This window comes from Xanthomonas floridensis (assembly GCF_001642575.1).
In the GTDB taxonomy this organism is placed as follows: Bacteria; Pseudomonadota; Gammaproteobacteria; order Xanthomonadales; family Xanthomonadaceae; genus Xanthomonas; species Xanthomonas floridensis.
In genome coordinates this window covers 56,936-114,606 of the sequence record NZ_LXNG01000008.1, presented here as the reverse complement: position 1 = coordinate 114,606, position 57,671 = coordinate 56,936, and the positions used below count along the sequence as shown (strand labels likewise).

At 65.4% G+C, this 57,671-nt stretch carries 48 protein-coding genes and 1 pseudogene (2 of these 49 running past the window's edge); 27 read left to right on the top strand and 22 right to left on the bottom strand.

Going from position 1 to position 57,671, the window contains the following annotated elements; translation table 11 throughout:
- From A7D17_RS05605 to rpsU, 6 genes are all read right to left on the bottom strand, one after another.
- A protein-coding gene (locus tag A7D17_RS05605; RefSeq protein ID WP_064508196.1) for a bile acid:sodium symporter family protein crosses the window boundary here: on the bottom strand, positions 1 to 169 show its 5' portion. Its footprint begins 878 nt before the window's first position; only the first 169 of its 1,047 coding nucleotides appear in the window; it begins with the start codon at positions 167 to 169; its stop codon lies off the left edge, out of view.
- A 58-nt stretch (positions 170 to 227) separates the two neighbouring features.
- Positions 228 to 725 (bottom strand): fused DSP-PTPase phosphatase/NAD kinase-like protein, encoded by a 498-nt coding sequence (locus tag A7D17_RS05600; protein WP_064508195.1) that lies wholly within the window; start codon positions 723 to 725, stop codon positions 228 to 230.
- A complete protein-coding gene (gene dnaG, locus A7D17_RS05595; protein WP_064508194.1) occupies positions 725 to 2,479 on the bottom strand; it encodes a DNA primase in 1,755 nt (584 codons plus the stop codon). Before dnaG ends, A7D17_RS05600 begins: the two co-directional genes overlap by 1 nt.
- 88 nt (positions 2,480 to 2,567) lie before the next feature.
- On the bottom strand, positions 2,568 to 3,524 hold the full coding sequence (locus A7D17_RS05590) for a YihY/virulence factor BrkB family protein (RefSeq protein WP_064508212.1): 957 nt from the start codon (positions 3,522 to 3,524) through the stop codon (positions 2,568 to 2,570).
- A gap of 640 nt (positions 3,525 to 4,164) precedes the next feature.
- A complete protein-coding gene (locus A7D17_RS05585) occupies positions 4,165 to 4,611 on the bottom strand; it encodes a GatB/YqeY domain-containing protein (protein WP_064508193.1) in 447 nt (148 codons plus the stop codon).
- 264 nt (positions 4,612 to 4,875) lie between these two features.
- Complete coding sequence (gene rpsU, locus A7D17_RS05580) at positions 4,876 to 5,091, bottom strand: 30S ribosomal protein S21 (protein ID WP_002808376.1); 216 nt, start codon at positions 5,089 to 5,091, stop codon at positions 4,876 to 4,878.
- A 279-nt stretch (positions 5,092 to 5,370) separates the two neighbouring features.
- Between rpsU and tsaD the strand changes: the two genes are divergently transcribed.
- The 3 genes from tsaD (at position 5,371) to A7D17_RS05565 (ending at position 9,267) form a co-directional block, all read left to right on the top strand.
- A complete protein-coding gene (gene tsaD / locus A7D17_RS05575) occupies positions 5,371 to 6,432 on the top strand; it encodes a tRNA (adenosine(37)-N6)-threonylcarbamoyltransferase complex transferase subunit TsaD (RefSeq protein WP_064508192.1) in 1,062 nt (353 codons plus the stop codon).
- 86 nt (positions 6,433 to 6,518) lie between these two features.
- Complete coding sequence (folB, locus tag A7D17_RS05570; RefSeq protein ID WP_064508191.1) at positions 6,519 to 6,875, top strand: dihydroneopterin aldolase; 357 nt, start codon at positions 6,519 to 6,521, stop codon at positions 6,873 to 6,875.
- A gap of 220 nt (positions 6,876 to 7,095) precedes the next feature.
- Positions 7,096 to 9,267 carry a glycoside hydrolase family 3 N-terminal domain-containing protein gene (locus A7D17_RS05565; protein ID WP_064508190.1) on the top strand — a complete coding sequence of 724 codons (2,172 nt, stop codon included), beginning with the start codon at positions 7,096 to 7,098 and terminating at the stop codon, positions 9,265 to 9,267.
- Positions 9,268 to 9,668: 401 nt separating this feature from the next.
- On the opposite strand, the gene A7D17_RS05560 is transcribed toward A7D17_RS05565, so the two are convergent.
- The gene (locus A7D17_RS05560; protein WP_064508189.1) at positions 9,669 to 10,871 is read right to left on the bottom strand and encodes a PQQ-dependent sugar dehydrogenase; all 1,203 of its coding nucleotides are present in this window, start codon (positions 10,869 to 10,871) and stop codon (positions 9,669 to 9,671) included.
- A gap of 182 nt (positions 10,872 to 11,053) precedes the next feature.
- Between A7D17_RS05560 and yiaA the strand changes: the two genes are divergently transcribed.
- Positions 11,054 to 11,488: an inner membrane protein YiaA gene (gene yiaA / locus A7D17_RS05555; RefSeq protein WP_064508188.1), complete on the top strand. Its 435-nt coding sequence runs from the start codon at positions 11,054 to 11,056 to the stop codon at positions 11,486 to 11,488.
- 56 nt (positions 11,489 to 11,544) lie between these two features.
- On the opposite strand, the gene A7D17_RS05550 is transcribed toward yiaA, so the two are convergent.
- From A7D17_RS05550 to A7D17_RS05525, 6 genes are all read right to left on the bottom strand, one after another.
- Complete coding sequence (locus A7D17_RS05550; RefSeq protein WP_064508187.1) at positions 11,545 to 11,877, bottom strand: hypothetical protein; 333 nt, start codon at positions 11,875 to 11,877, stop codon at positions 11,545 to 11,547.
- A gap of 135 nt (positions 11,878 to 12,012) precedes the next feature.
- The gene (locus A7D17_RS05545; protein ID WP_064508186.1) at positions 12,013 to 12,510 is read right to left on the bottom strand and encodes a hypothetical protein; all 498 of its coding nucleotides are present in this window, start codon (positions 12,508 to 12,510) and stop codon (positions 12,013 to 12,015) included.
- Between the two features lie 85 nt (positions 12,511 to 12,595).
- Positions 12,596 to 13,903 carry an APC family permease gene (locus A7D17_RS05540; protein WP_064508185.1) on the bottom strand — a complete coding sequence of 436 codons (1,308 nt, stop codon included), beginning with the start codon at positions 13,901 to 13,903 and terminating at the stop codon, positions 12,596 to 12,598.
- Positions 13,900 to 14,676: a L,D-transpeptidase family protein gene (locus A7D17_RS05535; RefSeq protein ID WP_064508184.1), complete on the bottom strand. Its 777-nt coding sequence runs from the start codon at positions 14,674 to 14,676 to the stop codon at positions 13,900 to 13,902. Before A7D17_RS05535 ends, A7D17_RS05540 begins: the two co-directional genes overlap by 4 nt.
- 455 nt (positions 14,677 to 15,131) lie before the next feature.
- Positions 15,132 to 16,229, bottom strand: a complete 1,098-nt coding sequence (locus tag A7D17_RS05530; RefSeq protein WP_064508183.1) for a dipeptide epimerase — start codon at positions 16,227 to 16,229, stop codon at positions 15,132 to 15,134.
- Positions 16,226 to 17,638 carry a C40 family peptidase gene (locus A7D17_RS05525; RefSeq protein WP_064508182.1) on the bottom strand — a complete coding sequence of 471 codons (1,413 nt, stop codon included), beginning with the start codon at positions 17,636 to 17,638 and terminating at the stop codon, positions 16,226 to 16,228. The genes A7D17_RS05530 and A7D17_RS05525 overlap by 4 nt, the downstream gene beginning before the upstream one ends.
- Before the next feature lie 384 nt (positions 17,639 to 18,022).
- Between A7D17_RS05525 and A7D17_RS05520 the strand changes: the two genes are divergently transcribed.
- The 13 genes from A7D17_RS05520 (at position 18,023) to hglS (ending at position 30,283) form a co-directional block, all read left to right on the top strand.
- Complete coding sequence (locus A7D17_RS05520) at positions 18,023 to 18,814, top strand: N-acetylmuramoyl-L-alanine amidase (protein ID WP_064508181.1); 792 nt, start codon at positions 18,023 to 18,025, stop codon at positions 18,812 to 18,814.
- A gap of 235 nt (positions 18,815 to 19,049) precedes the next feature.
- The gene (locus A7D17_RS05515) at positions 19,050 to 19,967 is read left to right on the top strand and encodes a hypothetical protein (protein ID WP_064508180.1); all 918 of its coding nucleotides are present in this window, start codon (positions 19,050 to 19,052) and stop codon (positions 19,965 to 19,967) included.
- Between the two features lie 357 nt (positions 19,968 to 20,324).
- Positions 20,325 to 21,116: a hypothetical protein gene (locus tag A7D17_RS05510; protein ID WP_064508211.1), complete on the top strand. Its 792-nt coding sequence runs from the start codon at positions 20,325 to 20,327 to the stop codon at positions 21,114 to 21,116.
- Between the two features lie 152 nt (positions 21,117 to 21,268).
- Complete coding sequence (locus tag A7D17_RS05505; protein ID WP_064508179.1) at positions 21,269 to 23,242, top strand: XVIPCD domain-containing protein; 1,974 nt, start codon at positions 21,269 to 21,271, stop codon at positions 23,240 to 23,242.
- A gap of 465 nt (positions 23,243 to 23,707) precedes the next feature.
- Positions 23,708 to 24,415: a M15 family metallopeptidase gene (locus A7D17_RS05500; RefSeq protein WP_082861768.1), complete on the top strand. Its 708-nt coding sequence runs from the start codon at positions 23,708 to 23,710 to the stop codon at positions 24,413 to 24,415.
- Positions 24,416 to 24,559: 144 nt separating this feature from the next.
- Positions 24,560 to 24,754, top strand: a complete 195-nt coding sequence (locus tag A7D17_RS05495) for a CPXCG motif-containing cysteine-rich protein (protein WP_064508178.1) — start codon at positions 24,560 to 24,562, stop codon at positions 24,752 to 24,754.
- A 164-nt stretch (positions 24,755 to 24,918) separates the two neighbouring features.
- On the top strand, positions 24,919 to 25,296 hold the full coding sequence (locus A7D17_RS05490) for a hypothetical protein (RefSeq protein ID WP_064508177.1): 378 nt from the start codon (positions 24,919 to 24,921) through the stop codon (positions 25,294 to 25,296).
- 225 nt (positions 25,297 to 25,521) lie between these two features.
- The gene (locus A7D17_RS05485; RefSeq protein ID WP_064508176.1) at positions 25,522 to 25,890 is read left to right on the top strand and encodes an EF-hand domain-containing protein; all 369 of its coding nucleotides are present in this window, start codon (positions 25,522 to 25,524) and stop codon (positions 25,888 to 25,890) included.
- Between the two features lie 187 nt (positions 25,891 to 26,077).
- Positions 26,078 to 26,515 carry an EF-hand domain-containing protein gene (locus A7D17_RS05480; protein ID WP_064508175.1) on the top strand — a complete coding sequence of 146 codons (438 nt, stop codon included), beginning with the start codon at positions 26,078 to 26,080 and terminating at the stop codon, positions 26,513 to 26,515.
- Positions 26,516 to 26,541: 26 nt separating this feature from the next.
- The gene (locus A7D17_RS05475; RefSeq protein ID WP_064508174.1) at positions 26,542 to 27,300 is read left to right on the top strand and encodes an HAD family hydrolase; all 759 of its coding nucleotides are present in this window, start codon (positions 26,542 to 26,544) and stop codon (positions 27,298 to 27,300) included.
- A gap of 257 nt (positions 27,301 to 27,557) precedes the next feature.
- The gene (locus A7D17_RS05470; RefSeq protein WP_064508173.1) at positions 27,558 to 28,121 is read left to right on the top strand and encodes a hypothetical protein; all 564 of its coding nucleotides are present in this window, start codon (positions 27,558 to 27,560) and stop codon (positions 28,119 to 28,121) included.
- Between the two features lie 93 nt (positions 28,122 to 28,214).
- Positions 28,215 to 28,769: a hypothetical protein gene (locus A7D17_RS05465; RefSeq protein WP_239692145.1), complete on the top strand. Its 555-nt coding sequence runs from the start codon at positions 28,215 to 28,217 to the stop codon at positions 28,767 to 28,769.
- A 146-nt stretch (positions 28,770 to 28,915) separates the two neighbouring features.
- Complete coding sequence (hglS, locus tag A7D17_RS05460) at positions 28,916 to 30,283, top strand: 2-oxoadipate dioxygenase/decarboxylase HglS (RefSeq protein WP_064508171.1); 1,368 nt, start codon at positions 28,916 to 28,918, stop codon at positions 30,281 to 30,283.
- An 886-nt stretch (positions 30,284 to 31,169) separates the two neighbouring features.
- On the opposite strand, the gene A7D17_RS05455 is transcribed toward hglS, so the two are convergent.
- The 4 genes from A7D17_RS05455 to A7D17_RS05440 all read right to left on the bottom strand — a co-directional run bounded on the left by A7D17_RS05455 (position 31,170) and on the right by A7D17_RS05440 (position 39,539).
- Entirely contained in the window at positions 31,170 to 31,556 is a 387-nt protein-coding gene (locus tag A7D17_RS05455) for a VOC family protein (protein ID WP_064508209.1), read from the bottom strand.
- A 115-nt stretch (positions 31,557 to 31,671) separates the two neighbouring features.
- On the bottom strand, positions 31,672 to 34,812 hold the full coding sequence (locus tag A7D17_RS05450) for an efflux RND transporter permease subunit (RefSeq protein WP_064508170.1): 3,141 nt from the start codon (positions 34,810 to 34,812) through the stop codon (positions 31,672 to 31,674).
- A gap of 145 nt (positions 34,813 to 34,957) precedes the next feature.
- Complete coding sequence (locus A7D17_RS05445; RefSeq protein ID WP_064508169.1) at positions 34,958 to 38,206, bottom strand: efflux RND transporter permease subunit; 3,249 nt, start codon at positions 38,204 to 38,206, stop codon at positions 34,958 to 34,960.
- A gap of 94 nt (positions 38,207 to 38,300) precedes the next feature.
- Positions 38,301 to 39,539, bottom strand: coding sequence for an efflux RND transporter periplasmic adaptor subunit (locus A7D17_RS05440; protein WP_064508168.1), 1,239 nt, complete (start codon positions 39,537 to 39,539; stop codon positions 38,301 to 38,303).
- Between the two features lie 466 nt (positions 39,540 to 40,005).
- On the opposite strand from A7D17_RS05440, the gene A7D17_RS05435 reads away from it, so the two are divergent.
- The 4 genes from A7D17_RS05435 (at position 40,006) to A7D17_RS05420 (ending at position 43,345) form a co-directional block, all read left to right on the top strand.
- Positions 40,006 to 41,313, top strand: coding sequence for a M20 family metallopeptidase (locus A7D17_RS05435; RefSeq protein WP_064508167.1), 1,308 nt, complete (start codon positions 40,006 to 40,008; stop codon positions 41,311 to 41,313).
- A gap of 169 nt (positions 41,314 to 41,482) precedes the next feature.
- Positions 41,483 to 42,298: an NADPH-dependent 7-cyano-7-deazaguanine reductase QueF gene (gene queF, locus A7D17_RS05430; protein ID WP_064508166.1), complete on the top strand. Its 816-nt coding sequence runs from the start codon at positions 41,483 to 41,485 to the stop codon at positions 42,296 to 42,298.
- Positions 42,299 to 42,397: 99 nt separating this feature from the next.
- The gene (locus A7D17_RS05425) at positions 42,398 to 42,691 is read left to right on the top strand and encodes a LysM peptidoglycan-binding domain-containing protein (protein ID WP_064508165.1); all 294 of its coding nucleotides are present in this window, start codon (positions 42,398 to 42,400) and stop codon (positions 42,689 to 42,691) included.
- Positions 42,692 to 42,784: 93 nt separating this feature from the next.
- On the top strand, positions 42,785 to 43,345 hold the full coding sequence (locus tag A7D17_RS05420) for a hypothetical protein (protein ID WP_064508164.1): 561 nt from the start codon (positions 42,785 to 42,787) through the stop codon (positions 43,343 to 43,345).
- A gap of 479 nt (positions 43,346 to 43,824) precedes the next feature.
- Here the strand turns inward: A7D17_RS05420 and A7D17_RS22620 are convergent.
- Together A7D17_RS22620 and A7D17_RS05415 are read right to left on the bottom strand one after the other, a co-directional pair.
- A pseudogene (locus A7D17_RS22620) lies at positions 43,825 to 44,111 on the bottom strand (CRISPR-associated endonuclease Cas3''); the annotation flags it as partial.
- Between the two features lie 181 nt (positions 44,112 to 44,292).
- On the bottom strand, positions 44,293 to 46,008 hold the full coding sequence (locus A7D17_RS05415) for an SWIM zinc finger family protein (protein WP_064508163.1): 1,716 nt from the start codon (positions 46,006 to 46,008) through the stop codon (positions 44,293 to 44,295).
- Between the two features lie 202 nt (positions 46,009 to 46,210).
- On the opposite strand from A7D17_RS05415, the gene A7D17_RS05410 reads away from it, so the two are divergent.
- Positions 46,211 to 48,442 (top strand): NADP-dependent isocitrate dehydrogenase, encoded by a 2,232-nt coding sequence (locus A7D17_RS05410; RefSeq protein ID WP_064508162.1) that lies wholly within the window; start codon positions 46,211 to 46,213, stop codon positions 48,440 to 48,442.
- A 78-nt stretch (positions 48,443 to 48,520) separates the two neighbouring features.
- Here A7D17_RS05410 and A7D17_RS05405 read toward each other — a convergent pair whose 3' ends face one another.
- Positions 48,521 to 48,766 (bottom strand): hypothetical protein, encoded by a 246-nt coding sequence (locus tag A7D17_RS05405; RefSeq protein WP_064508161.1) that lies wholly within the window; start codon positions 48,764 to 48,766, stop codon positions 48,521 to 48,523.
- Between the two features lie 102 nt (positions 48,767 to 48,868).
- Between A7D17_RS05405 and A7D17_RS05400 the strand changes: the two genes are divergently transcribed.
- The 3 genes from A7D17_RS05400 (at position 48,869) to A7D17_RS05390 (ending at position 52,628) form a co-directional block, all read left to right on the top strand.
- Positions 48,869 to 49,831: a LysR substrate-binding domain-containing protein gene (locus tag A7D17_RS05400; RefSeq protein WP_064508160.1), complete on the top strand. Its 963-nt coding sequence runs from the start codon at positions 48,869 to 48,871 to the stop codon at positions 49,829 to 49,831.
- Positions 49,828 to 51,567 (top strand): bifunctional isocitrate dehydrogenase kinase/phosphatase, encoded by a 1,740-nt coding sequence (gene aceK, locus A7D17_RS05395; protein ID WP_064508159.1) that lies wholly within the window; start codon positions 49,828 to 49,830, stop codon positions 51,565 to 51,567. Before A7D17_RS05400 ends, aceK begins: the two co-directional genes overlap by 4 nt.
- Before the next feature lie 191 nt (positions 51,568 to 51,758).
- Positions 51,759 to 52,628 (top strand): energy transducer TonB, encoded by an 870-nt coding sequence (locus tag A7D17_RS05390; RefSeq protein ID WP_064508158.1) that lies wholly within the window; start codon positions 51,759 to 51,761, stop codon positions 52,626 to 52,628.
- A 230-nt stretch (positions 52,629 to 52,858) separates the two neighbouring features.
- On the opposite strand, the gene rho is transcribed toward A7D17_RS05390, so the two are convergent.
- Positions 52,859 to 54,718 (bottom strand): transcription termination factor Rho, encoded by a 1,860-nt coding sequence (gene rho, locus A7D17_RS05385; protein WP_064508157.1) that lies wholly within the window; start codon positions 54,716 to 54,718, stop codon positions 52,859 to 52,861.
- Positions 54,719 to 54,936: 218 nt separating this feature from the next.
- Positions 54,937 to 55,278, bottom strand: coding sequence for a thioredoxin TrxA (gene trxA / locus A7D17_RS05380; protein WP_064508156.1), 342 nt, complete (start codon positions 55,276 to 55,278; stop codon positions 54,937 to 54,939).
- Positions 55,279 to 55,475: 197 nt separating this feature from the next.
- On the opposite strand from trxA, the gene rhlB reads away from it, so the two are divergent.
- Entirely contained in the window at positions 55,476 to 57,194 is a 1,719-nt protein-coding gene (rhlB, locus tag A7D17_RS05375) for an ATP-dependent RNA helicase RhlB (protein WP_064508155.1), read from the top strand.
- Between the two features lie 75 nt (positions 57,195 to 57,269).
- Positions 57,270 to 57,671, top strand: partial view of a cell division ATP-binding protein FtsE gene (gene ftsE / locus A7D17_RS05370; RefSeq protein WP_046964288.1) — the 5' portion only. The gene runs 285 nt beyond the window's last position; only the first 402 of its 687 coding nucleotides appear in the window; it begins with the start codon at positions 57,270 to 57,272; its stop codon lies beyond the right edge, outside the window.

Sequence of the window (57,671 nt, the reverse complement as noted above, 5' to 3'; positions counted from 1 at the left end):
CGGTGACATCGTCCATGACCGCAGCGGCGGTACCGGACACCGGCAACAACGAGGCGAGCGTGACCGTGCACAGCAGCGCGAGGGTGAAGGGATCAATGCGCAACCGCGCCAGCAGCTTCTTCATCGAGGTCAGACGGTGTCGCGCATTCGTGCGCCTGGAGCGGGTCATTCTACGACGCGTACGTCCGCGTCCTGTGGCGCCGTGTTGCCGGGGCCTGCGCCGCTTCTCAGCGGTGGGGCGCAGGCTGCAACTGCCTGTGCACCGCCGGTTCCAGCGACGGCTGCATGCCGGCCTCACGCCCGAGCTGCAGGGCCTGCTCGGTGCTGGCACCTTCGCGCGCGGCAAGCAGCGCCAGCAGCGCGCCGGCACGATTGCCGCTGGCGCAGTGCAGTAGCACCGGGCCGCCGGTTTGCTGCCGCAGGATGCGCTGCAACGCGCGTACCGCCTCGGGCGTGAGGGCGTCGGCATTGCGGATCGGCAGGCGCACATAGCGCAGGCCCAGCGCCTCGGCAGCGGTCGTTTCGTCGTAGCCGCGTGGCTCGTCCGGGGCGCGCAGATCGATGACGGTGGTGATGCCACGCGCGGCCGCAGCGCGCAGTTGCGCGTGGGTGGGCTGGCCGGAGCTGATCACTTCGTGGCGGGTCCAGCCAGGCGCCGTCTGTGCCGAGGCAGCGCTGCCGAGCAGCGCAATCACCCACAGGCCATGGCGTAGCCGGCGACCCATCACAATGCCGCGCGTGCCTTGAGCAGCTCGCGCAGTTCGTATTTGTCGGTGTCGTCCAGGCCTTGCGCGCGCTGCTTGGCCTGCAGTTCTTCCAGGCGCTGTTGCAGCAGCTGTTTTTCCATCTGGGCGATGGCGTCGTGCAACTCCATGGCCCAGCTCTGTTCGTCGCCGGGCAGCACCTGCGCAGCCAGCTTTTGCAGGGCCGCCTGTTCTTCGCGTTCGGTGAAGTGCTCCAGCAGCGCGCCGGTGCTGATTTCCGGGCGCTGCTGCACGATGTCCAGCAATTCCATCAGCAGCTCCACGCCGGGCAGGCGTAGCCCGGCCAGGTCGTGGTGACGGTCCAGCCCCATCGCCAGCGAGGGCTGCTGCAGCAGGATCGCGATGGAGGCGCGCACCAGGCTGCGCCGCTGCACCGGTGCGCCGACCCGCGCCGGTACGCGGGCCTGTGGCGTTGCGCCGTGGCCGGGCGAACTGGGCGAGGCACCCACGCCGGTCATGCGCGCCAGTTCCTGCCGCATCAGATCGCCGAACGCGCCTTCGGGTATCTGCGCCAGCATCGGCTTGGCGCGTTCGGCCAGGCGCGCCTTGCCATCCAGCGTGTGCAGGTTGATCTCGCGCGACATCTCGTCGAAGAAGAACTGCGACAGCGGCGTGGCCTGTTTCAGGCGCTGATCGAAGGCCTGCGCGCCTTCCTTGCGCACGATGGTGTCCGGGTCTTCGCCGTCGGGCAGGAACAGGAAGAACGCCTGGCGGCCGTCCTTCATGCGCGGCAACACCGACTCGAGCGCGCGCCAGCCGGCCTTGCGCCCGGCGTTGTCGCCGTCGAAGCAGAAGTACACGTCCGGCGCGTTGCGGAACAACAGTTCGGCATGTTCGGGCGTGGTGGCCGTGCCCAGCGTGGCCACTGCCTGGGTGACGCCGAACTGGAACAGCGAGACCACGTCCATGTAGCCTTCCACCACGATCAGCCGCTCGATCTTCTGATTGGCCTGGCGCACCTGCCACAGGCCATACAGCTCGCGGCCCTTGTGGAACAGCGCGGTTTCCGGCGAATTGAGGTACTTCGGGCCGGGGTCGCGGCCATCGGCCGGCGCGCCCAGGATGCGGCCGCCGAAGGCGATCACGCGGCCGCGGCGATCGAAGATCGGGAACATCACCCGGTCGCGGAACTTGTCGTACACGTGGCCGCGATCGTTCTTGGAAAACAGCCCGGCGCGTTCGAGCACGCTCATGCGGCGCGCATCGGTGCCCAGGGTGTCCTTCAGTGCGCTGTAGCCATCGGGCGCGTAACCGATCTGGAAACGCGCACGGTTCTCCGCATCCACACCGCGCCCGTCCAGGTACTCGGCGGCGCGTGCGTTGCCTTCGAGCTGGCGCTGGAAGAACTTGGTGGCCGCTTCCAGTGCCGAATACAGCTCGCGGCTGTCGTCCTGCTGCTGCGGGGTGCGCTGTTGGGTGTCGCGCGGGATCTCCATGCCGGCGCGCTTGGCCAGCTCGTCGACCGCATCGAGAAACTCGAGGCGATCGTAATTCATCAAAAAGCTGATTGCCGTGCCATGCGCGCCGCAGCCGAAGCAGTGATAGAACTGCTTGGTCGGTGAGACCGTGAACGAGGCCGAGCGCTCGTCGTGGAACGGGCAGCGCGCCGAATACTCCTTGCCCTGGCGCTTGAGCGGCACGCGGCCGCCTACTATCTCGACGATGTCGGTACGCGCAAGCAGTTCGTCGATGAATGCGTCGGGGATGCGGGCCATCCCGCTAGGATATCCCAGCCGCCGGCGCCAGCCTGAGTCGGCCGGCCGCCAGAGGCCTGCCGGTCATGCGCAGCACACCTTCGCCGGGTCAGCTGCGCGCAGGTGTGTCCGGCAGCGTGGGGGCGCCTGCCGCCACGGGCGTGGCGATGACCTCGGGCGGGTGATCCGGGTCCACGCCGGCCTCGCGTAGCTTGCGGTGCGAGCGCACGCGCTCGTCGATGACCGCAGTCAGCAAGGCTCCGACGAAGAACACCACCGAGGCGTAGTACATCCACACCAGCAGGATGACCAGGGTGCCCATCGAGCCGTAGGCGCTGCCCGGCGCGGCCTTGGCGATGTAGACGCCGATGGCATAGCGGCCCAGCGCGAACAGCAGGGCGGTAATGACGCCGCCGACGAAGGCCTGCCGCCAGTTGACGGTGCGATCGGGCAGATAGCGGTACAGAAACGCGAACGCCACTGAGTACAGCGCCAGCGTGGTCACGTAACCCACCGCCGGCAGTACCGACGGCAGCCGCGCGAACACCACCTGCAGGGCGGTGGTGGCGATCATCGACACGATCAGCAGAAAGCCCAGTGCCAGGATCACCCCAAAGGAAAAAACGCGTTTTTTCAGCCACGCCATGATGCCGTCCAGGCGCTGCTTGTCGGTGCGGAAGATCAGGTTCAGCGCGTTCTGCAGCTGCGCAAACACCGCGGTGGCACCGATGAACAGCAGCAACGTGCTCCATAGCCCGGCCAGCGAGCCGATGCCGGGCTGGTCGGTGGCATTGCGGATCACCGTGTCGGCCACCTCGGCGGCGCTACCGCCGGCCAGTTGCGCGACCTGCTGCACCAGCGCTTCCTGTGCCGGTGGATACAGCGAGGCAGTCAGCCACAGCAGCAAGACCAGCAACGGCGCCAACGACAGCAGCGCATAGAACGATAGCGAAGCGGCCTGCGTCATCACGTCGATTTCGAGAAACCGGTTGAACAGCGCCATCGGCAGGCTGCGCTGCAGGCGGCCCAGATGTTTTTGCAGGTATTCGGTGGAAAGCGTCGTCACCGGCGAAAATCCTTGGCGCATACCGTCGCGGACGCAGGTGGCATGGAGCCAGACCGGTATGCGGAGTGCCTGGCCCGCGCCTGCGCTGGCGTCACCGTTCTAACAGGGCCGGATCGAAGGTGCGGTGAAAAGTGGCGGCTGCGTCCGCGCGGGTCGAGACGTTGAGCGCAACGCGTGATGGGCGTGGCCGATGTGGCGTTGCTGCGCAGGCAATCCCAGCACTGCGATTGGTGGGGTGCTGCAAACGGGCTGGCCGTGGCCGCGTGTGGATAGGGAACTGCGGACGTCCTCTCGAATGCGCAAAGGCGGCGAGCCTGACAGGACGGCGTGGCCTTGCAGCCATATGGGCGCCGGTGCCGGAACATTCGGCGCTACGGTACGTCGCTTGACGCGTGCTGGCGTTGAAGCGAAGCAGGCGACGCAAGGCGCGTCAGCATGGCAGTGATCCTGGCGTGCTGACGCCACTGACGCCACTGCCGGCTCACCGGATGGCGTTCCGACGCATTCCGGTTTCGACGCGACGCCAGCGCCAGCCTGGTGCCGCGTGGTCAGCCATGTCAGCCAGCAGCGCTGCCACTGTCACTTCCAACACGCCTGCCCCGGCTGCTTGCGCAGGGCAGGCGCGAACGCGAGCGTGGTGTCAGCCCGCCAGGTGCTTCTTCACCAGCGTGGACACCAGGCCCATGTCGGCCTGGCCGGCGAGCTTGGGCTTGAGTGCGCCCATCAGCTTGCCGATGTCGGCGGGGCTGCTGGCGCCGGTCTCGGCAATGGTGGCCTGGATGGCGGCGACGATTTCAGCTTCGCCCATCTTGGCCGGCAGGTAACGCTCGATCACCACGATTTCCTCGCGCTCGATCTGCGCCAGGTCCTCGCGTGCAGCGCTTTCGTACTGGGTGACCGAGTCCTTGCGCTGCTTGACCATCTTGTCGAGCACGGCGATGACGGCGGCATCGTCCATCTCGATGCGCTCGTCCACTTCCTTCTGCTTGATCGCGGCATTGATCAGCCGGATCACGCCCAGGCTGTGCTTGTCGCCGGACTTCATGGCGGCCTTCATGTCATCGGTAAGCTGCTGCTTGAGGGGCATGCGGTGACTCCTGAGTGTGGGTATCGAATGGTGGCCGAGGCGCCTGAACGGACTTGCGCGTTGGCCGAAATGTGGGCAGGGCGCACGTCGCAATGAGCACGATGGGCGGCACGCGTCGCGCGCGGGCTGCACGATGTGGCTGATGCGACACCGCGTGACAGACCAATACAAAAAGCCGGCGACGCTTGCGCGTGCCGGCTCTTGGGTTCGCTCCCGGTGAGACGCGCCTTCAGCGCAGACTCACCGGCAAGGAACCGCGTTCGATCAGTACAAGCGCTGGCGCTTGGTGACGTCGCGCGAGGAACGACGCAGCTGACGCTTCACGGCAGCGGCAGCCTTACGCTTACGCTCCTGAGTCGGCTTTTCATAGAACTCGCGCTTGCGGGTCTCGGCCAGCACGCCGGCCTTTTCGCAGGTGCGCTTGAAACGACGGAGCGCAAATTCGAAGGGCTCGTTCTCGCGGACTTTAACGCTGGGCATGTGTTCTCCAGAAAATGGGATTTCCGTCCGGGAGCCCCGGGCGGGTGCGAGCGGACTCGCGTGACGGAATTTCCGGGTTGCCCCGGCGAGCCGCGCATTATAACGACTTGCAAGCGGCCTGCAAGCCCTTGGCGAAAATTGCCGGGAACGGCCAGGCAGAGCGTGCGCCGGCGCGCGTTTCCGGGCGGCGGGCACAGCTGAGCAGCCTCTGCGGGCGGGCCGATCTGCGCAACGCAAAAGCTGCGAAAATGCACGCACACGTTTATCTGCCGAGTTGCCGTGAAAGTCCTTGGGATCGAATCATCATGCGATGAGACCGGTGTGGCGGTCTACGACACCGCCCTGACCGGCGTGCCAGCGTTGCGCGCCCATGCGGTGTACAGCCAGATCGCGCTGCATGCAGAGTACGGCGGGGTGGTGCCGGAGCTGGCCAGCCGCGACCACGTGCGCAAGCTGCTGCCATTGATCCGCCAGACCCTGGGCGAGGCCGGGCTGCGCATCGACGAACTGGACGGAGTGGCCTACACCGCCGGGCCCGGCCTGGTGGGCGCCCTGCTGGTCGGTGCCGGTGTGGCGCGCTCGCTGGCCTGGGCGCTGGAGGTGCCAGCGATCGGGGTGCATCACATGGAAGGGCATCTGTTGGCACCGCTGATGGAAGACGACCCGCCGCAGCCGCCCTTCGTGGCGCTGCTGGTCTCCGGCGGGCATACCCAATTAGTGTCGGTGAAGGCGCTGGGCAGCTACGAAGTGCTGGGCGAGACCCTGGACGATGCGGCCGGCGAGGCCTTCGACAAGACCGCCAAGATGATGGGCCTGCCCTACCCGGGCGGCCCGCAGCTGGCGGCACTGGCCGAGACCGGCACGCCCGGGCGTTACAGGTTCGCCCGGCCAATGACCGACCGGCCGGGCCTGGATTTCAGCTTCAGCGGGCTCAAGACCCAGGTGCTGCTGGCCTGGCGCGGCAGCGACCAGTCCGACACCACCCGCGCGGACATCGCGCGCGGCTTCGAAGATGCGGTGGTGGAAACGCTGGCGATCAAATGCCTGCGCGCGCTGGACGCTGCTGGCTGCAACACGCTGGTGGTGGCCGGCGGGGTCGGCGCCAACAAGCGCTTGCGCGCGCAATTGCACGAGGCCACGCAGCGGCGGGGCGGCCGGGTCTGTTTCCCGCGTCCGGCGCTGTGCACCGACAATGGCGCGATGATTGCCTTCGCCGGCGCGCTGCGGCTTCAGGCCGGCGAGCACGCCGATGCCGCGGTGCATGTGACGCCGCGCTGGGATATGGCGGGCTTGCCGCCGCTGGCGGCGGGGGAATCGGGAGTCGGGAATCGGGAATCGTAAAGGCGCCACTTCGATTCCGTTCGCGCTGCCTTGTCGTTGCTTGTGCTCCTCACTATTCCCTAATCCCTATTCCCGATTCCCCACCTATGGACAAAGTTTTTATCGAAGGCCTGGAAATCGATGCGCTGATCGGCATCTACGACTGGGAGCGGCGGATTCGCCAGACGCTGCGGTTCGATCTGGAGATGGGCTTCGACAACCGCATTCCGGCGGCCAGCGACGACATTGCCGATACGCTGAACTACAAGGCGGTGAGCAAGCGGTTGATCGACTTCGTGCAGGGCTCGGATTTCGGGCTGGTCGAGACCCTGGCCGAGCGTTGCGCGGCGATCGTGCTGGACGAATTCGGCGTGCAGTGGCTACGGCTGAAGCTCAGCAAGCCCGGTGCGGTGCGTGGTGCGCAGGCAGTCGGCGTCATCATCGAACGGGAGCGGGCGGCCTGAGTGTCGCGAATTACTCGCCTTGCCTGCTTGTCGCTGCATGCACGGAACCGGGAGTATCGAGGGTCGCCGGGAACCGAGCGCCGCCGCCGCGCTGGCGCACAACATGCGTGAACCGGCCTCTACAACTCCCGAATTCCGAATCCCGGCCTCAAAGACTTGCATCCCCGCGGCCGCAGCAGGCTAGAATTGCCGGCCATGTAAACGTTTTCTCAAGGATCTCATGGCTGCTGATCGCATCGAAACCCTGATTGCCCGGATGACCGTTGAAGAGAAGGTCGGCCAGTTGGGGGTATTCGCCGACATGGTGCGGCCGTTCGCGCCGGACGTGAATCCCGAGGCCAATGTGCGCAACGCCGACGAGGTGCTGCAACAGGTCCGCGAGGGACTGGTCGGCACCTTGTTCAACGGCGGCGGGGCTGAATCGGGTCGCCTGATCCAGCGGGTGGCCACCGAGGAAAGCCGGCTTGGCATCCCGGTGATCCTGGCCGCGGACGTGATCCACGGCATGCGCACGGTGTTCCCGATCCCGCTGGGCGAGGCGGCCAGCTTCGAGCCGGAACTGGCCGAGCGCACCGCGCGCGCCACCGCGATCGAGGCCACCGCGGCCGGCATCCACTGGACCTTCGCACCGGCGGTGGATATCGCCCGCGACCAGCGTTGGGGCCGTGGCGCCGAGGGCGCCGGCGAAGACGTGGTGCTGGGCATGGCATTCGCCGCCGCGCGCGTGCGCGGCTTCCAGGGCAGCGACCTGACTGCCGACGATGGCCTGCTGGCCACGCCCAAGCACTTCGCCGCCTATGGCGCGGTGGCTGCCGGCATGGAATACAACACCGTGGACATCGCGCCGCAGACCCTGCGCGACGTGCATCTGCCGCCGTTCAAGGCCGCCTTCGATGCCGGTGCGCTGACGGTGATGTCCTCCTTCAACGACATCAACGGTGTGCCGGCCAGCGCCAACCATGAGTTGCTCACCGAGATCCTGCGCGGTGAATGGCAGTTCCCGGGCGTGGTGATTTCCGACTACACCGCCGACATGGAGCTGATCGCGCACGGCTACGCCGCCGACGAGCGCGACGCCACCAAGAAGGCGTTTCTGGCCGGGCTGGACCTGAGCATGCAGAGCGGCTTCTATGCCGCGCATCTGCCGTCGCTGGTGGAAAGCGGCGAAGTGCCGATGGCCGCGCTGGATGCCAGCGTGCGCCGCATCCTGCAGCTGAAGGACGCGATTGGTCTGTTCGACAACCCGTACCGTTCGCTGGACCCGGCGCGTGAAGCCGATAACGCGCACCTGCCTGCACACGATGCGTTGTCGCGCGATGCGGCGCGGCGTTCGATCGTGTTGCTGAAGAACGACGGCGCCGTGTTGCCGTTGAAGAAGAGCGGACAGCGCATCGCCTTGATCGGGCCGTTCGTGCAGGACCGCGAGAACATCGAAGGCTGCTGGACGCTGTTCGGCGACAAGGCGCGCTACGTGACCCTGGAGCAGGGCGTGCGCGCCGTGGTCGGCACCGACTATCTGAGCGTTGTGCAGGGCTGTGGCCTTGAGGAGGCGCTACCGGGCGGTATTTCCGCGGCCATTGATGCCGCGCAGGCTGCCGACGTGGTGGTGCTGGCGCTGGGCGAGCCGCAGCGGTTCAGTGGTGAGGCGCAGTCGCGCACCGAGATCACCTTGCCACCGGCGCAACAGGCGCTGGCCGAAGCGGTGGCCGCTACCGGCACGCCGGTGGTGGTGCTGTTGCGCAATGGCCGCGCGCTGGCGTTGAGCGGTGCGGTACGCGATGCCGATGCGATCGCAGTGACCTGGTACCTGGGCACGCAGACCGGTACCGGCGTGGCCGACGTGTTGTTCGGCGACTACAACCCCTCCGCGCGTCTGCCGATCAGCTTTCCGCAGGTGACCGGGCAACAGCCGTATTTCTACAACCATCTGCGCACCGGCCGCCCGGAACTGCCGACGCTGTCCGAGTACAAGGCGCGCTGGCGCGAAATGCCCAACGAGCCGTTGTATCCGTTCGGCCATGGGCTGAGCTACACCACCTTTGCCTATGCGCAGCCGCAGTTGAGCACCGCGCAGCTGGGCTGGGACGACACCCTCAGCATCACCACGCGCGTGACCAATACTGGCCGGGTGGCCGGCGAAGAAGTGGTGCAGTTGTACGTGCACGACCGTGTGGCCAGCCGGGTGCGCCCGGTGCGTGAACTCAAGGGGTTTCGCAAGGTGTTGCTGCAGCCGGGTGAGAGCACGGAGGTGGTGTTCACCCTCACGCGCGACGCGCTGTCCTTCACCAATCCCAAGGGCGTCTTCGGCGCCGAGCCGGGCGTCTTCGACGTGTGGGTCTGCGCATCGGCCAAGAGTGGCGAGGCGGTGACATTTGAGTTGCTCGACGCCTGAGGGTAGCCCGACGCGATGACCTGTCATCGCGTCGGAAGCAGCGGGCCGTGACTGACGTCGTGTGCGCTTAAACAGCCAGGCCGGTGGCCCGGCTGTTTTTTCAAGAGCAGACGTCTCTCAGCTGCCGTAGCGAACCACGGTCCGCATCTAGCGCATCCAAGCATCCACACACGCCGTACCTACATCAGTGGAGCAGACGCTGGTGTCGGCCTGTTTACGCGGCATGGCGGAGACCTCAGCAATGCCATCCAGCCGAGTTCTCACCTGTTGGCGTTAAGACGATCAGGGATCGTCGTGGCGAATGGCCAGTCACTACACAGCGGACGTCACGCCGCCAGACCGCACACTGCCTGCGCACATGGGCGCGCAGGCAGTGCCTGGAACGGTTTACGTCATTGCGCTCACGCGTCGTTTTCAACCGCGGCCTTGCTCTTGGGTGTCAGCTTGAGCAGGCGCCCGGTGCTGCCGCTGGCCTCGTCTTCAAGCAACCACAGCGCACCATCGGGGCCTTGCTCCACTTCGCGGATGCGCGCTCCCATGTCATAGCGAGCGACTTCGCGCGGCTGATCGCCGAGCGACACCTGCACCAGTGCCATCGACGATAGTCCGCCGATGAAGCCATTGCCGCGCCACGCCGGGAACTGCTTGCCGCTGTAGATCACAAAGCCGGCGGGCGAAATCACCGGCGTCCAGCTGATCTTGGGGGCAGCGAATTCCGGCCGGGTGTAGTGGTCGGGAATCGGTCGGCCATCGTAATGATCGCCGTTGGACACGATTGGATAGCCGTAATTGGCGCCGCGCTGGATCAGGTTGAGCTCATCGCCACCGGCCGGGCCCATTTCGTGTTCCCACAACCGGCCCTTGCCGTCGAAGGCAATGCCCAGGATGTTGCGGTGGCCCAGTGACCACACCTGTGCAGCCACGCCGCCCTGCGCAACAAACGGATTGTCGGCCGGCACGCTGCCGTCGTCGTTGAGACGGATCAACTTGCCGAGGTTGGCCTTCATGTCCTGCGCGGGATCGAATTTCTGCCGTTCGCTGGAGGTGATCCACAGCTTGCCGCTCGGGTCGAACGCAAGCCGATGACCAAAGTGGCCGTTGCCGGAGACTTTGGGCTCCTGTCGCCAGATCACCTTGAGGTCGGACAAGGTGCCGCCGCCAGTGGCGTCCAACGTGAGCTTGGCACGGGCGACAGCTGCCCCGCGGGTGTCGCCCTGGCCGGGCTCGGCATAGCTCACATAGACCAGGCCATTTTTCGCAAATCGCGGATGCGCCAGCACATCACCAAAGCCGCCCTGGCCGCCGTAGGCAACTGTCGGCACGCCGGACACCGCGCTCTTGCGCTTGGTCTTGGGATCCAGCCGCATCAGGGCGCCCCGCTTTTCGCTGACCAATAGCGTGCCATCAGGCAGGAAGGTCATCGCCCAGGGTTCGTCGAAATCAGCGATGGCGGCGGCCTGGAACGGCCACTGCGCCTTGGGAATGGCTGCTGCGGGAGCAGCAGTGGACGAGGGTGCGGGTGCGGCGGCAGGAGCGGCCGCAACGGCGCTGGTGGTGAACAGGGTGGCCGAGCAGGCCAGAGCGAGCAGACGTCGGGCAGACATGAGGTCCTCCAGGGGTGGGTCGCGGTCACGCTGCAGCCCTCCCGCAACGTGTCCCGCGTCGGGTTTTCAAGTACCTTACACGACGCTGCCGAGGCCGCCCTTGTCGCAGGTCACTCTCCGCAGGGCGGACGCGTCTCACATCGCTGTTTCATCATGAAATATCACCATGAAAAGGAGTTTCCATGGCAACGCAAAAAACCTCGTCCGCGTTCATCGCCGCGTCCTGGGCTGCCTTGCTGCTTGGCGGATCGGCTTATCTGATCGGCCTGTGGAATGCGCAGATGCTGCTCAATGAAAAGGGTTACTACTTCACCTTGCTGTTGTTTGGCCTGTTCGCATCGGTGTCGTTGCAGAAGAGCGTGCGTGATCGCGTCGACGGCATTCCGGTCACTGGCCTGTATTACGCCATCTGCTGGTTTTCGCTGATCATTGCGTTGGTCCTGCTGACCATCGGCTTGTTCAACGCCACCTTGCTGCTGAGCGAAAAAGGCTTCTATGCGATGGCTTACGCGCTGAGTCTGTTTGGTGCGGTTGCGGTGCAGAAGAACACGCGCGATGCAATGGAAGTCTCTGCGAGCGCGCGAGCGCCCCGTGCAGTGCCGCCGGCGCTGGACTGAACACACCATAGGCACTGCAGTAACAACAACGCCACCTCGACGGTGGCGTTGTTGTATCAGCGCTTGGTCGGGTGGTCGCCACTGACAAAATCGGCTGCGTTTTCCCAGGCACGCTTGACCGCATGGCGTGCCTTGCTCCAGCTCAAGGACGATGTGCCGCGCTTGGCTTCCCAATCACGATGCAACTCCGCCTCCACCTGGTCATAGGCACGTGCATTGTCGCGGATGCGCGCCTCGTGGCCGGCCAGGTAGGCGCCTTCATAATCCTCGTAGCGATCGCCTTCGGTGTAATACGGTTCTTCGGTAAAGCGCTCGCGCCAATAAGTGGATACGTTCTGGCTGCGATCTTCGTCCGGTGCGCGGCCCGGAATCTGGTACGGCACGTTCATGCGCGTCTCCGTCGTTCGAATGTGCGAATCAACTTAGGTGCCCGGGTGTTAACGGCATGGCACGCCAGGTGAGGATGCGATCAACGTCGGTGTGCGCCCGCGCACGAATCGCGAAGCGTCGTTACGCCGACGGACTTACACCACCGAGGACGCGGCCTCGTAAGGCAACGGCCTGGCGCCAGCAGCCAGCAGCGCCGGTTCGGCCGATTGCAGCGCCTGTTCGTCGGCATCGATTACCACCAGCACACGACCGGCTTGGATTTCGTCTTCGAACTGGCGACGCACGGGGTCGGCAACGGTGGCGCCAACCAATGCCGAGGACCAGCTGCCGACCAGTGCACCGGCCAGTGCCATCACGCCGACACCGGCCAGTGTCAGGCCGATCGGCGGTACCGCCACGGCCACCAGTCCTGCCACCAGTCCCGCCGCTCCGCCGGTTGCCGCGCCGCGCGCAGCGGCGGGAACGAAATCGGTTTTGGCGTCCTTGCGTTCGTCGGGGATGTCGTGCAATTCAATATCCGAGCGCGCGATCAGCGACAACGCCTCGTTGTCGATACCGGCACTGCGTGCGGACTGCAGCACACGCTGCGCGCTTTCAAGATCGGGTGTGCTGTAAACGCGGCGCAGTTTCATCGCAAGCTCCCATGCAGGTGATGGCCGCAGCCTTGGGCGTGTGCGGTTAGGCGTGCGTGAGCGCTGCGCGAGCGTGTCGCGAAACTTACGCCGGCTTGCGTGGAAACAGATAGAACACGCAGCCCACCAGCAACGCCACACCGGCGGCAGCCAGGTTCTGCCAGCTGGCGCTGGCGAGCAGGCCCAGCGACAACAGCACCGCGGCAACCGGGATCAGCGGGCCGCCCGGCAGGCGCAAGGTGTCGGTGCGTTGCCGGTAGCGACGCGCCAGCACGATCACGGCCGCCGCAGTGCCGATATAGGCAAACAGGCGCGTGACCATCGACAGCAATGCCAGCTGGGTAAACGAACCCGACAACGCCAGTGCCAGCGACAGCACGCCCTGGGTGAGCACCGCCGCAGCGGGGGTGCGGAAGCGTGGATGCACGCGCGCCAGAAACGCAGGGCCATAGCCGTCCCTGGCCAGTGCAAACAGGAAGCGTGGCCCCAGCATCACGGTATTGCTGGTGGTGCCCAGGATGGAAATGGTGGCGCCCACGGTCAGGATCAGCGCCAGTGCTTCGCCCCCGAAGCCGCTGGCGGCATCGGCCAATGGTGTGGGCGATGCCGCCAGGTTGGGCAGCGTGCCCTGTGCCACCACCTGCACCGCGGCATAGATCAAGGTCACGGTGACGATCATGGTGATCAGCGCGAATGGCACATCGCGACGCGGGTTGCGGTATTCGCCGGCGGCGGCGGGAATATTTTCGAAACCCGCATAGGCGAACAGCAGTAGCAAGGCCGCCTCCCCGAGATTGCCGAGGTCGCGCAGGTCCGGCGACGTGCCGGCAAAGGCCCACGACCAATCCACGTAGAACAGTCCGATCGCCACGAACAACAGCAACGGCACCAGCTTGCCGATCACCAGGGCGATGCCGGTGCGCGCGGCCGACTTCACGCCGATCACGTTGATGGCGGTGAGGACACCCAACGAGCCGACCACCACCAGCATGCGTGCCCAGGTGTCGGTGGACGCCGTTGGCCAGAAGCGTGCAACCGCGTCGGCCAGGCCGTTGCTCAGCGCAGCGGCCGAGCTGATGCGGGTGAGCCAGATCATCCAGCCGATCTGGAATCCGACAAACGGGCCGAACGCTTCGCGCGTGTACAGATAGCTGCCGCCCGGCGTGTCGAAATAGCTGGCCGCCTGCGCGTAGCACAGCACCAGCAGGGCCACGGCCAGGCCGGCCAGCATCACTGCCCACAGGCTCATCGGACCGAGCAGGGCGGCAGTGGCGGCGGGCAGCAGATAGATGCCGCTGCCGATCACATCGTTGATCGACAGCCCGACGATCTGCCAGCGGCTGACGACGCGGACCAGGCCGGTGGCATCGGCTGCGGGGGCGGGCGTGCTCATGGCGCGGCCTCGTCCAGGGCCGGCAGCTGCCATTGCGATTGCAGGCGCGCGTACTCGGCGCGCGGCAACAGCACGAACAACGGGTGGTCGGCCGGTTTCAACCACGCGAGCAGGCGCTGCATGTCGGCAGGATCCATCGCCGTGCAGCCGGCCGTGACCTGGCCCGGGCTACGCCACAGATGCGCGAAGATGCAGCTGCCGCGCCCGGCGACGCCATCGGGGTTATGTGCGATGACAAAGCCTTCGCGGTAACGTGCATCGCCCTGAGTGCGCAGGTCCAGCCGCATCGGCTCGGTGGAGCCGGCCACCGCTGCCTGGCCAACCTGCGCCGCATCGACGATGCGGTTGTACAGCGGCGATGCGGGAACATCCATGCAGTAATGGGTGGCGGTCATCGCCTGGTACGGCATGGCGCTGTCGATGCGCGTGGCGTAGCCGAACGCCGGGCCGATGGCGAATACCCCGGCCGGGCTGCGACCGTCGCCTTCGCGCTTTTGCGGGCCTTGCGGCTGGACCGGGTGCAGGCCGTCGCCCCAGGCACTGCCATGGCGGCCGAGTGCGACCGCAAATCCCGCCGCCGCCGGCTGCCACCGGCCATCCACCCGGGTGAAGGTCTGCAGCCGGGCCTGCGTGCTGTTCCAGTCCGGGGGGGTCACCACGATGAGCGCGCGCGCCTGCTGCAGCGCCTGAATCGGCGCGCCTGCGACGACGGCGCCGCTGCACAGGGCCAGCGTCATCAGCAGGGTGGATCGCAACAGGGGGGGCAGGCGCATGCAGTCTCCGCAAGACAGTGGGTGAGCTGAGAGGACGCCTGGCACCTTGCTGTGAGTCGTAGCAAGGCCCGGACGACATCGGTGGCGCCATGTATCGCTCGCCGATCGCTACTGTACCCAGCAATGCGCGCCTGTGGCGCATGTCTGTTGCCGGTGCATACGGTCCCGCAACGATTGCAGCGGCGAGGTTCCAGTTGCGTGCGTCCCCGTCCATTGGCGCACGTGGCCGGAAGGTGATCGCAGGGTGCGCCAGAGTAAAGGAGCATCGGGCAGCTATTCCCGAGGGCGCACCCGTGTCTTCCGCGCGTCATGGTGTGAGCATCGTGCAGCGCGCCATCGCAACCCCGGTGCGCTTTCCGTGGAAGGGCAAACCTCGCCACGTTCGAGTGAAGCCTGCCGATGCCAGCTGCCGGGCGCGCGTGCCGATCGACCGTGCGATGGGCGGATTGCCGACGCTACTGCGGCAACAGCTCCAACCCGCGGATGCGACGGATGCCCAGGCCGGGCGCGTCGTCGATATGGATCTGCGCCTGGTCGAAATGCACGCCGCCTTCGGTGGGATCGAACTGCCCCAGTGCCGGCGCATCCAGATCGGCCAGGGTGATGCTGTCGGCCTTGGCCACCGCCAGATGCACGGCAGCGGCAACGCTGACGCTGGATTCGATCATGCAGCCGATCATGCATGGCACGCCGTACAGCGCGGCGATATCGGCAATGCGAATCGCATTGGACAGCCCGCCGGTCTTCATCAACTTGATGTTGACGATGTCGGCAGCGCGGCGCTGGAGTAGGTCGATCACCTGTGGCGGGGAGAACACGCTTTCATCGGCCATCACCGGGGTGTCGATGTGCGCGGTGACAAACGCCAGACCATCGATATCGGCAGCCTTGACCGGCTGTTCGAGCAACTCCAGTACGAGCCCGGCATCTTCCAGCCTGCGCATGCTGCGTACCGCCTGTTTCGGTGTCCAGCCCTGGTTGGCATCCAGGCGCAGCGTTGCGCGCCCATCGACTGCCGCATGGATGGCCATGACGCGTTCCACATCCGACGCGCTCTCCTTGCCGACCTTGATCTTCAAGGCGGCATAGCCGCGCGCAAGTGCAGATTGCGCGTGCGCCACCATGACCTCGATGCTGTCGGCACTGATGGTGATGTCGGTGGTGATGCGTGGTGTGCCGCCGCCGAGCACCCGATAGAGCGGCGCGCCGAAGGACTGGGCCCACAGGTCGTACAGCGCAATCTCCACGGCGGCCTTGGCGTTGGTGTTGCGTTCCAGCGCATGCTGGACCAGCCCGCAGAGGCGATTGAGGTCGGCCACCTCCTGGCCGATCAGGCGTGGGCCGATGCAGTGCGTGATTGCGGCGATGATGCTGCCGTGCGTATCGCCGGTGATCGGTGCGGTGGCCGGCGCCGCGCCATAACCGAGATGGCCGCTGTCGGTTTGCAGCACCACCACCACATCCTCGATTGCCTGCACGGTGCGCAGCGCAGTCTTGAACGGGGTGTTCAGCGGCACGCGCAGCATGCCGAGACGGAAGCCGGTGATTTTCATGGGGAACCGATCGGGGCGATGCGCTGGATGCGCGTGATGTGGTCGATAAAGGGGCTGCCATCGGTGGCCAGCAAGGGCAGCAATGGTGTGACCGAGACACCGTTCAGCGCTGCGCGCTGCACGCGGCCAGCGCTGTTGCGGTAGCTGGCACCGGCCACATCGTGGATCACCCACGGGCTGCCGTGCTCATGCCCGATCACCAGCATTACGTGACCGGGGATATAGATCAGGTCGCCAATGCGCAGCCGTGCCAGCTGCTGCAGACGCTGCGCTCGCGGTGCGCGCGGGTCGAACGCCACAGCGCGCAACACCGGACTGCGCGCCTGATCGCCGGTGTTACGCGGCAGCCCAATGCCGAGGCTGCGGTAGACATCCAGCACGAAGCCGCTGCAATCGCGCGCATCGTAATCGTTGCCCCAGCCATAGCGTTCGCCCAGGAATTTGAAGGCCTGCCGGAGCAGTACCGCAGGGGTGGCCGGCAACGCACCACGGCGGACATCGGCGCCACGCGGCACCAGCGCCGGTACCAGTTGCAGGCGGCCATCGTCGCCGCGTATCGGAAGCTGCACCACATGCGCCGCGATCGGCAATTGCCCGTTGACCGGCTGCTGCGGCGCCCAGTCGCTGCGCAACGGCAGGCTGCTGCCCATGTCCAGCAGCAACGCCGAGACGGCCGGGAGCTCGGGCGTGTACGCGGTCTGCACGCGGGCGCCGGTGACCACCAGGCGCGTGCTTGCCTGTGCGTAGTCCATTACCTGGTTGCGGCCGCCCTCGGCAATGCGGTCGGCCGCAATCCAGGCGGCGTAGTTGGACGCAAGCACAAACCGCCATGCGCCATCGGCGCTGGTATGCAGCACGGCCACCGGCGTGCCGGGGTAAAGCGCCGATTCCTGAAAGCGGTCGATATCGTGATCGTCCGGATCGGTGAACACGCGTTGCGTGGTGGGAAAGGTCCGTAATGCCGCGCGCCGGACCACCAGCGCAAAGCGCGGGGCGACCTGCGGAGAAAGTGCATCCAGCGCCAATGCCTGCTGCAGCTCGGCCAGGCGGCTCGCCGTAATGGGGCGCCCCTGCGCGTCGTACAGCACACGCGTGGGCATCGCAGACAACGCCTGGATTCGCGTGCGCACCGCATCTGCCGGCATGGCCGCGGGCAGCTGCGCCAGATCCTGCATCGAGGCATCGTCACGCAGCAGCTGCGCGTTGAAGGCCGGGATCTGCGCTGCGCCCAGCAGCGGCAGCTGCGCCTGCGGACTGCGCTGTATCCAGTACTCCGGGGTCAGCTGCGCCGCGTCAACGGCGAAGGGTGCGCCCTGGGTGGCTGGCTCGCTGGCAGCCGAAGGCGCCGCGCCGCAAGGCAGGGCGAGTGCGATCCACAGCAATGTCAGCAGGCGGCGCGGCGGTGGCATCGAAAGCTCTGAAAAAGGAATGACAGCTGCGGTCTGCTGCGACCGAAACACACGGCAGATGCCTGTGCGATGCAGCACCGACCAGCACAGCCGTCGTTTCGACCATGACCGGCAGTGTACGCGGGGCGCAGCGCGTGCAGGGCGCAAGCGGCCGCATGCAGGCAGCAGTGGGGCGTTGGCCAACCCGCTACGTGTTGTACATCGACGTGGAGCGATCCATCGATCATCGATGCGTCGCTGGAGTTGTGCACACGCCTCGCTGTGCCAATGCCGCGCGTCGCCGGGCCCGCGCGCCGACGACAACTCGGCGGATAATGGCCCGGCCATGGCAGTGCCGCTGAAACAGAGGCAGCGCAGCCTGGTTACCCACTGAAGGAGAGATCCGTGTTGCCAATCTTCCATCCGTCGTCATCTGCCTGGCTGCGTGCGGCGGTGTGTGTACTTGCGTTGTCGCTGGGTGCCTGCGCGCACGCGCCGCAGCGCAATCCGCTGGCGCAATGGGTTCCTTCGCCCAACTACGATACGCGGCGGCCGATCCTGATCGTGCTGCACTTCACCGATCAGCACTCGGTGCAGCAGAGCCTGAGCACGCTGCGCGGACGCAACGCCGGCGGGCGGGTCAGTGCGCACTACCTGATCGGCGAGGACGGGCAGCGGTATCAGCTGGTTGCCGACGAGCAGCGCGCCTGGCACGGCGGCGCCGGCCGTTGGGGAACCATCACCGACATCAATTCGGCCTCGATTGGCATCGAACTGGACAACGACGGCAGCGAGCCTTTCGCGCCCGCGCAGATCGACAGCCTGCTGGTCCTGCTGGACGACCTGTGCACGCGCCTGCGCATCCCGCGCACCCAGATCGTCGGTCACGAAGATGTCGCCCCGACACGCAAGAACGACCCTGGCCCGCTGTTTCCGTGGAAGCGGCTGGCCGATGCCGGCTTCGGCCGCTGGCCCGCCGCAGACGCCCCGCCCGCGCCGCCAGGCTTCGACCCCTGGCAGGCACTGGCGCTGCTGGGCTACAGCGTCGACGACCCTGCGGCCACGCTGCAGGCCTTTCATCATCACTATCGCGGCACTCGCGCTACCAGCGTGGACGCAGAGGATCTGCGTATCCTGTCTGCCTTGACAGGGCCAGCGACGATGCACGCTCCGGCAGGTGAATCCGAAGCGAACTAGCGTTCGCGGCTTTGATCCGATATCAGCGGCCGGTGTTCTCGGGTTGAGAAGGCTTCGGTCGCCCGCCCCAACGAAGGATAGGCGGCAAGCGATGATTATCGGTACTGCCGTAATCTGGTCTTGGACAGTACCTGACCAGCTTTACTGCTCGGCTTGCTGGCTTCCACGCATCCACAGGATCTGCCGCACATTCTTGCTAGGATCGGCTCGCCAAACCTTGAAAGGACGTCGTGTAATGAGCTTCAGGAAGACAGTATGGTGGGCGGCAACGCTAATGATGCTTGGCGGGTGTTCGGAGAAGGCGAGCGATGTAGCGCCTGCGGGTACGTCGTCGGTGCCTGCCACAGCGGCGCAGGCACCGACGACGACGACGCCCGCAGCGAAGCCTGAACATGTCGCCGTCGAGGTACCTACGCCCGGGCAGGTATTGCATGACGTGTATGGGCTGACGGGCGACGGATCGGACTCATATACCATCGACAATGGAGCGATCGCCGCATTTTGGTACGGCCACCGTTTCGACCTGGGTGGCAAGCAGTACTACACCGGTTTTGCCAATGCCGGCCCAGGAAAATACGGTAAATCCGGCGAGGAAGATCTTCCCGATCCCAGCGCCGGGGTGAGTATCAGCCCGGCTACCTATGTGCTGGACGAGGCCGATGGCACGCCGACCTGGACGCTCTTCCACGCGCAGCAATGGGCGGGTGATTTCGGCGCAAATGAAAAAGCTGATCCGGTGGATGAAAAGCGTAAACCCCAAAGTACTGAGACAAAGGACGGCCATCTGCTGCTCGCGGTGCCGACCACTCGGTTCGCAACTGGTGTCACCAGCAAGGGCTTTGCCATCTTCACCTTCGATCCGAACAAAAATGACCTGGGCGACTACAAAGGCTGGGTTTATCTGGGGACCGTTGCGACTGGTGATGACAACGGTGCGGCATGTGGCGAGGAGGGATCGATGAAGTGCGCCTCTAATGTCGGCACGTTGAGTTTCGAGCCAGGCAAAACCGGCTCCATGCCGACGCTGCGGGTGGCGCTGCAGGGCACCGCCGTCGCCGGCCCAGGCAAGATCCGCACGCTGAGCGACGCCGATACGGTGACTTACACCTTCGATGCCGCCAAGCAGGAATACACGCCCCCACTGGACCACTGAGTACCTGCCGCGACCCGAGGGGGTGGTGGCATGCTGGATGTTGGCCTTGCGGAGAATTGGTTAATCTACGCAAACGGGGCCTGATGTTCAGGCGGGTTATTCGTGAGCGGCAATGGATGTTGCACTCGCCCGGGAGGCCGGCTGGAATTGCCGGCTTGCGGTTGCCACGTGCGGCCGCCATTGCCGCCCCTGGTGTCGGGGCCGGACTGGATCGCTGTTGTCCGTTGCCATCCTACAAGCAGCCGGTGCTGCATGCGGGCCGCGCCGTGTGTAGAAAGACCAGGATGGTGATATGCGTGGTTGCAACTGCGGCATTGCGTGTCAGCTGAGGGCTTTCAGCTTTTTAACGACGACAGGATGTTCTGGCTATGTCCAAAAAAAACGGTCGCGGCAGTGACTGACGTGGTGCCCTATGCGAGTAGCGCGCTTTATCTGATTTACGGCATGGACGGGAACGGCGCCACGTCGTACGAGATCGATAATGGCGCAGTGGCGACGTTCTGGTGCGGTCAGCACTTCGATCTGGACGGCAAGCATTACTACACGGGTTTCGCCTACGCCACACCTAACAAGTATGGACGCGATGCCGAAGAGACGTTTCCTGACCCGGACCAGGGTGTCTCCATTAGCCAGGCTACATTTCTGCTGGTCGCCCCGGGCAGTGAACGGCCATGGATGCTGTTCCATGCACAGCAATATGTCGGCACTTTTGGCACTCATGAATGCGCCGACACGCGCGACGAAAAGCGACCCACCCAATCCTTCGTCCTTAGCAACGGACACCTGCTGTTGGCGGTTCCGACGTCCAGTTTCAATAATGGCGTGAGTAGCACGGCATTTGCGTTGTTTACGTTCGACCCAGTCAAGAACGATCTAGGCGATTATCAGGGTTGGACCTACCACGGCACGCTTGCTGCAGGCGAAGACAACGGCGCCAGCAGCGACGAGGAGGGCAGTGTTCCGCATGTCAGCAGCACGGGTTCCTTACGCGTGCATCCCGCCTCCGATGCGTTGATGCCAACCCTGGAGGTCGTACTACAGGGCACCGTCGTCGCCGGTTCAGGTAAAGCCCGCGTGCTTGATGCAGCAGATGCGGTGCGCTACGGCTACGACGAGGCAAGCGTGCAGTACACACCACTAGGTTTTTAGAAATCCGCGGCGCGATACGGGCTCCGCGCGCTGAGTGCCGCCGCCACACCCATCACTGCAATTTTGTTAACCGCGAACTCAAGCTAAAGGACGAGCTCGGTTGACTCTGGCGGCGTAAGCCGCTGTTTCCCAACCTCAAGGAGTAAGACGAGATGGCACGCGATTACACGAAAGCCGAAAACCTGAACATCATCGAGAATGAAGCCAAGCAACGGCACATTCCGGTGGACGATTTCATGCGGTTTGCCTACATCGAAACTGGTGGAAATTTCAACGAACAAGCCAGCCGTGGGGCGAGGGGCGCGAAGGGGTTATTCCAGTTCACTCCAGGCACGGCCGAGGCTTACGGCATCCGTGGCCAGGAGCTCGATGCCGTTGCGAATACCGACGCGGCAGCGCGGCTGTACCAGGACAACCAGAAGTCCTTGACGCGGCAACACGACCGCGATGATCGTCCCTACCTCTCCGGTAAGCCGCAGCCCGATGGTCTGGACATGTATATGGCGCATCAACAGGGTGCTGGCGGGTATCGTTCGATACAGGCGGCCGTGGCCACCGGAAGTTTTCTGCGAGACGACACCCGCCCCAACATTCTCAATAACGTTCCGCGCGAAAAAGACGTGGCCGGTGCCAACCAATTCGAAGCCTATGCCGGCAGGTCGCTGGCGGACTTCAAGAAGATGTCTGACCAGGACATGGCCAAGACCTTCATCAAGTATTGGGACACCAAGTTCGACCATATCTCGATCCCCGAAAAGGGCATCAAGCCGGTCACCGATACGGTCGGTCAGGCGCCGGTGCAGGCTGCTGAGCCTGGTCAGCAGCGCACCCAGGCAACACCGCAAACATCCAGCGCCGCGGCACAGGCCGCGCCAGCGGCGACCAAGCAAGGCGCTGAAGGAATCTCCCTCAATGCTGCGCACGCCATGGGAGTCAAATATGACGATGTGCAATATGCGATCAACATCAAGGGCCACAAGCTTTATCACCCGGGAGCGGATGGAAAGCATCTGGAGCAGGGCTATATCGACTGCTCCGGTTGGGTGAGCGAGCTGCAGAACGCCACCATGCGCGAGATCAACCAGAAGGCCGGCAGGGACGTGTTCGGGCGTCAGGACATGCTTGCGCAGGGCATGAACGGTTCTGGTGGCATTGTCAAAAAGGCGTTCGATAGTTCCGGCGTGTTGCTGCAGGGGCAGGACATATTCAAACCGGGTGCGTTGAAGGAAGGTATGGTCATTGGCGTGGATGCCGGCAATACCAAACACGAGCATTGGAAGGGAATCGATCACATCCTGATGGTAGTGCGGGACCCCAAGAGCGGCGAATTGCAGGTCAGTCAGTCAAGCGGGTCCAAAGGCGTCAATACCATGCCATTGGATGATTATCTGGCCGCGAACAAAAACGCCAAGCTGTTTGCATCCGACCCTCTCGCCAAGGCGCGTGACCTCTTGCAGGACAAGCAACAGGTGCAGTCACAGACCCAGGATGCCCGCGAATCGTTGAAGCCAGGTCAGCAAGGGGATGATGTTAGGAAAATGCAGCAGGGGCTGATCGCGCTCGGCATCAAGGACAACAGCGGCAATCTGCTCAGTGGCACGGGTTTCTATGGAGACAGGACCAAGGAGGTCGTTGCCAACCTGCAGCGTGAAAGAGGCCTCGAGCCTACCGGCATGGCGGACAAGGCAACGCTTGAGGCATTGGGCAAGCAGCAGGCGCAGGCCAAGTCGGCGCCCGATTCCAAACAGTCCCCCCAGGCTGCAATGAGCGAAAATCCACTGGTGAAGCAGGCGATGGAGCAACTCGAAAGGCATGGTCCCAATGGCGGCTTCAAGAGCCGTGATGACATGCAACGTGCCGCGGGTCAGCTGGCCTTCGAAGCCAAGGTCAGCGGCATGTCGCGGATTGACGATCTGGTGGCGAGTACCGATGGCAAGGGATTGATTGCGGTGCAGCGCAATCCGAATAATCCGTTGGACGTCAATCGGGCCTACGCCGACAAGCAGCATGCTGCCACTGTGCCGCTTGAGCAGAGTCAGCAGCAGTTGGCATCCGAGACGCAGCGGCAGAGCCAGGAAGATCAGCGGACACAGGTAGCGCAGACACAAGCTGCTCCCGCGCGATAACCCGTGCGATACGGCCGCGTCCTCACTGGCGCGGTCGTTCGCAGGCACGCGGTCAAAATGGTGGGCATGATCCTGCGATAATTGGATTTCCATGCTGCTGCTTGCCATGCAGGAGCAGGAGCGGTGGATAGGAACTTGCCGAATGAACTTCCGTTCACCTCGCCCAGGTCCTGCGAATATGCCTTGCAAGCAGACTTGCTGACTCCATCGGCAGATCGAGCTGCGCGCGTTGCCGCCTGCGACGCCGTTGTCACGCAGCTATGCAGTCCAGTGGAGGGTGGGCGGAAGCCTGCGCAGTCCGGCGAGGGCGCTTGATGGCATTTGGGAGTCTGGCGCCCAGGCCAATGCGTTGCGGATCGTCTCTTGCCGGGTTGCATCTTCGAGTGACGTTTCGCGCAGGTGATCGCCTATGCTTTGCGCATGTTACCTCGCCGCCAATTCTGCCTCACGCCATCGCGCGGACGAATGCATCCGCCGTGTTGGGTTCTGGCTGCGGTGTGGACTGCCTGCGTCAACTTCAGCGCCAGTGCCACGCCAGCCATCTCGCCGGCCAGGACCGCGGCACAGGCCGGCCTGGTCGATGTGCGGCAGCTTGCGCCGAACATTGCGGTGGACATGCGTTACGCCGGGCCCCACAACTTCACCGGGCGCGTGGCGCCGGGGTATCTGGCGCCAACCTGTTACCTGCTGCGTCCTGCCGCGCAGGCCCTGGCGCGGGTGGCGCGCACACTTGAGGCCGATGGTTATCGCTTGCAGGTGTTCGACTGTTATCGGCCGGCGCGGGCAGTGCAGGCATTCGTGACCTGGGCGGCAGACCTGCAGGATCAATCGACCAAGGCGCAGTACTACCCGCGCGTGGACAAGCGCGCGCTGCTGGGCGACTACATCGCCGAAACCTCCGGACATAGCCGCGGGGCGACGCTCGACCTGGGCTTGCTCGATTGCCGCAGTGGCGCATGCCAGCCGGTGGCGATGGGGACCGATTTCGATTACTTCGATGCGCGTGCGCATACCGACGCACCCGATATCACCGCCACGCAGCGTCTGCATCGCCAACACCTGGTGCGCGCCATGGCGGCGGAGGGGTTTGCCAACTATCCGATGGAGTGGTGGCATTTCACCTATCGCCCCGAGCCGACGCCGGACACTGCCTACGATGTGCCGGTCGATTGAGCGCGCCCGGCAGGATGGCGGTCGCCGAGCGTGCGCCGCCAGAGCTCGCGCCCCTCGGAGCGTCCGTACACTGCGTCGGTGCACGCGCGTGATGTCCCGTTGCACGCTGCTCGCTACTGTTGGCCCGCTGCCTGAGGAAGTGTCATGTCCGACCCGGAACGTTTTATGGATGTCGCCTGCCCGTACTGCGGGGAGTGGATCACGCTCACCCTGGACCTCAGCGGCGGCGACCAGCAATACATCGAAGATTGCCAGGTCTGCTGCAAGCCGATCTCGGTCACCGTGCAGTGGGATGAAGACGGCGATGCGCAGGTGACGGCACGAGGGCAGGACGACTGACGTTTTTTCCCCGGGTGTGGATGCGCAGCTGCACCATCCTGCGTGCCGAGACTGCGGCCTGGTGGCGAGCAGCCCGTTCGCGCGTTCGGTCAGCGATTCGGATTGGCCCCGGCCTGGCCGCCCTGAGCCGCTAGACTGGCACGCCTGCCGCCTGGATCGCCACGATGAATCTGCCCCTGCACTTCGGCCTGCTCGGTTCGCTGGAGGCCGGCTTGATCGCCTTGGTGCTCGGCATCCTGATCTTCGCCGGGGTTGAACACCTCGGACGGCGCCTGCAGTTCACCCATGGCCACACCCTGGGCATCGCCTGCCTGCTGGCGGTGGCACTGGGTGCTGGGTACGACATCTGGCATCTCGTCTACACCAGCATTGTTCGGTTGGAGTCGCCGCTGTACGCCCGTCTGGCGCTGTCCAAGATCCACGATCCGAACGAATTGGGATCGCGCGTGGTCCTGGAAGTGGCCGGAGCGCTGGCCGGGGTGGTGCTGGGTTGGAAACTGTTCAGTTCCGGAAGCTGGGACGACGATGCACCCGCTGCCTGAAAAGGCGCCGAAAAAGGCGGCACGTTTCGCACAAATTCGCCTATTGAATGCTCAGCTTCGGTTTGACTCACCAGGGCCTAACAGCTGGCTAGACGCATCGCGATGCGCTGTGGTTAAAACGACGTTTCGTGGGAAATTGCGGCGGGTTGGGCATTCATTTGCGATGGGTAGGGTGGTGCCATGTGCGGCGACACCGCGCATTCCCAAGCACAAGGAGACCACCCAATGAAGAATCGCAACCGCACCTCTCTGCTCGCCGCCACCGCCGCTCTGGCCGCCGCCCTGGCGCTGCCGGCCATGGCGCAGAGCACCTCCCAGGATGCTGCGGCGCAGTCTGCAGCGCAGACCGGGACTTCCGCCAATAGCGCGCAGGCAAGCGGACCGAGTTCCGGCGGCGGCCAGACCTGGGCCAGCGTGGACACCGACAGCGACGGCGCGATCAGCAAGCAGGAAGCGCAGGTCAATGCGGGATTGGCGCAGATCTTTGACCAGGCCGATGGCAACACCGACGGCAAGCTGACGCCCGACGAATACAAGGCCTTCGTGGCCAAGCAGCAGGGTGGCGGTAGCGCAACTGGTTCGCAGGGCAACTAAACCCTAGCGTCGATCGGTAGTTCCACCGCTAGCGCGATGACAGTGCTGCACGCGACTTAGCTTCAACGCGTGGCACGACATATCGCATAGATCAGGATGGATGCACGGGAGCGACCTGCCAGGGTCGCTCCCGTTTTCTTTACGCCTAGCGCGCTACGGTTGGGCAATCCAACTCCGGCCTGTGTCCATGTCGCTACGCTTTCCCGTGTTCGCCGGTCTGTGGATTCCGTTGATCGCATTCGCTGCGCCGCCGGAGTTGCCGCCGGCCACGCAGTCGTCCGCACCAGCAGCGCCACCGGGCGCCGTCAACCCGGCGATGTCGCCCTTGCCGGTTGAGCCGCCGCCTCCGGCGACCACGCCGCTGTTGCCCGCCGAACCGGTGGGCCCCTCGCGTGCCAAGGGTGGAGCCGAGGCTGCGGTTGCGCCGACGGCGGGCACCCTGGCACCGCGCAGCTTTCGCACGCTGGACACCGACGCCGACAGCTCGTTGACCCCAGCCGAGGCCAATGCGGATCCGATCCTGCGCGAGAACTTCGCCAGTTTCGATGCCAACGGCGATGGACGCCTGTCGCGTGACGAATTCGCCAGTTATCAGCCCGGGCCAGGCGACGCGGCAGGCGACTGAGTGTGGTGCGCTGCTAGACTTGTGCGATGACCTCTCTTGCACAGCGCGATGGCCAGGCGATCCAACTGGTCGGCTTCGACGGCGACGATACCCTCTGGAAAAGCGAGGACTACTACCGCCAGGCCGAAGCGGATTTCGAAGCGATTCTGGCCCGCTACCTCGACCTGGGCGATAGCCGCATGCAGCAGCACCTGCTGGCGGTGGAGCGGCGCAATCTCAAGGTGTTCGGCTATGGCGCCAAGGGCATGACGCTGTCGATGATCGAGACGGCCATCGAGCTGACCGACACGCGCATCGACGCGCGCGACATCCAGCGCATCGTCGAGATCGGCCGCGCCACCTTGCAGCACCCTGTCGAGGTGATTGCAGGCGTGCGTGAGGCGGTCGGCGCCATCGCTGCCGACTACGCGGTAGTGCTGATCACCAAGGGCGACCTGTTCCACCAGGAGCAGAAGGTCGAACAGTCCGGCCTGTCCGACCTGTTTGCGCGCGTCGAAGTGGTGTCCGAGAAGGATCCCAAGACCTATGCGCGCGTGCTGGCTGAATTCGACCTGCCGGCGCAGCGCTTCGTCATGATCGGCAACTCGCTGCGCTCGGACGTGGAGCCGGTGTTGGCGATCGGCGGCTGGGGCATCTACACGCCCTACGCGGTGACCTGGGCGCATGAGCAGGAACACGGCGTGGCCGCCGACGAACCGCGCATGCGCGAAGTGCCCGATGCCGCACGTTGGCCGGCCGCCGTGCAGGCGTTGGATGCATTGGCCCGGCAGCACGCGCTAAGCTAGATCCCACGGCCCGCGCCCGCTATATGCCGGCTGGCGGACGCGACCGGCGTTGGCAGCCAGGGCGGTCCAGGCGCATCAGGTGGGTAGCCAGTGTCCGCCGCTGGTGCGCTCTCACGGCGTTGCAGCGCAGGCCCGGCTGCAGGCATGGCGGAACGCCGGTGTGCGGATGAAGTGAGTCGACACGTGGGCGCCTGGGGTGCCCGTTAACAGGACGTTCCGGCCGAACGCGCATGTGCGGCCGATCTTGGAGGAGTGCCATGAGCATGTTGTCCGTCATTCGTCGCGCAGGGTTGCCCGTGGTACTGGGGTTGTTGGTCGGCGCGGCGCCGCTGGCCGCGGCCGAACTGGAAGAGGAAGTCGTCAACCCGAGCGAGGTGATCTTTCGCAACGGGCAGCCCTACTACGACGATGCCGGTGACCAGGTTCGCCTGCGAACGCGGCAGGTAGGCGGAGAAACGGTGTATTTCCGCATGGTGCGCTTCGACCGGGAGCATGGGTATGTGGATGCGCAGGGCCAGAGCATCGCGGTCCTGCAGTCGCGGCCCGCTGCAGGCGATCGCGGTGATGCACTCGGCTTCGACCGCTCGTTTGACGATCGCTACGGCGGCTATGGCTATGGTCCGCGCCTATCACTGGGCGCATCGCGCAACCGGCCCCATGGGCAGATCTACTATGGCAACGGCCTGTATGGCCCGGACCCGTACAGCAGCCCGCACAACCGCGATGCGCGCCAACGCTATGTTGGCCCCGGCTACGTGGGTGCCTGCGACCTGAGCGGCTGCCGCGAAGTGCATACCTTTGGCCTCTACGATCTGCGCTGAGACGCACATCGCCTGACACCGGCGCAGGCATGCGGCATCATTGGCTGCATGGCTGTTCCATGCCCCTCCCGATTGCGATTGCTCCCCGTGCTGATGGCCTTGCTGGTTCCGGTGCTGGCGGCTGCCCAGAACGCGCCGGCATCCGCCGCTGCGGCCGGCACGCAGGAGAGCGCGCCCGCGGCGATGCCCGGTACCGGCGATGCGTGGGTGGACCAGCATCTGGCCGACATGGGTAGCTACGCGCAGCGCTATCCGGACAGCTTCATCGACGAGGTGGCGCGCTACACCGACACCCCGCGCGGCTACGTGCGTGCGTTGCTGCAGGTGCATGGCTGGCACGCCGGCGATATCTATTTCGCTTGTTTCTGGGCGCAGACCATGCAGCTGTCGTGCCGCGAGAGCGTGCGCGCCTACAGCCGCGATCACCATGACGGTTGGGAGGGCGTGGTCACGCGGCTGCCGGTGACGCCGGACAATGCGCACATGCGCGCGCTGCGGCACGCCATCGTTGCCAGCTACGACCGCTGGGAGCGCCCGATCACCCTGGACGCGCTGCTGCGTCGCCAACTCGGCGACCACGCGCAGCGGTTGGAAGCCGCGCGCGATGCCAGCGAGGCGGCCGAGGCGGCGGTGCAGGCAGGGCTGTAGCACCGCAGGGTGTGCAAGGTGTGCGCGCAGGCTGTCTGCGCGCCAACACGCAGCGGCGATGCTGCCGTGCAGCTGGTCGCCGCGGGGCGCGGTCGGCGAGAATGCAGGTCACGCCGGCATTAGCCAGCTCCTGCCAAGACCCGTCCATGCGCGATACCGTGTTTGTCTCTCCCGATCACATCCGCAGCCTGTTCGCGCAGGCGATGTCGGACATGTACCGCGCCGAAGTGCCGTTGTACGGCAACCTGATGGCGCTGGTGGCGCAGGTCAATGTGCAGACGCTGCAGGCCGATCCGGCGCTGGCGCAGCGCCTGCAGCGCAACGACGAACGCGCGCGGCTGGATCTGGAGCGGCATGGCGCGATCCGGGTCGGCACCGCGGAAGAACTTGCGACCTTGCGCCGGTTGTTTGCGGTGATGGGCATGCATCCGGTGGGCTATTACGACCTGTCGGTGGCCGGCGTGCCGGTGCACTCCACGGCATTCCGGCCGATCGACGAGGCCGCGCTGTCGGCCAATCCGTTCCGCGTGTTTACCTCGCTGCTGCGGCTGGAACTGATCGAGGATGCCGCGCTACGTGCGCAGGCGGCGCAGATCCTGGAGCAGCGGCAGATCTTCACCGACGCTGTCGTGGAGTTGATCGAACACTGCGAGCGTGTCGGCGGGCTCGATGCCGGGCAGGCGCAGCGCTTCGTGGCCGAAGCGCTGGAAACCTTCCGCTGGCATGGCGATGCCACGGTGTCGCTGCCCACCTACCGCGCGCTGAGCGATGCGCACAAGTTGATCGCCGATGTGGTGAGTTTCCACGGCCCGCATATCAACCATCTGACCCCGCGCACGCTGGATATCGATGCGGCGCAGGCGCAGATGCAGCGTGCCGGCATCGACGCGAAGGCGGTGATCGAAGGGCCGCCGCGGCGGCGCGTGCCGATCCTGCTGCGCCAGACCAGTTTCAAGGCGCTGGAAGAACCCGTGCGCTTTGTCGGCGATGGCGGGCAGCCCGAGCACGGCACGCATACCGCGCGCTTTGGCGAGATCGAACAGCGCGGGCTTGCGCTGACGCCCAAGGGCCGCGCGCTGTACGACGCGTTGCTGGCGCAGGCACGCGATGCCGACGGCGCCGGCAGCACAGGTACCGATTACGCCACGCGCCTGCAGACTGCCTTCGTGGCCTTCCCCGATGACGAGGCATTGCTGCGCCAGGAAGGTCTGGGCTATTTCCGCTATGCGCTCACCGAGGCCGGCCGCGCCGATCCGGCGCAGGTGGCGGCGATGCCGGCCGAAACCGCCATCGCGCTCGGCCTGGTCAGCGCCGACCCGATCGTCTACGAAGATTTCCTGCCGGTCAGCGCGGCCGGCATCTTCCAGTCCAATCTGGGTGGTGCCGAGCAACGCGCCTATGCCGCACATTCGAGCAAGCGCAGTTTCGAGCAGGCACTGGGCGCGCAGGTACACGACGAATTCGCGCTATATGCGCAGCTGGAGCGCGACTCCCTGCAGGGCTTGCTGAGCTAGCGTGTGGTTGGCATCAGACCGGGGTAGCCGGGAGCCCGTCGAGGCGATTACCGCAGACAGGCTCAACAGGCAGCTAAGTGATGCAGTGTTGACGCTTTCGCTGACCGGGCCTTGCTATCTGTTTCAGCGAACAGTGCGCTCTGCATGATCAGCGTGTTGCTTGGTACTTCGGTGCATCGACGCCAGCTCTCAGCGCGGCTTGCTCGAAGTGCATGACGGAATGCGGATGCGCGGATGGGGACCTATTTCGCCGCGATCGGGAGGATCTGCGTCGTCCTGGCTCCCTGGCTCGGCACCCGTCGATTGCATGTCGTGTGGTCGGGCGCAATGGCGTCCGGAACCGTCCAAGGCCACGAGACGCGCGAGTCCGACGGTGCCGTTTTCCATTTGCCGGCGGTGTCCTTCACCGACGCGGCAGGACGGACGCATCGATTCACCTCCGCGGCATGCGGATGGGGCCGGCGCCTGCCGTGGGCACGCGCCTCACCGTTCGTTAGCTGCCGTCGAACCCGGCCATGGCCTATGCCGCCGGCTTCCTGTCCACGTGGGCCGCGTCGCTGGTGTTGTTGGTGCTTGGGGTTGCCGGTGTCGTCGCGGCTTGGCGGTACCGAGTGCGCCCCCGTTGCGGCTTGACTCCACTCGGTCTGTTCCGGCGTATGCATTGAGGTAGCGCGTGCTGGCAGCAACGCCTTGTCGCCGGCAGTGCTGCGGTGCCGAGCAAGGCCGCCTGGGCGTTGGCGTGGCGGTCATGTTCGGCCAGCGCGCCAGCCAGCGCCGATCAAACCATTGCGCGCGATGCGGGCAGCGGCCGGCGCCCCCCTCGCTGCCACCCCCGCTGTGCTCCACGGCGGCGAGGCGGGATGGGAGAGCAGCGTTGCCCGACGCGTCAGCCCGGCGTGCCGCTGCTGTGGAAGATCTCCCACAGCCGGCCATCCAGATCGGCGAAGCCGTGCTGGTACATGAAGCCGTCGTCCTTCGCCTCGCTGCTGATCTGCGCGCCGGCGGCGCGTGCCTTGTCGATCAGTGCGTCGACCTCGTCGCGACTGTCCACGGCGAGTGCGGTAATGGTTTCGGCCGCGCTGGCGGTATCGCATACCGGCTTGTGGCTGAAGCCCTGGAAGAACGGTTTGACCAGCAACATCGCGAAGATGTTCTCGCCCAGGATCAGGCAGGTGGCATTTTCGTCGGTGTAGACCGGATTGAACTGGAAGCCCAGCGCGGTAAAGAAGGCGACCGAGCGTGGCAGCGATTCGACCGGCAGGTTGACGAAGATTTGCGTGATCCTTCGGTGGCGTCCTTGATGTGAGGATTGACGGGCGGTTCTGCCTGAGACGGCTAACGATGACTCGCACCGGCCCACTCAGGCTGGTGCGAGTGCTGCAGTTGTCTCAGTGCGCCGACGCCGCCGGGCGCCGGGCCGCCGCGCGTTCGGCACGCTTTGCGCGCTTGCGGGCGCGACGCGCCTTCCAGCGTTCGCTCAGGCACGAGAAGATCACATACAGCGCCGGGGTGCTGAGCAGGGTCAGGCTCTGCGAGAACACCAGCCCGCCGATCATCGCGATACCCAGCGGGCGGCGCAGCTCGGAGCCTTCGCCCAGGCCGACCGCCAGCGGCACCGCTGCCAGGATCGCCACCATGGTGGTCATCATGATCGGGCGGAAGCGCACGATCGAGGCCTCGCGTGCGGCCGCGCGCGCGTCCATGCCATGCACGCGCTGCGCCACCAGTGCGAAGTCGATCATCATGATGGCGTTCTTCTTGACGATGCCGATCAGCAGCACCAACGCAATCATCGAGATCACCGACAGCTCGGTATTGGTCAGGAACAATGCCAGCAGCGCGCCGACACCGGCCGCCGGCAGCGTGGACAGGATGGTCACCGGATGGATCAGGCTCTCGTAGAGCATGCCCAGCACGATGTAGACGGTGAGCACGGCCGCCAGCAACAGCACGCCCATCGAGTTGGGGCTGAGCTGCACGTTGAAGCTGTCGTCGCCGCTGAGACGGATGCCGTCGGGCATGCGCAAGCCGTCCACGGTGGACTTGATGATCAGATCCGCCTCGCCGGTGCTCACGCCCGGTGCGAGGTTGTAGCTCAGATCCATCGTGGTGTACTGGTTTTCATGGATGATCTGCGGCGGCGCCAGGCCGGGGGTCTGGGTGGCGACCGCGGTGATCGGCACCATCTGCCCGGCGCGGTTGGGCACGAAGATCTGGTCCAGCGCCTTGGGCGTGGCGGTCTGCGAGGGCAGCGCATTGACCACCACGCTGTACTGGTTGAGATCCGAATAGATGGTGGAGATGGAGCGCTGGCCGAACGCGCCATACAGCGCGCCGTCGATCGCACCGACCGTGATTCCCAGGCGCGCGGCCTTGGCGCGGTCGATCACGATGTTCTGGCGCAGGCCGGCGGTATCCACGTCGGTGCCGACATCGCGCAGGCGCGGGTTCTTCTTCAGCGCGGCCTGCAGCTTGGGCAGCCATTCCTGCAACTGCGCCAGGTCGTTGCCCTGCAGCGACACGCGGTACTGCGCGCCCTGGCTGGTGCCGCCGCCGCCGTCGCTGGGCAGGTCCTGGATGGCGCGCAGGCGCAAGTCCAGGTCGGGGTAGCGGTCGGCCTTGGCGCTCAGCCGTGCGACCACCTGCGCGGTGGTATCGCGGCGGCCCTCACTGCGTTTTTTCAGCTCGATATTGAACGACGCACTCGACCCCTGACGGCCGGAGCCCAGCCGTGCGCCGACGGTCTTCACCGCCGGGTCGGCCATCAGCATGTCGGTGATGCGGCGCTGGCGGCTGACCATGTCGGCGAACGATACCGTGGCGCTGGAATTGGCTCTGCCCCAGATCAGGCCGGTGTCCTGCGCGGGGAACGAGCCCTTCTTGACCGCACCGCCGAGAAAAATGGTGGCGGCGATCAACAGCAAGGGCGTCAGCGACAGCAACAATGCGTGGCGCAACGAAAAGTCCAGCGCCACGGTGTAAACGGCGAGCATGCGCTCGTGCATGCGGTCCAGCCAGGCGCCGAAACGGCCGGGCTTTTCCGGCTCGGTATGTGCCGACAGGAAGCGGCTGCACAGCGCCGGGGTCAAGGTCAGCGATACCAGCATCGACACCACGATCGCCGCCACCAGGGTCACGGTGAATTCGCGGAAGAACGCGCCGACCATGCCGCTGGCGAACAGCATCGGAATGAACACCGCCACCAACGACGCAGTGATCGAGACGATGGTGAAGCCGATCTCGCGCGCACCGGTCAGGGCGGCCTCAAGGCGCGGCATGCCTTCGTCCAGATGCCGCATGACGTTTTCGATCACCACGATCGCATCGTCGACCACGAAGCCAATGGCGATCACCAGCGCCAGCAGGCTCAGGTTGTTCAAGGTGAAGCCCAGCACGTACATCACCAGCGCCGAGCCTGCCAGCGACAGCGGCACGGTGACGGCGGCAATCAGTGTGGGCGCGAGCCTGCGCAGAAACAGCGCCATGGTCAGCACCACCATCGCCAGGCTGATCATCAGCGTGGCCTGCACCTCGTGCAGCGAGGCGCGAATGGTGGGCGTGCGATCGAAGTAGGGCGTGAGCGTGGTGCCGGGCTGCAGATACGCGCGCAACTCGGGAATCTGCGCCTTGACCTGGTCCACGGTCTCGACGATGTTGGCGCCGGCGCGGGTGAAGGCATACATCACCACGGCCGGTTTGCCGTCGAACCAGGCGGCTTGGTAGGCATCCTGCTGGCCGTCGTAGACGGTGGCCACATCGGCCAGCCGCACGATGCGCCCGTTGGATTGGGTGGAAATCGCCAGCTGCGCGAAATCGGCGGCCTTGGATACCGAATCGTTGGCGATGATGGCCATGGTGGTGTTGCCGTCGGACAGGAATCCGGTCGGCGAGGTGACATTGGCCGCGCGCACCGCGTTGCGCAGATCGTCCGGGGTCAGGCCCAGCGCATTGAGCGCGCGCAGGTCCACGTCCACGCGCACTGCCGGCGTGGAGGCACCGGCGATGTCGACCGAACTGATGCCGGTGATCTGGCGCAGCCGTTGCGCCAGCAGCGAGTCGGCGACGTTGTACAACTCATCGGCCGACTGGGTGTCCGAGGTCAAGGCGATGGCGATGACCGGGTCGTCGTTCGGATTGGCCTTGGAATAGATCGGCGTGCCGAGCCCGGAAGGCAGGTCCGATTGCGATGCGTTGATCGCGGTCTGGATGTCCTGCGCGGCCGAATCGATGTTGCGATTGCTCTGGAACACCAGCACCACCAGGCTGCTGCTCTCCGAGCTGGAGGAGCGCATGCGGTCGATGCCGGGCAACTGGCCCAGGTGGCGTTCCAGCGGCGCGGTGACGGTGGATGCCATGGTGCTGGCATCGGCACCGGACTGCGTGGCGTGCACGAAGATCACCGGGATCTGGATGTTCGGCAACGCCGCCACGCCCAGCCGCAGGTAGCACATCAGTCCGATCACGAACAAACCGATCGCCAGCAGCGAGGTGCCGATCGGGCGCTTGATGAAGGGCGCGGAGATGTTCATGGGGTGACTGCCGGGAATCGGGAATCGGGATTCGGGAATCGGTAAAGGCCAAAGCCAAAGTCAAAGCCAAAGCAGATGCCACTGGCGCAGGCGCGCCAGCTAAGCTGCGGGCCTGCGCGCCGATCTGCGATGCCGCTAGCGGTCCTCATGCCGGGCGCTCCGAGCGTGGAACCGAAGCCGCATCGCCATGGCGTGCCGCGCGCCGCGCGCGCCAGGCGCGCAGGCGCTCGCTGGCGCGTTCCATGTACAGGTAGATCACCGGTGTGGTGTACAGCGTGACCAGCTGCGACAGCAGCAGGCCACCCACAATCGCGATGCCGAGCGGGCGCCGCAGTTCCGAGCCGATGCCGGTGCCCAGCGCCAGCGGCAACGCGCCCAGCATGGCGGCGGCGGTGGTCATCATGATCGGGCGGAAGCGCAGCAGGCAGGCGCGCCGGATCGCCTCGTGCGCGTTGGCGCCGTCGCGGCGGGCGTCGATGGCGAAGTCGATCATCATGATCGCGTTCTTCTTGACGATGCCGATCAGCAGCACGATGCCGACGATGCCGTCCACCGACAGGCTCAGCCCGCACATCATCAACGCCAGCAATGCGCCGACACCGGCCGGTGGCAATGTGGAGATGATCGTCAGTGGGTGGATGTAGCTTTCGTACAGCACGCCCAGCACGATGTAGATCACCACGATCGAGGCCAGCAACAGCCACACGATATCGGTCTGGCTGCCGGTGAATTCGGCGGCCTTGCCGACGAATTGCGCGTGCACCTGGGTCGGGATCTTGAGGTCTTCGCGCGCCTTCTCGATCGCCGCCACTGCCTGCGACAACGAGTGCCCCGGCGCCAGATTGAACGAGATGGTCACCGCCGGCAGCTGCTGCTGGTGGCTCACCACCAACGGCGTGTTGGTGACCTTGGCTTCGGCCAGCGAGGCCAGCGGAATGATGCTGCCGGCGCCGACCACGATGCCGGTGTTCTGGTTGCCCACCCCGGTGGCGGTGGACGAGTTGGACGAGGTCACCTGGCCGAAGCTGGTGGCATTGGTGCCGGTCAGCGCGCCGCTGCCGTTGCTGGCCACCGCCAGCTGATTCATCAATGCGGTGCTGCTGCGGAATTCCGGCGCCACTTCCAGCACCACCCGGTACTGATTGAGCTCGGTGAAGATGGTGGAGATCTGGCGTTGGCCGAAGGCGTCGTACAGCGTGTCGTCGATGGTCTGCATCGGCACGCCGAGCATGCTGGCCTTGTCGCGATCGATGGTCAGCTCCAGCGCACGTCCCTGATTGGCCAGGTTGTTGTCCACATCGGCCAGCTCGGGCAGCTTGCGCATCGCCTCGGTCATGCGCCCGGCCCAGGTGGCCAGCTCGGTGCTGTCCACATCCGAGATCGAATACTGGTATTCGGTGGCCGCCACGCGGGTGTCCAGGGTGACGTCCTGCACCGGCTTGAGGAACAGCGCAACGCCCGGAATGCCGGCCACGGCTTTCTGCAGCCGCGGCAGCACCTCATCCAGGCCCTCGCGGTCCCCGCGCGTCTTCAACACGATCGACAGCTGGCCCTGGTTGAGCGTCGGGTTCATGGTGCCCGCACCGATGAAGGCGGCCACGCCGGTCACCGCCGGGTCCTTCTTCAGCGCTGCTGCCACCGCCTGGGTGCGCTCTTCCATCTGCGGGAAGGCCACGTTCTGGTCGGCCTGCACCACGCCGGTGATCAGGCCGGTGTCCTGTTCGGGCAGCAGGCCCTTGGGGATCGCCACATACAGCACCACCGTCAGCGCCACCGCGCCGATCGCCACCGCCAGGGTCAGCGGCTGATGGGCAAGCACCCAGTCCAGGCTGCGCTCGTAGGTGCCCACCGTGCGTGTCCACAGATTGCGCTTGCCGGCGGCCGCTGCGCGTTCGTGCGCGTCCTCGCCTTCGGGCAGTGCGTCGGGCTTGAGCAGGTAGGCGCACATCATCGGCGTCAGCGTCAGCGACACCAGCATCGAGATCACCACCGCGATCGACAGCACCCACGCAAACTCATGGAACAACCGCCCGGTCACGCCCGGCATCAGCAGCAGCGGCAGGAACACCGCCACCAGCGATACGGTCAGCGACAACACGGTGAAGCCGATCTGCTTGGCGCCGATCTCGGCCGCTTCCGGCCCGCTCTTGCCCTGTTCGATGTAGCGCACGATGTTTTCGATCATCACGATCGCATCGTCGACCACGAACCCGGTCGCCACCACCAGCGCCATCAGCGACAGGTTGTCCAGCGACATGCCGGCGAACGCCATCACCCCGAAGGTGCCGGCCAGCGACAACGGCACCGCCACCGAGGGAATGATGGTGGCCCACAGCCGGCGCAGGAACACGAAGATCACCGCCACCACCAGCGCGATGGTCAGCACCAGGGTGAACTTCACCTCGTGCACCGAGGCGCGGATGGTTTCGGTGCGGTCGGAGAACACCTCCAGATGCACGTCGGCCGGCAGCACCGCCTGCAGCTGTGGCAGGATGCTGCGGATCTGCTCCACCGTCTGCACGATGTTGGCGCCGGGCTGGCGGCGGATTTCCAGCAGCACCGCCGGCTTGCCATCGGCCCAGGCGGCGAGCTGGTCGTTTTCCACCCCGTCCACCACCTTGGCCACATCGGCCAGCCGTACCGGGCGGCCGTTGGCGAAGCTGATGATGGTCTCGCGGTACTGCGCCGCGTCGGTGAGCTGGTCGTTGGTGCCGATGCTGTAGGACTGGGTCTTGCCGTTGAGCGAGCCCTTGGGCGCGCTGACATTGGTCTGCGTCAGCGCGCTGCGCAGCGACTCCATGGTCAGGCCCATGTTCGACAACTGCGCCGGGTTGACCTGGATCCGCACCGCAGGGCGCACGTTGCCGGCGATCGACACCAGACCCACGCCCGGCACCTGCGACAGGCGCTGGGCCAGGATCGCATCGGCGTAGCGGTTGACCTCGCGCAGCGGCAGCGAGTCGGAGGTGAGCTTGAGCGTGAGGATCGCCGCATCGGCCGGATTGACCCGGTTATAGACCGGCTGGTACGGCAGCGACGAGGGCAGGGTGGCCTGGCGGATCGCCGCCTGCACGTCCTGCGAGGCGATGTCGATGTCGCGGTCCATCGAGAACTGCAGAATGATCGTGGACAGGCCGGCCGACGAGTCGGAAGTCATCATCTGCAGGCCGGAGATCTGCCCGAACTGGCGCTCCAGCGGCGTGGTCACCAGCGAGGCCATGGTGGTCGCGTTGGCACCGGGGTACTGGGTGGTCACGACCAGGCTGGGCGCGTCGATTTCCGGCAGCGCCGACACCGGCAATTGCCGGTAGCCCAGGATGCCCAGCAGCAGGACGCCCGCCATCAACAACGAGGTGGCGATGGGGCGGCGAATGAAGATGGTCGAAAAGCCCACGGGGGGAATCCTTGCTGAAGACGTCAATCGGTGCCGGCGCGCAGGGCGCCGACGCGCACTGGCGGCGGGGTGTCCCGCCGCCAGTGGTCAGGCATTAGCGCGGGCCACCGCCGCGACGGCCACCGCCGCCGCCCTTCTGCTTGTCCTGCGCTGCCTTGAGCTCGGCTTCGGTAGGCTCGGGCGGGGTCTCGCCCGGCTTGAGTGCGCTGACCTTGCTGCCCGGCTTGAGCCGGAACTGGCCTTCGGTGACCACGCGCTCGCCAGGCTTGAGGCCCTTGGTGACCTGCACATGGCTGTCGTCCACCTCCACGCCCTGCACCACGGTGCGCATCTGCGCGGTGTTGTCGTTGCCCACCACGTAGACGTAATCACCGTCCGGGCCGCGCTGCACGGCCTGGGTCGGCACCACGGTGCCGTCGGCGATGGTGCGCAGCTGCAGCCGCACGTTGACGAACTGCCCCGGCCACAAGGCGTTGTCGGTGTTGTCGAAGATCGCACGCGCCCCGAAGGTGCCGCTGTCGGCGGCGATGCGGTTATCGATCACATCCAGCTTGCCGTCGCCGCTGATCACATGCGCATCGCCGCGATCCAGCGCGGCCACGCCCAGCGGCGCCGCCGCCTGGCCGCTGCGCACCGCCTGCAGCTCGCGTTCGGGCAGGTTGAAGGACACGTAGATCGGGCGGATCTGGGTCAGGGTGACGATGGTCGAGCTGGCGCTGACGATGTTGCCCACGTCCACCCCGCGGATGCCGGCGATGCCGTCGATCGGCGCGGTGACGCGGGTGAACTGCAATTGCACCTGCGCCGAGCGCATCTGCGCATCGTTGGCGGCCACCGCGGCCTCATACTGCGCCACCTGGTTACGCTGGGTATCCAGGTCTGTGCGCGAAACGTACTGCTTGTAGGCCGGGTCGTTGGAGCGTTGATAGTTCACCCGCGAGGTCGCCAGCAGCGCCTGGTTCTGGCGCTTGGCCGCCAGCGCCTGGTCGTAGCTGGCCTGCAGCGTGCGTGGGTCGATCTGCGCCAGCAGCTCGCCCTTCTTCACTTCCTGGCCTTCCTTGAAATTCAGGCTCATCAGCTGGCCGCCGACCTGCGGGTTGACCGTCACCGTGTTGAGCGCGGTCACCGTGCCCAGCGCACTGGCATAGACCGGCACGTCCTGGGTGGTGGCAGCCACGACCGTGACCGGGACCGGGCCGCTGTTTTCGGTGCCGTTGCCGTCCGGCGCGCCGGCCCGTTTGCCCTGACTGCCCCCGCCCATCATCCGCATTGCGACGAACACCACGACGAGCACCGCTATGACCAGCAGTGTGATCTTCCAAAAACGCGACATGCGACAACTCCTGAGGACGGGCCGGGCGCTGGGGGGCGACCGTGGGGCGGCTTTGGGAAGCATATCGTTGCCACCAGGCAATTGAGCGTTACTGAAGTAACGGCTCTCCGGGCGAAACGACCGCACCGTTCACGGATGCGTGCAGCGGCAACGCCTCAACGCCGAAACGGTTGACCGCCGGGCTGAATCGGGCCCTACCGCCGCCGCAACGGGCGCTGCAGACAACCCCGACGACGTCGGCCATGCATGACCGCTGCTCGCCGGCCAGTCGTCGCGCCCGGAGGGACGGCCGTGCCTGCGCCAGCTACCGCCGCACCACGGCCCATCCAGCCGGGCGACTGGCGCCTGTTGCCATGCCGGCCCCGCCGCGACGCACCCATGTCCGCGCTGCACGAAAACACCGCGATGGGCGCGACCTGATCGCGCAGGTGGACTACAGTGCAGATCGTTCATGAGAGGATCGTTGATGCGCCACTCCTGCCTGCTGTCCAGCGCGCTGTTGCTCGCCCTGCCCATGCTTGCCGCCGCGCAGACCGCGCCGCGCCCCGAGGTCGCCGCCGTTGCTGCCACGCTGCAGCCCAAGGTGGTGCAATGGCGCCGCGACTTCCACCAGCATCCGGAACTGTCCAACCGCGAAGAGCGCACCGCCGCCACGGTGGCCGCGCAGCTGCGCAAGCTGGGCCTCAAGCCGCGCACCGGTATCGCCCATCACGGCGTGGTCGCCATCATCAAGGGCGGCAAGCCCGGTCCGAAGATCGCCTTGCGCGCCGACATGGACGCGCTGCCGGTGACCGAACAGACCGGCTTGCCGTTCGCCTCCAAGGCCACTGCCGAGTACCGCGGCGAGCAGGTCGGGGTGATGCATGCCTGCGGCCACGACGCCCACACCGCCATCCTGCTCGGTGTGGCCGAAGCGCTGGTGGGGATGCGCGACCAGCTGCCCGGAGAGGTGATGCTGATCTTCCAACCCTCTGAAGAGGGCGCGCCGGGCAACGAGGAAGGCGGTGCCTCGCTGATGTTGAAGGAAGGCCTGTTCGCCGACTTCAAGCCGCAGGCGGTGTTCGGCCTGCATGTGTTCTCCAGCGTGCAGGCCGGCAAGATCGCGGTGCGCAGCGGCCCGCTGATGGCCGCGTCGGATCGCTTTGCGATCAAGATGATCGGCCGCCAGACCCATGGCTCGGCGCCGTGGAACGGCATCGACCCGATCGTGGCCAGCGCCGACATGATCTCCACCGCGCAGACGGTGATCAGCCGCCGCGCCAACCTGTCCAAGCAGCCGGCGGTGCTGAGCTTTGGCGCGATCAAGGGCGGCATCCGCTACAACATCATCCCCGACGATGTGGAAATGGTCGGCACCATCCGCACCTTCGACGAAGGCATGCGCCAGCAGATCTTTGCCGACCTGAAGAACGTGGCCGAGCACACCGCTGCCGCGCATGGTGCCAAGGTGGACGCGAAGGTGCCAGACCAGGACGGCAACCCGGCCACGGTCAACGACCCGGCCCTGACGGCCAAGATGCTGCCCAGCCTGCAGGCGGTGGTGGGCGCGGACAACGTCTACGAGCCGCCGTTGCAGATGGGCGCGGAAGACTTTTCGTTCTATGCCCAGCAGGTGCCGTCGATGTTCTTCTTCGTCGGCTCCACCGCCAAGGGCATCGACCCGGCCACTGCGCCCAGCAACCATTCGCCGCAGTTCCTGCTGGACGAGTCCTCGTTGGATGTGGGCTTGCGTGCGTTGTTGCAGGTATCGCTGGATTATCTGCAGCAGGGGTGAATCGGGAATAGGGAATCGGGAATCATGTGTAGTTGCGCGGTTTCCGCTGAGCGTTGGTGATCGACCGGGGCGGCGGGCAGCCTGAAGGCCTGCCGTCTCTGTCGCCAGCTAGGTGCTCCAGCATCCGCTATATAGCGCACGGCCAGTCGGCTCGGCCTAAAATGGCGCGATGAATACCCCAGAAGATTCCACCCTTGGTCGTGAGGTCGCCTATCCCAGTGGCTACGACCCGTCGCTGCTGTTTCCGATTCCGCGCGCGGCCGGGCGCGAGGCGATCGGGCTAACCGGTGCGCTGCCCTTCATCGGGCGTGACCGCTGGCATGCCTACGAGCTGAGCTGGCTCGATGCGCAGGGCAAACCCTGCGTGGCCACCGCCACCTTGCATGTGCCCTGCGACTCGCCGTCGCTGATCGAATCCAAGTCGCTCAAGTTGTATCTGAATTCGCTCAACGCCACCCGCTTCAACAGCGCCGAAGCCGTGCGTACACGCATCGCCACCGACCTGTCCACGCGGGCCGGCGCCGACGTAGCGGTGGAATTCGGTCTGCCGCCGATCGATGCGGTGGGCGAGGGCGAATCCATCGATGCGCTGGACATCAGCATCGACGACTACGGCCCGCCCAACGCCGCGTACCTGTCGGCGCACGCACAGCCCGTCGTGGAAGAAGTGCTGACTTCGGCGCTGCTCAAATCCAACTGCCCGGTCACTGGCCAGCCGGATTGGGCCAGCGTCACGTTGCGTTATCGCGGCGCGCCGATCGATCGCGAGGGTCTGCTGCGTTATCTGGTGAGTTTCCGCGACCATGCCGAATTTCACGAGCAGTGCGTTGAGCGCATCTTCAACGACGTCATGCTGCGATGTGCGCCCGAATGGCTGGTGGTCGAGGCGCGCTACACCCGCCGTGGCGGGCTGGACATCAACCCGCTGCGCAGCTCGCCCAGCGTGCCCATGCCGCTGTCGATCTTCCGCGATTTGCGTCAGTAGTCGGCGGTCGCATGATCGCGCCGGCTTCACGACGGCGCGATCCTTGCTTAACAGCGCGCCGCGCACCCTGCCTGCACCATCTGCACAGGGTTCGCCGCAATGAGTGCCGACAAGAAAGCCGATTTCTCCAACGTCACTGCCTCGGTCGACAGCACTGCCGATGTCGCGCCCGCAGCGGATTTTTCCAACGTGCGCTCCAGCGTGCAAAGTACCGCGCAGCTGGTGGGTGAAACCGTCACCGTGCAGGCAGGCGACAGCCTGTCCAAGATTGCCAAGCGTCATTTGGGCGATGGCGCGCTGTGGCCGCGCATCTTCGAAGCCAACCGCGACACCTTGCAGGATCCGGACAAGATTTTTCCGGGCCAGGTGCTGCATCTACCGCCGAAGGCGTAAGCACACCCACCGTCGCCGCGCCCGGAACACCGTAGCGCAATGCACGGCGTCTCACTCAATCGTTTGATCCATTCGCCATCCGGAGATCGATCCATGCGTACCAAAGCCGTTTCCAGCACCCTGGTTCTCGCCTTGGCCGGCGTCCTGGCCTTGTCGGGTTGCCGCAAGGAAGCCAACGACGATTCCAATGTCGCCAAGGATCCGACCTCCGGCGCGGCAACCGACGCCATGCCAGGCCCGGCGGCCACACCGCCGGCCAGCGATCAGGCCGCGCAAGGCACCGCCACGGGCGCTGCCAGCACTGACAGCGCGGCAATGGCTGGTGCCGGCGTCACCGTGTCCAGCGTTGCGGTTGGCACGGTTGCCGCTGCGGACAAGACGGTGACGCCGTCAGCCAGCATCGGTAGCAAGGACACCATCATCGTGTCGATCAAGACCGATGGCAGTGCGAGCAATGTGCCGGTCTCGGCCAAGCTCACCTACCAGGATGGTCAGGTTGCCGGCGAGCAGAACGCCACGCTGACCACCACGTTCGCAGAAACCACCAACCTGAGCTTCAGCAAGCCCGACGGCTGGCCGGCCGGCACCTATACTGCGCAGGTCATGGTCGACGGCAAGCCTGCGGGTACGCCGCAAACCATCACCGTCAAGTAGATGATATCCAGGCGTGGACGGGTGGCGTTCAATCTTCTAACCCACAGACGCGATGACCCGCGCCACACGTAGAACTCCGGCATATGCCAACCTGCGCTGGTCAGCGGACGGCAGGCACCGCAAGAAGTGGTACGCCTCATAATGCATTTTCAACCCAGCGCCCGCGAGGGCGCTGGGGGTAGTTCGGCGCATCGCACATGCTGGGCGGCTCATTTCTACCCACGCGCGCACGCGGGCACGATTCATAAAGAGTCGTGTGCATGACTTCGCTCTGAGTTCCACCCGCGTGGTTATGAAGACGCGACCGCGTCGGGCAAAACGTAAGGCAGCGGGTTTATGTTGCTTCTATCCACGCGCGCGTGAGGGCGCGGAAGCTGCACATGAGCTTCGTGCGCAACATCGAACACAGTTTTCAATCCAGGCGCCCGTGAGGGCGTGACCCCGTTAGCATCAGTGTTTGCCTTCGTTGCTAGAACATGGGCAATTGCACGCGTGAGCAGGGTGCCGGCGGTGCCGTAGCGCTCGCAAGCGATTCGGGCGCCCCAGGTCGCATGGTCGACACGGTCCAAGTTACCTTTCAGCCGCCCCTGAAACGTCTGTGTGTACTTGCCAAGGTCGTGCAGTTGTCCGGCCAGCCTGGCTAGACGTTGGCCTCCAGACGGTGCGGCATTGCTGGCGACACGTACGCCGACGCAAGTAGGTGATCGCCCAGCCGTTGCCAATCGCTGCGATCCTGCCGCTTGGTCGAATGCGCAAAGAATTCCATGGCGTTGTTCCATTTGGGGCCCTGGTGAGAGCGGGTCGATGCTGGCTGCCCCTGCAGCGGAGCGTCTGCATCGCGTCGCCGCTGTGTATCAGCACGGTTTCTACCGCTGCGCGCCGCATCCGTTTGCAGAGTGCGACTGCCCGGTCTCGCGACTGTCCATCATTAAAAAGATGTGCATCGCCTAGGGTGCCGGAAACCGTTTGTGCAGTAGCTCGATGAACGTGCGTTTGACGCGGTATTGCTGGCGCAAGCGGGCAAGTTCGGCGTCGAATGCGGCATGACCCCGCCCGCCCTGTTGCTGGTAAAGGCGCTGCAGCGTGGAAAGCAGCCCGATCGCCGCCACGTAGCCCTGGCGATCGGTACGTTCGATGTGCATGCCGATCACAGCATGGCAAATCCGAAGCGCAGCGGCCGGGTCGCACGTCTCGGCCGCCGGCAGCAATTGCTCCCAGGTACCCAATGGGAGCTTGCGTGTCTGGTCGGCTGCCGTTTGCAGCGCGCGCTTGTTCTGGCCTTCGGCTAGCAGCAGGCGGATGCGGGTATCGTGCGCCTGGATGTAGCGCGGCACTGATTCCGTGTCGAGCGCCTGCAAGGCACGGTCGCGCCATGGCTCCCAAGGACCCAGCAGCAGTGCGACCTCGCGCAAGGCCAGATAGCTTTTCTCTGAAGGGCTGAGCAGGTAGATCTTCCAGCGCAACTGCAGTGCATCTTCGGGAAAACTATCGCGCAGATAGGCGGCTGCCAGCTCAGCCAGCAGACGGGTGTCCTGCGGATCAACCTTGATGCCGCGCTCTAGCCAATCCAAGGCCTGCCGCTGGCGACCGTGCTCGCTGCAGCGTCGCGCCATCTCCAGATGCTCCCAGCCACTGCTGCAGGTGCGGGCGAACGCCTCCAGCATGGCATCCACGCTTCCGCCGCAGCGCGCGGTCTCTTCGAGCAGGGCTTCGGCCAACAGACGTCGGGTATGGCCGCGGCCTTCCTGCTGCAGAACCTTCAGCGCCGCATGTTGCAACCGGCCGATGTCGGCAGGGCTCAGTAGCGGGGCGTAGTCCGACAACGGCCGCAGCAGGCTCCATTGATCGAGCATCCGCAGTGCGAGCAGGCGCTCGCACAGTGTGTCCGTGCCAGCCGCCTGTACGGCCTGCAGATGCGCACGGCCCAGGGCGTGCAGACGCGCACCCAGATCGCCGCGTGAGTCGTCGACGTCTTCGTAAATCGTCAGCAACCGCGTGAACGCATATTCGTGCAGCTCCAGCGCCGCCACCGGATCGCGCTGCCGGGCTTGCTCCAGCAGCGAAGGCAATACCGCCAGCTGCTTGCTGTAGGCAATGGTGGCACTCCAGTCCATGAAGCGCTTGCGGCCGAGCAGGCTTGAGATCGCCTTGCGCCAGTCCTGCAGTGGTGCGATCGCCAGTTGCGCCTGGCTCAATAAGCGCTTGCGCAGTTGGGTGTCGCTGTCGGCGAGCTCCAGGATCAGCACCTGCAGAGCCTGTTGTGTTTGTGTAGACAACCATTGCCTTAGCACCTGCTCGGGCGAGTCGTTGGCCTGGGCAACGGGCGCACCGCGCTTGCCACGTTTGGAAGCAGGAGCAGGAGCAGGAGCAGGAGCGGTGGCGCGAGCCCAGATGATTGCAACTGCAACCTGGTGTTTGCAGAAATCCCCGCACTGACCGATGGGGCAGTCGCACTGTCCATGCAACGCACCATCGCGCCAGGCCAACTCCACGGTGTAATCCTCGCTGCCGCGGACCTGCGCGCTGACGCGCGTAGATTCCACCGCTTCCAGCGTCACCCGCTTCTGATCGGCGTAGGCCAGACCGCGTGCGTAATACGTGGGCGTAGTGATGCGCAGCAGGAGGGCCTGGTCGAGATCGGCGGCGGAAAAAACGGTCGTCATGCGGCTAGTGTGCCGAAAATTGACCCATGCCGAGAGCCCGCAGGGGGCGGTACTGCGGACTTTTGCCAGAACACGGCAGACACGCGACAATCTGCGACCCGACGCATCGGAGGCGATCCCGGTGCGGCCCGATGCCGCCTGCCACGTGTCCTGCTGGACAGTGGCAGGCTGTTTCCTTATCCCCCGAGGTCATTTCGCGCCCATGTCCAAGACACCCAAGATCCTCTACACGCTCACCGACGAAGCTCCCTTCCTGGCCACGCAGTCGCTGCTGCCGATCATCGATGCCTACACCGATACCGCCGGGATCGTGGTCGAAACGCGCGATATCTCGCTCGCCGGCCGCATCCTTGCGCTGTTTCCCGAGAGCCTGAGCGAGGAGCAGAAGATCGCCGACGACCTCGCCGAACTGGGCGAGCTGGCCACCACGCCGGAAGCCAACATCATCAAGCTGCCCAACATCAGCGCTTCGGTACCGCAGCTCAAGGCCGCGATCAAGGAGCTGCAGGGACAGGGCTATGCCTTGCCGGCGTATCCGGACGAGCCTAAGGATGCTGCCGAAAAAGACATCAAGGCGCGCTACGACAAGGTCAAGGGCAGTGCGGTGAACCCGGTGCTGCGCGAAGGCAATTCCGATCGCCGCGCACCGCTGTCGGTCAAGAACTACGCACGCAAGCATCCGCACCGCATGGGCAAGTGGAGCAGCGAGTCCAAGTCGCACGTGGCGCACATGGACGCCGGCGACTTCTTCGGTAGCGAGCAGTCCACCACGCTGGCCGACGCCGGTACGCTGAAGATCGAATTCGTCGGTGCCGATGGCAGCAGCAACGTGCTCAAGGACAAGATCGCGGTAAAGGCTGGCGAGATCGTCGACGCCGCCGTGCTGAGCAAGCGCGCGCTGGCCAGCTTCATCGACGCGCAGATCGCCGATGCCAAGGCCAACGGCGTGCTGTTTTCGGTGCATCTGAAAGCCACCATGATGAAGGTCTCCGACCCGGTGTTGTTCGGTGTGGTGGTCGGTGAGTTCTACAAGGACACGCTGAGCAAGCACGCCGAGGCATTGAAGTCGGTGGGCTTTGACCCGAACAACGGCATCGGCGACCTGTACGCCCGCATCGGCACCTTGCCGGAAGCGCAGCAGGCGCAGATCAAGGCCGATATCCAGGCCGAGTACGCGCAGCGTCCGGGCCTGGCGATGGTCAACTCCGACAAGGGCATCACCAGCCTGCATGTGCCCAGCGACGTGATCGTCGACGCCTCGATGCCGGCGATGATCCGCGACTCCGGCCAGATGTGGAATGCCGACGGCAAGCTGCAGGACACCAAGGCAGTGATTCCGGACCGTTGCTATGCCGGCGTGTATCAAGCGGTGATCGACGACTGCCGCACGCATGGCGCCTTCGACCCGGCCACCATGGGCTCGGTGCCCAACGTCGGCCTGATGGCGCAGAAGGCCGAAGAATATGGCTCGCACGACAAGACCTTCCAGATGCCTGCCGCCGGCACCGTCAAGGTCACCGACGACAACGGCAAGACGGTGTTCGAACACGCGGTGGAAGCCGGCGATCTGTGGCGCATGTGCCAGGTCAAGGACGCGCCGATCCAGGACTGGGTGAAGCTGGCGGTCGAGCGCGCACGTCTGAGCGACACCCCGGCCGTGTTCTGGCTGGACAAGGCGCGCGCGCATGACGCGCAGGTGATCGCCAAGGTCGAGAAATACCTGAAGGATCACGACACCAGCGGTCTGGATATCCGCATCCTGCCGCCGGTGGAGGCCACCACCTTCTCGCTGGAGCGCATCCGCAAGGGCCAGGACACCATCTCGGTCACCGGCAACGTGCTGCGCGACTACCTCACCGACCTGTTCCCGATCATGGAGCTGGGCACCAGCGCCAAGATGCTTTCCATCGTGCCGCTGATGGCCGGCGGCGGCCTGTTCGAAACCGGTGCCGGCGGCTCGGCGCCCAAGCACGTGCAGCAGTTCGTCGAAGAGAACTGCCTGCGCTGGGATTCGCTGGGCGAATTCCTGGCGCTGGCCGCGTCGCTGGAGCATCTGGGCAACCGCTACAACAACCCGTCGGCCACGGTGCTGGCCAAGGCGCTGGACGTGGCCAATGGCCAGTTCCTGGACAACAATAAGTCGCCGGCGCGCAAGGTGGGCGAACTCGACAACCGCGGCAGCCATTTCTATCTGGCGATGTACTGGGCGCAGGCCCTGGCCGCGCAGACCGAGGACACCGCATTGCAGGCCAAGTTCGCACCGCTGGCCAAGGCGCTGACCGAGAACGAAGCCACCATCGTGGCCGAGCTCAACGGTGCGCAAGGCAAGCCGGTGGAGATCGGTGGCTACTACCACCCGGACCTGGCCAAGGTCAGCGAGGCGATGCGCCCGAGCAAGACCTTCAATGACGTGCTGGCCACGCTGAAGGCCTGACCCCGCGCACCGCGTGCCGGTGCGTCCAGTCGGTACGATCGTCAGGGCCCGCCTCGCCAACAGGCGGGCCTTGTCGTTTCAGCGAAAGGGCGACAGTGCGGTCATCGCCTGTACCAAGTGGCGCGCACGCCGCGCCATGCGTTTCTCAGCGCGCCGTCGAGGCGCAGCCTTGCTTGTTTCCGTCCCGCTTTGCGCAGTTTCGGCCGGCTCGGGTGTGGCGTCCGTCGCCACATCCGCCGCGATCTCCGGTTCTGCCAACTGCCTTGCAAGCGCCACATCGGCAATGTGTCCGTGCTGGAACAGCAGCTCGGTAAAGATGCGCATGATCCTGCTCCCACTTGAGTGGAAGCCACAGTAGGCGCAGGCTTGGCCAGGCAAAAGCGAGGGTTTTGCAAGTCTGTGTTGAATTCCATTCAAGGGTGAGCCATGTCGCGTCCGCCGCTTCACGCATTGCAGGGCTTCGTCAGTGCGGTGCGCCTGGGCAATCTCTCGCGCGCTGCCGCGTCGATGCATCTGACCGTCAGTGCACTCAGTCACCAGGTACGTGCACTCGAACAACGCCTGGGCTATCGGTTGCTGCAGCGGCACGCGCGCGGCGTCAGCGCCACGCCGCAGGGGCAGCAATTGCTCGAGCGCATCGCCCCGCATCTGGATGCGATCGCAGACGCATTCCAGCCGTTCGCTGCACGCCGCGAGGACACGCTTACCCTGAGCATTACGCCGTCGATGGCCTCGGCGTGGCTGGTTCCGCGCCTGAGCGATTTTCTGGCAGCCCATCCCACCATCGAGATCAATCTGTTTTCCAGCGAGCGATTGGTGGATTTCGAGCGCCAGCCACAGGTGGATGCGGCCATGCGCATCGGTGCCGGACAGTGGCCGGGCGTGATCGCCGAACCGTTGTTCGACGAATGGCTGGTGCCGATGGCGAGCCCGGCGCTGATCGCACGCATGGGCGGCATCGATGCGCAGCCGCTGCAGCGATGGCCGCTGCTGGGCGACCCGGATGGCGACTGGCCGCGCTGGTTTGCGACCTTCGGAGGCGAACCGCCGCGACGGTATGCTGCGGTGCTCGACGAATCCGAATCCCATCACCGTGCCGCGCTGGATGGCGTCGGGGTTGCGATGGGGCGGGTGACCCGAGCGCGCCTGTTGCTGGCATCCGGCCAGCTGGTGGCGCTGTCGGCGCAACGGCTCAAGACCACCTGGTCGCATTACCTGGTCTACCCGCAGCGTTCGGCCACGCACACCGGTTTTCTTGCGTTTCGCCAGTGGCTCAAGGCACAGGCGCGCGAACATGCCGAGCACGCCCAGCAGACGATGGCCGCACCGTCTGCCTTACTGCCGCCCACCACGCATCGCCGCAAGCGCGCAAGGACACTGCCGCCATGAACCAGCTGCCGTTACCGCCCCAATCCGAGCGCCGCGCGCTGGCGATCGCCCACGCCGTGTACGAAGCATTCGAGGATTATCACGCGCGGTTTTCCGAGATCACCGCGCGCGCCAAGCAGCGCTTCGAAATGCGCGACTGGAGCGGCGCGCGCGACGATGCCGTCGCACGGATCGCGCTCTACGATCAGTACATCAGCGAATGCATGCTGCGCCTGCGTGCCGTGTTGCTGGGGCAGGCGCATGACCGCGCGTTGTGGATGCGCGCACGCAGTCATTACGCCGCGTTGCTGGCCGGGTTGATCGATCAGGAGTTGTACAAGACCTTCTACAACACGCTGACGCGGCGTTACTTCGGCACCCACGGCGTGGATGCCGATATCGAGTTCATCGCGCTGGATATCGAACCCACCGACGCCATCACCGTGCCGGTGGCGCGGCATACCTATGCCGTGTCGCCAGGTCGGCTGACAGACATGCTGGTGCGCGTGCTGGGCGATTACGCATTCGCGGTGCCGTATGCGCACCGCACCCGCTGCGCGGCGGCCATTGCGGTACGTCTGCTCGACGACCTGGCGCATTGGGGCGAGCACCCGGTGCGCAGCGTCGAATTGCTGGAGACGGTGTTCTATCGCGAACGTCGCGCCTATCTGGTCGGGCGCGTGTTCGGCGAGCACCGGTTTTCGCCGTGCGTCATCGCATTGATCAACGACGATGCCGGCTTGCGCGCCGAGGCGGTGTTGACCAAGCGCAGCGATGTCGCGCAACTGTTCAGCAATTCGCGCAGTTATTTTCAAGCCGACCTGTCGACGGTGGGCGATGCGGTGGTATTCCTGCGCAGCCTGCTGACCCACAAGCCGGTCGATGAGCTGTACACCATGCTCGGCCGCGCCAAGCAGGGCAAGACCGAGCGTTATCGCACGTTTTTCAGCCATTTCCAGGCGCAGCCGTCCGAGCAGCTGGTGCATGCCGATGGCACGCCTGGCATGGTCATGGTGGTGTTTACGCTGCCCAGCTATCCGCTGGTGTTCAAGCTCATTCGCGACCGTTTCGCCTACCCCAAGACCATGAGCCGCGCGCAGGTGGAGGGCAAGTACGAACTGGTGTTCCAGTTGGATCGCATCGGCCGGCTGCTCGACGCGCAGCCGTATCGTTTCCTGCGCTTTCCCAAATCGCGCTTTTCGCCGGCGCTGCTGCAGGAACTGCAGACCAGCTGCGCGATGAGCCTGAGCGAGGATGGCGAGGATGTCTTGATCGCGCTGTGCTACGTGCAACGGCGCCTGCGTCCGCTCAACTTGTACCTGCGCGAACAACTGCCCGAGGCCGCGCATGCGGCCGCGCTGGACTATGGCCAGGCGATCAAGGACATGGCGCGCAACAACATCTTTCCCGGCGACATGCTGCTGAAGAACTTCGGGATCACCCGGCATCAGCGTGCGGTGTTCTACGACTACGACGAGTTGTGTCTGATCACCGAATGCACCTTTCGCGACTGGCCCACGCCCACCACCTACGAAGAACAGATGGCCGCCGAACCCTGGTTCCATGTCGGCCCACGCGACGTCTTCCCCGAGCGCTTCGCACTGTTCATGGGTCTGCCGTCCTCGCAACTGGAAGCGGTCAAGCACATCCACCCGGAACTGTTCGACCCACAATGGTGGCGCGATCTACAGGCGCGCCTGCGCGAAGACGATTACCCGGACACGCCGCCGTATGCAGAATCGCGGCGGCTGGCGTAGCGGTGATGGGCGCTGGACGACGCAGCCGCATGGCGGGGCACTCGCAGGATCGGTAGGCGCGTTCGCGAGCACCGTAATGCGAGCGCTGCGGACTGCCCAACGCTCGCAACAGCGCAGCGTTGGCCAGTGCGAACATTTCGTTTCCGCCCACACACTGGTACAACAGTCACTCACATCGAAGGAGTGCGGCAATGCAGTGGAAGCAACGGGTCGGGTTGGGTGTCGCGTTGGGGCTGGCAGTGATGGGCGGTGCCCCCGCCAAGTCCGCTTCGGTGCGCCAGCAGATCGAAGCGAGCATGAATGTCAGTGGCGAGCTGACCCTGACCCCGGCTGGCGCGGTCACCGAGGTCAAACTTGAGGACGAACAACGACTGCCTGCCGTCGTGCGCGAGAAGGTCAAGCAGTCGGTTGCGTCATGGCGCTTCGATCCGGTCAAGGACGATGGCACGGCGCTGCCGACGCAGTTGCCGATGAGTCTGCTGCTGGTCGCCAGGCCGGTCGACGACAATCAATATCAGGTGTCGATCCGCAGCGCGCATTTTGGCGGTCAGGCCGAGCAGGGTGATGCCGCACAGGCCAAGGACATGGCGCCACCGCCTTACCCGGTCAATGCTTTCAGGGGCGGGGCCACCGGCGTGGTCTATCTGTTGCTCAAGATCGGACGCGACGGCAAGGTGGAGGATGTGGTTGCCGAACAGGTCAACCTCACCGCACTGGTTCCCGAGTCCAAGCGTGCGCGCTGGCGCAAGGAATTTGCCGATGCCTCGATGGCCAAGGCGCGCAGCTGGACGTTTACCCCGCCCACGGCCGGGCCCGAGCGCAATGCGCCGTTCTGGGAGATGCGCGTGCCGGTGACGTTCGACATCGCCGCGTCCGAGAAGGACCTGGATGCCAAGCAGAAAAAATGGCAGTCGTATCTGCCGGGTCCGCGCCAGAGCGCGTCCTGGAGCACGCAACGCTCTGCTGCTACGACCGACAGCCCGGATGCCTTGCCGGGCTCGGGCCTGTTCTCGCTGCATGGCGAAGGCGTGCGCCTGATGACGCCGCTGCAGGAAGGTTAAACGCACTACCACGGATGCAAGCGCGCACGCCCTGCGCAGGGTGTGGCCGGGCGCGCCGCTTTTGCCGGCACTGCGAAAGCAGCGCGCCAAGGCGCCTAGATGGGCCGAGTCCATCGATCAGGTGCCTGGCAACGCAGATCCATCGAAGCGATGCCTGCATCTCGGTCAACTGGCCCACAAAAAAAGCCCCGCAATGCGGGGCTTTTGTCTCTCGATGAAGCCGGCCGACCTCAGCGCTTCATCGAACTGAAGAACTCGTCGTTGGACTTGGTGGTCTTCATCTTGTCCAGCAGGAATTCCATCGCTGCGATTTCGTCCATCGGGTGCAGCAGCTTGCGCAGGATCCAGATCTTCTGCAGCAGCTCCGGCTCGATCAACAGATCTTCGCGACGCGTGCCCGAGCGGTTGATGTCGATCGCAGGATACACACGCTTTTCGGTGATGCGACGGTTCAAATGCACTTCGCTGTTGCCGGTGCCCTTGAACTCTTCGTAGATCACCTCGTCCATCTTGCTGCCGGTCTCGACCAGCGCCGTGGCGATGATGGTCAGCGAGCCGCCTTCTTCCACGTTACGCGCCGCGCCGAAGAAGCGCTTCGGACGGTGCAGCGCATTGGCGTCCACACCACCGGTAAGCACCTTGCCGGAGCTGGGCACCACGTTGTTGTAGGCACGTGCCAGGCGGGTGATCGAGTCGAGCAGGATCACCACGTCCTTCTTGTGCTCGACCAGGCGCTTGGCCCGTTCGATCACCATCTCGGCGACCTGCACGTGGCGTGCGGCCGGCTCGTCGAACGTGGAGGAGATGACCTCACCGCGCACGGTGCGCTGCATTTCGGTCACTTCTTCCGGGCGCTCGTCGATCAGCAGCACGATCATGTGCACTTCGGGATGATTGGTGGTGATGGCCGTGGCCACCTGCTGCATCATCATCGTCTTACCGGCCTTGGGCGGGGAGACGATCAGCGCGCGCTGACCCTTGCCCTGCGGCGCCATCAGATCCAGGATGCGGCCGGTGATGTCCTCGGTGGACCCATCGCCACGTTCCAGACGGAACCGGCGACGCGGGAACAGCGGGGTCAGGTTCTCGAACAGCACCTTGTTCTTGCTGGCTTCCAGCGGCTCACCGTTGATGGTGTCCACGATCGACAACGCGAAATAGCGTTCGCCGTCCTTGGGGAAGCGGATGCGGCCGGACAAATGGTCGCCGGTGCGCAGGTTGAAGCGGCGGATCTGGCTGGGCGAGATATAGGTATCGTCCGGGCCGGCCAGGTAGCTGGCTTCGGCGGCACGCAGGAAACCGAAGCCGTCCGGCAGGATTTCCAGCACGCCGTCGGCGGCAACGCCTTCGCCGTGACGGGTCAGCACCTTGAGCAGGGCAAAGATCACGTCCTGCTTGCGCGCGCGCGCCACGCCTTCCTGGATGTTGAGCTGATCGGCGATGTCCAGCAGCTTCTGCGCCGGCATCCGCTTGAGGTCGCTCAGCGAATAGACCGGGAAACCTTCCGGCACGGCCGGATGCGGACGCGCCACGAATGGTTCGTTGCTGCCATCGGAGGACGGCATGCCGCCGCCTTCATTGCCGAAGCGGTCGCGCGGCCCGCGGTCACGGCGGTTGCGGAACCGGTCGCGGCGATTGCCTTGCTGGTTCTGCCCCTGGCCTTGCTGGTTCTGGCCGCCGTTCTGGCCCTGACCCTGCTGCTGGCCCTGACCTTGGTTCTGGCCCTGGCTTTGCGCCTGATTCTGGTTCTGCTGTTGCTGCGCCTGATTGAAGCGCTGCTGCTGCGACTGGCCGCCCTCGCCGCGGGACTCGCCCTGGCTGTCGCCGCCCTGGTGGGCGCTGGGAGCGCTGCTGCTGGCAGCGGCGCCATCGCTGGACGTCTGCGCCGGTGCCGAGTCGGCAGCGTGCGACGGTGCCTGCGGGGCGCGGGGTGCGTCGGGTGCGGGGCTGGCGGGCAAGGGCAGGTTGGGTTGCTGCGTGCCGGCATCGTCATGGGCGACGGCGGTCTTGCTCACGCGCGGCTTGCGCACGCGCTTCTCGACGGGAGCGTCGACGCTGCTCCCGGTATCGGAGGAAGGGTGATCGGACAAGTGCGTGATTCCTCGCTAAGGTGCGAGCGCCCAGCTAGGGGGCGAACTATTGGTAGATGGGAGTCTAGAAGAGTTTCTAGAGGGGGACGGCGGCGCACGAACGTGTGCCGGACCAACTGACACTATCACCGCGGTGCGTGACCGCGCAAGCGTCTGCCATGGCAGGATTTAACTGCTGGCGAACCGCGCAGGCGTCCATTGCTGGACGCCTACCCAACTCAGGCGGCCGCGCCACCCAGGGTCTTGTCGATCATCTGGGTCAGCTGGCCCTTGCCAACCGCCCCGATCTGGCTGGCCCGGACCTCACCGTCCTTGAACAACAGCAGCATCGGGATCGAACGGACGTGATACTTGATGGCCAGGGCGCGGTTCTGGTCCACATTGACCTTGGCAACCTTGAGCCTGCCCTGGTACGTATCGGCCAGATCGTCCAGCACCGGGGCGATCATCTTGCACGGGCCGCACCATTCGGCCCAGAAATCCACCAGAACCGGTTCGCCGGATTGCAGTACAGCTGTCTCGAAATCGGCATCGCCGACATGTTGAACCTTGTCGCTCACGTTGGGTCTCCTGGAAACCAAACGGCCCACCCGATCGGGCAGGCCGCCACATTGCGTTAAACTGGGGCATTGCGCGACTGAATCAAGTGTCAGTCCTGAAGCCGCGCTGTCCGCCACAAGAGCCGCAGTTTGCGACGCTGTCGGCATCGATGCAAGCCGCGCCCGGGCTGCCCAGGGCGCCTCACGAAGACGGAATAATGAGCGACAAACCGCTGACCGATTTGACTTTTTCCTCGTTCGACCTGCATCCGGCGCTAATCGCCGGGCTGGAGAGCGCCGGGTTTACCCGTTGTACCCCGATCCAGGCGCTGACCCTGCCGGTCGCGTTGCCGGGCGGCGATGTCGCCGGCCAGGCCCAGACCGGCACCGGCAAGACGCTGGCGTTCCTGGTGGCGGTGATGAACCGCCTGCTGATCCGCCCGGCCCTGGCCGACCGCAAGCCGGAAGACCCGCGCGCGCTGATCCTGGCGCCCACCCGCGAGCTGGCGATCCAGATCCACAAGGACGCGGTCAAGTTCGGCGCCGACCTGGGCCTGCGCTTTGCGCTGGTCTATGGCGGGGTGGACTACGACAAGCAGCGCGAACTGCTGCAGCAGGGTGTGGACGTGATCATCGCCACCCCGGGCCGGCTGATCGACTACGTCAAGCAGCACAAGGTGGTCTCGCTGCATGCCTGCGAGATCTGCGTGCTGGACGAAGCCGACCGCATGTTCGACCTGGGCTTCATCAAGGACATCCGCTTCCTGCTGCGGCGCATGCCCGAGCGCGGCACCCGGCAGACGCTGCTGTTCTCGGCCACGCTGAGCCACCGCGTGCTGGAGCTGGCCTACGAGCATATGAACGAGCCGGAGAAGCTCGTGGTCGAAACCGAGACCATCACTGCCGCACGCGTGCGCCAGCGCATCTATTTCCCGTCCGACGAAGAAAAGCAGACGCTGCTGCTCGGCCTGCTGTCGCGCAGCGAAGGCGCGCGCACCATGGTGTTCGTCAACACCAAGGCGTTCGTCGAGCGCGTGGCGCGCACCCTGGAGCGCCACGGTTACCGGGTTGGCGTGCTGTCTGGCGACGTGCCGCAGAAAAAGCGCGAGTCGCTGCTCAACCGCTTCCAAAAGGGCCAGCTCGAAATCCTGGTGGCCACCGACGTGGCCGCGCGCGGCCTGCATATCGACGGGGTCAAGTACGTCTACAACTACGACCTGCCGTTCGACGCGGAAGACTACGTGCACCGCATCGGCCGCACCGCGCGCCTGGGCGAAGAGGGCGATGCAATCAGCTTCGCCTGCGAGCGCTATGCGATGAGCCTGCCGGACATCGAGGCCTACATCGAGCAAAAGATCCCGGTCGAGCCGGTGACCTCTGAGCTGCTGACCCCGCTGCCGCGCACACCGCGCACGCCAGTGGAAGGCGAGGAGGTCGACGACGACGCTGGCGACAGCGTGGGCACGATCTTCCGCGAAGCGCGCGAGCAGCGCGCCGCCGACGAGGCCCGCCGTGGCGGCGGCCGCAGCGGTCCGGGCGGTGGCGGGTCGCGCAGTGGTAGCGGTGGCGGTCGTCGTGACGGCGGCAGTGCCGATGGCAAGCCGCGTCCGCGCCGCAAGCCGCGTGTGGAGGGCGAGGCGCCGGTTGCAGCGGCTGCATCGGTTCCGCCGGTGGTTGCCGACGCGGCAACCGTTGCCCCGTCCATCCAGGTCGATGGCGAGCGTGCACCGCGCAAGCGGCGGCGTCGCCGCAACGGTCGGCCGGTCGAAGGTGGCGAGCCGGTCGTGGCATCCACACCGGTGCCGGCACCCGCCGCGCCGCGCAAGCCCACCCAGGTGGTCGCCAAGCCGGTGCGTGCCGCGGCCAAGCCAGCCGGCAGCCCGTCGTTGCTGAGCCGGATCGGGCGCCGCCTGCGTTCGCTGGTGTCGGGCAACTGACGTCCGGGCGAAGCAATCGCATCGCCGGTGTTCGGCGATGCGACGCAAGCGCTGGCGCTCCGGCATAATCGCTGGATGACCGTTCTGCGTTTCGACAACGTCAGCAAGCACTACGCCGGGGGCCACCAGGCGCTGACCGATGTCAGCTTCGAAGTGGCCGATGGCGAGATGCTGTTCGTGACCGGCCACTCCGGCGCTGGCAAAAGTACGTTGCTCAAATTGATCCACCTCAGCGAGCGGCCCAGCCAGGGCGCGGTGGTGCTGGGCGAGCGCAACCTGCTCAAGGTGCGTGGCCGTCAGATTCCGCTGCATCGTCGCCAGGTGGGTGCGGTCTATCAGGACCATCGCTTGCTCAACGACCGCAGCATTGCCGAGAACGTGGCATTGCCGTTGATCCTGCGCGGCACGCGCCGTGCCGAGATCGGCAAGCGCGTGCGCTCGGCGCTGGAGCGGATCGGCCTGGCCCACCGCGAAAAA

Coding starts and splice junctions, on each gene's coding strand:
- A7D17_RS05600 (WP_064508195.1), bottom strand. CDS start 725: ATGGGTCGCCGGCTACGCCATGGCCTGTGGGTGATTGCGCTGCTCGGC.
- dnaG (WP_064508194.1), bottom strand. CDS start 2,479: ATGGCCCGCATCCCCGACGCATTCATCGACGAACTGCTTGCGCGTACC.
- A7D17_RS05585 (WP_064508193.1), bottom strand. CDS start 4,611: ATGCCCCTCAAGCAGCAGCTTACCGATGACATGAAGGCCGCCATGAAG.
- rpsU (WP_002808376.1), bottom strand. CDS start 5,091: ATGCCCAGCGTTAAAGTCCGCGAGAACGAGCCCTTCGAATTTGCGCTC.
- folB (WP_064508191.1), top strand. CDS start 6,519: ATGGACAAAGTTTTTATCGAAGGCCTGGAAATCGATGCGCTGATCGGC.
- A7D17_RS05565 (WP_064508190.1), top strand. CDS start 7,096: ATGGCTGCTGATCGCATCGAAACCCTGATTGCCCGGATGACCGTTGAA.
- A7D17_RS05560 (WP_064508189.1), bottom strand. CDS start 10,871: ATGTCTGCCCGACGTCTGCTCGCTCTGGCCTGCTCGGCCACCCTGTTC.
- yiaA (WP_064508188.1), top strand. CDS start 11,054: ATGGCAACGCAAAAAACCTCGTCCGCGTTCATCGCCGCGTCCTGGGCT.
- A7D17_RS05550 (WP_064508187.1), bottom strand. CDS start 11,877: ATGAACGTGCCGTACCAGATTCCGGGCCGCGCACCGGACGAAGATCGC.
- A7D17_RS05545 (WP_064508186.1), bottom strand. CDS start 12,510: ATGAAACTGCGCCGCGTTTACAGCACACCCGATCTTGAAAGCGCGCAG.
- A7D17_RS05540 (WP_064508185.1), bottom strand. CDS start 13,903: ATGAGCACGCCCGCCCCCGCAGCCGATGCCACCGGCCTGGTCCGCGTC.
- A7D17_RS05535 (WP_064508184.1), bottom strand. CDS start 14,676: ATGCGCCTGCCCCCCCTGTTGCGATCCACCCTGCTGATGACGCTGGCC.
- A7D17_RS05530 (WP_064508183.1), bottom strand. CDS start 16,229: ATGAAAATCACCGGCTTCCGTCTCGGCATGCTGCGCGTGCCGCTGAAC.
- A7D17_RS05525 (WP_064508182.1), bottom strand. CDS start 17,638: ATGCCACCGCCGCGCCGCCTGCTGACATTGCTGTGGATCGCACTCGCC.
- A7D17_RS05515 (WP_064508180.1), top strand. CDS start 19,050: ATGAGCTTCAGGAAGACAGTATGGTGGGCGGCAACGCTAATGATGCTT.
- A7D17_RS05510 (WP_064508211.1), top strand. CDS start 20,325: ATGTTCTGGCTATGTCCAAAAAAAACGGTCGCGGCAGTGACTGACGTG.
- A7D17_RS05505 (WP_064508179.1), top strand. CDS start 21,269: ATGGCACGCGATTACACGAAAGCCGAAAACCTGAACATCATCGAGAAT.
- A7D17_RS05500 (WP_082861768.1), top strand. CDS start 23,708: ATGCATCCGCCGTGTTGGGTTCTGGCTGCGGTGTGGACTGCCTGCGTC.
- A7D17_RS05495 (WP_064508178.1), top strand. CDS start 24,560: ATGTCCGACCCGGAACGTTTTATGGATGTCGCCTGCCCGTACTGCGGG.
- A7D17_RS05490 (WP_064508177.1), top strand. CDS start 24,919: ATGAATCTGCCCCTGCACTTCGGCCTGCTCGGTTCGCTGGAGGCCGGC.
- A7D17_RS05485 (WP_064508176.1), top strand. CDS start 25,522: ATGAAGAATCGCAACCGCACCTCTCTGCTCGCCGCCACCGCCGCTCTG.
- A7D17_RS05480 (WP_064508175.1), top strand. CDS start 26,078: ATGTCGCTACGCTTTCCCGTGTTCGCCGGTCTGTGGATTCCGTTGATC.
- A7D17_RS05475 (WP_064508174.1), top strand. CDS start 26,542: ATGACCTCTCTTGCACAGCGCGATGGCCAGGCGATCCAACTGGTCGGC.
- A7D17_RS05470 (WP_064508173.1), top strand. CDS start 27,558: ATGAGCATGTTGTCCGTCATTCGTCGCGCAGGGTTGCCCGTGGTACTG.
- A7D17_RS05465 (WP_239692145.1), top strand. CDS start 28,215: ATGGCCTTGCTGGTTCCGGTGCTGGCGGCTGCCCAGAACGCGCCGGCA.
- hglS (WP_064508171.1), top strand. CDS start 28,916: ATGCGCGATACCGTGTTTGTCTCTCCCGATCACATCCGCAGCCTGTTC.
- A7D17_RS05450 (WP_064508170.1), bottom strand. CDS start 34,812: ATGAACATCTCCGCGCCCTTCATCAAGCGCCCGATCGGCACCTCGCTG.
- A7D17_RS05440 (WP_064508168.1), bottom strand. CDS start 39,539: ATGTCGCGTTTTTGGAAGATCACACTGCTGGTCATAGCGGTGCTCGTC.
- A7D17_RS05435 (WP_064508167.1), top strand. CDS start 40,006: ATGCGCCACTCCTGCCTGCTGTCCAGCGCGCTGTTGCTCGCCCTGCCC.
- queF (WP_064508166.1), top strand. CDS start 41,483: ATGAATACCCCAGAAGATTCCACCCTTGGTCGTGAGGTCGCCTATCCC.
- A7D17_RS05425 (WP_064508165.1), top strand. CDS start 42,398: ATGAGTGCCGACAAGAAAGCCGATTTCTCCAACGTCACTGCCTCGGTC.
- A7D17_RS05420 (WP_064508164.1), top strand. CDS start 42,785: ATGCGTACCAAAGCCGTTTCCAGCACCCTGGTTCTCGCCTTGGCCGGC.
- A7D17_RS05415 (WP_064508163.1), bottom strand. CDS start 46,008: ATGACGACCGTTTTTTCCGCCGCCGATCTCGACCAGGCCCTCCTGCTG.
- A7D17_RS05410 (WP_064508162.1), top strand. CDS start 46,211: ATGTCCAAGACACCCAAGATCCTCTACACGCTCACCGACGAAGCTCCC.
- A7D17_RS05405 (WP_064508161.1), bottom strand. CDS start 48,766: ATGCGCATCTTTACCGAGCTGCTGTTCCAGCACGGACACATTGCCGAT.
- A7D17_RS05400 (WP_064508160.1), top strand. CDS start 48,869: ATGTCGCGTCCGCCGCTTCACGCATTGCAGGGCTTCGTCAGTGCGGTG.
- aceK (WP_064508159.1), top strand. CDS start 49,828: ATGAACCAGCTGCCGTTACCGCCCCAATCCGAGCGCCGCGCGCTGGCG.
- A7D17_RS05390 (WP_064508158.1), top strand. CDS start 51,759: ATGCAGTGGAAGCAACGGGTCGGGTTGGGTGTCGCGTTGGGGCTGGCA.
- rhlB (WP_064508155.1), top strand. CDS start 55,476: ATGAGCGACAAACCGCTGACCGATTTGACTTTTTCCTCGTTCGACCTG.